Annotated in this window: 57 protein-coding genes, 2 tRNA genes and 1 pseudogene (2 of these 60 only partly in view); 18 read left to right on the top strand and 42 right to left on the bottom strand. The window is 57.1% G+C overall.

Annotated features, from left to right (window positions below; genetic code table 11):
- The 4 genes from ACXPUX_RS07530 to ACXPUX_RS07515 all read right to left on the bottom strand — a co-directional run.
- A protein-coding gene (locus ACXPUX_RS07530; protein ID WP_458827767.1) for a carbohydrate ABC transporter permease crosses the window boundary here: on the bottom strand, positions 1–551 show its 5' portion. Its footprint begins 313 nt before the window's first position; the window shows 551 of its 864 coding nt (coding positions 1–551); it begins with the start codon at positions 549–551; its stop codon lies off the left edge, out of view.
- Positions 544–1,443 carry a carbohydrate ABC transporter permease gene (locus tag ACXPUX_RS07525; RefSeq protein WP_437444014.1) on the bottom strand — a complete coding sequence of 300 codons (900 nt, stop codon included), beginning with the start codon at positions 1,441–1,443 and terminating at the stop codon, positions 544–546. Before ACXPUX_RS07525 ends, ACXPUX_RS07530 begins: the two co-directional genes overlap by 8 nt.
- Before the next feature lie 33 nt (positions 1,444–1,476).
- Positions 1,477–2,811 (bottom strand): ABC transporter substrate-binding protein, encoded by a 1,335-nt coding sequence (locus ACXPUX_RS07520; RefSeq protein ID WP_437444013.1) that lies wholly within the window; start codon positions 2,809–2,811, stop codon positions 1,477–1,479.
- A gap of 282 nt (positions 2,812–3,093) precedes the next feature.
- Positions 3,094–4,053 carry a helix-turn-helix domain-containing protein gene (locus tag ACXPUX_RS07515; protein WP_458827766.1) on the bottom strand — a complete coding sequence of 320 codons (960 nt, stop codon included), beginning with the start codon at positions 4,051–4,053 and terminating at the stop codon, positions 3,094–3,096.
- 404 nt (positions 4,054–4,457) lie between these two features.
- Here ACXPUX_RS07515 and ACXPUX_RS07510 point away from each other — a divergent pair, with 404 nt between their 5' ends.
- From ACXPUX_RS07510 to ACXPUX_RS07495, 4 genes are all read left to right on the top strand, one after another.
- Complete coding sequence (locus ACXPUX_RS07510; RefSeq protein WP_458827765.1) at positions 4,458–4,874, top strand: oxidoreductase; 417 nt, start codon at positions 4,458–4,460, stop codon at positions 4,872–4,874.
- A 56-nt stretch (positions 4,875–4,930) separates the two neighbouring features.
- The gene (locus tag ACXPUX_RS07505) at positions 4,931–5,542 is read left to right on the top strand and encodes a sugar O-acetyltransferase (protein WP_458827764.1); all 612 of its coding nucleotides are present in this window, start codon (positions 4,931–4,933) and stop codon (positions 5,540–5,542) included.
- Between the two features lie 33 nt (positions 5,543–5,575).
- Positions 5,576–6,067 (top strand): flavodoxin family protein BilS, encoded by a 492-nt coding sequence (gene bilS / locus ACXPUX_RS07500; protein ID WP_458827763.1) that lies wholly within the window; start codon positions 5,576–5,578, stop codon positions 6,065–6,067.
- Between the two features lie 385 nt (positions 6,068–6,452).
- Positions 6,453–6,701 (top strand): putative signal transducing protein, encoded by a 249-nt coding sequence (locus ACXPUX_RS07495; RefSeq protein ID WP_458827762.1) that lies wholly within the window; start codon positions 6,453–6,455, stop codon positions 6,699–6,701.
- A gap of 158 nt (positions 6,702–6,859) precedes the next feature.
- Here ACXPUX_RS07495 and ACXPUX_RS07490 read toward each other — a convergent pair whose 3' ends face one another.
- The 3 genes and pseudogenes from ACXPUX_RS07490 to ACXPUX_RS07480 form a co-directional block, all read right to left on the bottom strand.
- Positions 6,860–7,768, bottom strand: a complete 909-nt coding sequence (locus ACXPUX_RS07490) for a DUF4300 family protein (RefSeq protein WP_458827761.1) — start codon at positions 7,766–7,768, stop codon at positions 6,860–6,862.
- Positions 7,769–7,888: 120 nt separating this feature from the next.
- The gene (locus ACXPUX_RS07485; protein ID WP_458827760.1) at positions 7,889–8,320 is read right to left on the bottom strand and encodes a hypothetical protein; all 432 of its coding nucleotides are present in this window, start codon (positions 8,318–8,320) and stop codon (positions 7,889–7,891) included.
- A 130-nt stretch (positions 8,321–8,450) separates the two neighbouring features.
- A pseudogene (locus tag ACXPUX_RS07480) lies at positions 8,451–9,828 on the bottom strand (MFS transporter).
- Between the two features lie 221 nt (positions 9,829–10,049).
- Between ACXPUX_RS07480 and ACXPUX_RS07475 the strand changes: the two are divergent.
- A complete protein-coding gene (locus ACXPUX_RS07475; protein WP_437444000.1) occupies positions 10,050–10,952 on the top strand; it encodes a helix-turn-helix domain-containing protein in 903 nt (300 codons plus the stop codon).
- Positions 10,953–11,104: 152 nt separating this feature from the next.
- Here ACXPUX_RS07475 and ACXPUX_RS07470 read toward each other — a convergent pair whose 3' ends face one another.
- The 3 genes from ACXPUX_RS07470 to ACXPUX_RS07460 all read right to left on the bottom strand — a co-directional run bounded on the left by ACXPUX_RS07470 (position 11,105) and on the right by ACXPUX_RS07460 (position 12,087).
- Positions 11,105–11,353 (bottom strand): hypothetical protein, encoded by a 249-nt coding sequence (locus ACXPUX_RS07470; RefSeq protein WP_458827759.1) that lies wholly within the window; start codon positions 11,351–11,353, stop codon positions 11,105–11,107.
- A gap of 30 nt (positions 11,354–11,383) precedes the next feature.
- Positions 11,384–11,623, bottom strand: a complete 240-nt coding sequence (locus tag ACXPUX_RS07465) for a hypothetical protein (RefSeq protein ID WP_458827758.1) — start codon at positions 11,621–11,623, stop codon at positions 11,384–11,386.
- A gap of 125 nt (positions 11,624–11,748) precedes the next feature.
- Positions 11,749–12,087 (bottom strand): helix-turn-helix domain-containing protein, encoded by a 339-nt coding sequence (locus ACXPUX_RS07460; RefSeq protein WP_055191373.1) that lies wholly within the window; start codon positions 12,085–12,087, stop codon positions 11,749–11,751.
- Positions 12,088–12,537: 450 nt separating this feature from the next.
- Here ACXPUX_RS07460 and ACXPUX_RS07455 point away from each other — a divergent pair, with 450 nt between their 5' ends.
- The 3 genes from ACXPUX_RS07455 to ACXPUX_RS07445 are packed head-to-tail and all read left to right on the top strand — an operon-like array spanning position 12,538 to position 14,907.
- Positions 12,538–13,380, top strand: coding sequence for an extracellular solute-binding protein (locus ACXPUX_RS07455; protein WP_458827757.1), 843 nt, complete (start codon positions 12,538–12,540; stop codon positions 13,378–13,380).
- 31 nt (positions 13,381–13,411) lie between these two features.
- The gene (locus ACXPUX_RS07450; protein ID WP_458827756.1) at positions 13,412–13,870 is read left to right on the top strand and encodes a hypothetical protein; all 459 of its coding nucleotides are present in this window, start codon (positions 13,412–13,414) and stop codon (positions 13,868–13,870) included.
- Positions 13,786–14,907, top strand: a complete 1,122-nt coding sequence (locus tag ACXPUX_RS07445; protein WP_458827755.1) for a helix-turn-helix transcriptional regulator — start codon at positions 13,786–13,788, stop codon at positions 14,905–14,907. Before ACXPUX_RS07450 ends, ACXPUX_RS07445 begins: the two co-directional genes overlap by 85 nt.
- A gap of 59 nt (positions 14,908–14,966) precedes the next feature.
- Here ACXPUX_RS07445 and ACXPUX_RS07440 read toward each other — a convergent pair whose 3' ends face one another.
- The 5 genes from ACXPUX_RS07440 to ACXPUX_RS07420 are packed head-to-tail and all read right to left on the bottom strand — an operon-like array spanning position 14,967 to position 20,683.
- A complete protein-coding gene (locus ACXPUX_RS07440) occupies positions 14,967–16,178 on the bottom strand; it encodes a carboxynorspermidine decarboxylase (protein ID WP_458827754.1) in 1,212 nt (403 codons plus the stop codon).
- Entirely contained in the window at positions 16,178–17,437 is a 1,260-nt protein-coding gene (locus ACXPUX_RS07435; protein WP_015537820.1) for a saccharopine dehydrogenase family protein, read from the bottom strand. Before ACXPUX_RS07435 ends, ACXPUX_RS07440 begins: the two co-directional genes overlap by 1 nt.
- Positions 17,438–17,471: 34 nt before the next feature.
- Positions 17,472–18,347: an agmatinase gene (gene speB, locus ACXPUX_RS07430; RefSeq protein ID WP_112090275.1), complete on the bottom strand. Its 876-nt coding sequence runs from the start codon at positions 18,345–18,347 to the stop codon at positions 17,472–17,474.
- Positions 18,347–19,204 carry a polyamine aminopropyltransferase gene (speE, locus tag ACXPUX_RS07425; RefSeq protein WP_055186663.1) on the bottom strand — a complete coding sequence of 286 codons (858 nt, stop codon included), beginning with the start codon at positions 19,202–19,204 and terminating at the stop codon, positions 18,347–18,349. Before speE ends, speB begins: the two co-directional genes overlap by 1 nt.
- 12 nt (positions 19,205–19,216) lie before the next feature.
- Positions 19,217–20,683, bottom strand: coding sequence for an aminotransferase class I/II-fold pyridoxal phosphate-dependent enzyme (locus ACXPUX_RS07420; RefSeq protein ID WP_458827753.1), 1,467 nt, complete (start codon positions 20,681–20,683; stop codon positions 19,217–19,219).
- A gap of 590 nt (positions 20,684–21,273) precedes the next feature.
- On the opposite strand from ACXPUX_RS07420, the gene ACXPUX_RS07415 reads away from it, so the two are divergent.
- Complete coding sequence (locus ACXPUX_RS07415) at positions 21,274–21,735, top strand: LytR/AlgR family response regulator transcription factor (RefSeq protein WP_458827752.1); 462 nt, start codon at positions 21,274–21,276, stop codon at positions 21,733–21,735.
- 64 nt (positions 21,736–21,799) lie between these two features.
- On the opposite strand, the gene ACXPUX_RS07410 is transcribed toward ACXPUX_RS07415, so the two are convergent.
- From ACXPUX_RS07410 to ACXPUX_RS07390, 5 genes are all read right to left on the bottom strand, one after another.
- Entirely contained in the window at positions 21,800–22,039 is a 240-nt protein-coding gene (locus ACXPUX_RS07410; RefSeq protein WP_458827751.1) for a hypothetical protein, read from the bottom strand.
- A gap of 19 nt (positions 22,040–22,058) precedes the next feature.
- Positions 22,059–22,535, bottom strand: coding sequence for a YhcH/YjgK/YiaL family protein (locus ACXPUX_RS07405; protein WP_097779590.1), 477 nt, complete (start codon positions 22,533–22,535; stop codon positions 22,059–22,061).
- Positions 22,536–23,108: 573 nt separating this feature from the next.
- Positions 23,109–23,193 (bottom strand) — tRNA-Tyr (locus ACXPUX_RS07400).
- Positions 23,194–23,381: 188 nt separating this feature from the next.
- Positions 23,382–24,614 (bottom strand): 6-phosphofructokinase, encoded by a 1,233-nt coding sequence (locus ACXPUX_RS07395; RefSeq protein WP_458827750.1) that lies wholly within the window; start codon positions 24,612–24,614, stop codon positions 23,382–23,384.
- 84 nt (positions 24,615–24,698) lie between these two features.
- On the bottom strand, positions 24,699–25,922 hold the full coding sequence (locus tag ACXPUX_RS07390; RefSeq protein WP_097785863.1) for a 6-phosphofructokinase: 1,224 nt from the start codon (positions 25,920–25,922) through the stop codon (positions 24,699–24,701).
- A 340-nt stretch (positions 25,923–26,262) separates the two neighbouring features.
- On the opposite strand from ACXPUX_RS07390, the gene ACXPUX_RS07385 reads away from it, so the two are divergent.
- Positions 26,263–27,279 (top strand): GDSL-type esterase/lipase family protein, encoded by a 1,017-nt coding sequence (locus tag ACXPUX_RS07385; protein WP_458827749.1) that lies wholly within the window; start codon positions 26,263–26,265, stop codon positions 27,277–27,279.
- Between the two features lie 77 nt (positions 27,280–27,356).
- Here the strand turns inward: ACXPUX_RS07385 and ACXPUX_RS07380 are convergent, their stop codons facing one another.
- The 6 genes from ACXPUX_RS07380 to dapF all read right to left on the bottom strand — a co-directional run bounded on the left by ACXPUX_RS07380 (position 27,357) and on the right by dapF (position 31,636).
- Entirely contained in the window at positions 27,357–27,515 is a 159-nt protein-coding gene (locus tag ACXPUX_RS07380) for a hypothetical protein (RefSeq protein ID WP_458827748.1), read from the bottom strand.
- Between the two features lies 1 nt (position 27,516).
- Positions 27,517–28,158, bottom strand: coding sequence for an ABC-2 transporter permease (locus ACXPUX_RS07375; protein WP_458827747.1), 642 nt, complete (start codon positions 28,156–28,158; stop codon positions 27,517–27,519).
- Positions 28,155–29,000 carry an ABC transporter ATP-binding protein gene (locus ACXPUX_RS07370; protein WP_458827746.1) on the bottom strand — a complete coding sequence of 282 codons (846 nt, stop codon included), beginning with the start codon at positions 28,998–29,000 and terminating at the stop codon, positions 28,155–28,157. The genes ACXPUX_RS07375 and ACXPUX_RS07370 overlap by 4 nt, the downstream gene beginning before the upstream one ends.
- 2 nt (positions 29,001–29,002) lie before the next feature.
- Positions 29,003–29,422, bottom strand: a complete 420-nt coding sequence (locus ACXPUX_RS07365) for a GntR family transcriptional regulator (RefSeq protein ID WP_458831188.1) — start codon at positions 29,420–29,422, stop codon at positions 29,003–29,005.
- An 86-nt stretch (positions 29,423–29,508) separates the two neighbouring features.
- Positions 29,509–30,696, bottom strand: coding sequence for an LL-diaminopimelate aminotransferase (locus tag ACXPUX_RS07360; RefSeq protein WP_458827745.1), 1,188 nt, complete (start codon positions 30,694–30,696; stop codon positions 29,509–29,511).
- Positions 30,697–30,796: 100 nt separating this feature from the next.
- Complete coding sequence (dapF, locus tag ACXPUX_RS07355) at positions 30,797–31,636, bottom strand: diaminopimelate epimerase (RefSeq protein ID WP_458827744.1); 840 nt, start codon at positions 31,634–31,636, stop codon at positions 30,797–30,799.
- Positions 31,637–31,912: 276 nt separating this feature from the next.
- Between dapF and acpP the strand changes: the two genes are divergently transcribed.
- On the top strand, positions 31,913–32,149 hold the full coding sequence (acpP, locus tag ACXPUX_RS07350; protein WP_015537798.1) for an acyl carrier protein: 237 nt from the start codon (positions 31,913–31,915) through the stop codon (positions 32,147–32,149).
- Between the two features lie 123 nt (positions 32,150–32,272).
- Positions 32,273–33,712: a proline--tRNA ligase gene (proS, locus tag ACXPUX_RS07345; RefSeq protein WP_458827743.1), complete on the top strand. Its 1,440-nt coding sequence runs from the start codon at positions 32,273–32,275 to the stop codon at positions 33,710–33,712.
- A gap of 383 nt (positions 33,713–34,095) precedes the next feature.
- Here the strand turns inward: proS and ACXPUX_RS07340 are convergent, their stop codons facing one another.
- Both ACXPUX_RS07340 and ACXPUX_RS07335 read right to left on the bottom strand, forming a co-directional pair.
- Positions 34,096–34,977 (bottom strand): aldose 1-epimerase family protein, encoded by an 882-nt coding sequence (locus tag ACXPUX_RS07340; RefSeq protein WP_458827742.1) that lies wholly within the window; start codon positions 34,975–34,977, stop codon positions 34,096–34,098.
- A gap of 95 nt (positions 34,978–35,072) precedes the next feature.
- On the bottom strand, positions 35,073–35,645 hold the full coding sequence (locus ACXPUX_RS07335; protein ID WP_458827741.1) for a sensor histidine kinase: 573 nt from the start codon (positions 35,643–35,645) through the stop codon (positions 35,073–35,075).
- Positions 35,646–35,793: 148 nt separating this feature from the next.
- On the opposite strand from ACXPUX_RS07335, the gene ACXPUX_RS07330 reads away from it, so the two are divergent.
- The 5 genes from ACXPUX_RS07330 to ACXPUX_RS07310 all read left to right on the top strand — a co-directional run bounded on the left by ACXPUX_RS07330 (position 35,794) and on the right by ACXPUX_RS07310 (position 41,130).
- Positions 35,794–35,937, top strand: a complete 144-nt coding sequence (locus tag ACXPUX_RS07330; protein WP_337678835.1) for a CD1871A family CXXC motif-containing protein — start codon at positions 35,794–35,796, stop codon at positions 35,935–35,937.
- On the top strand, positions 35,930–36,814 hold the full coding sequence (locus tag ACXPUX_RS07325; RefSeq protein WP_458827740.1) for a 4Fe-4S binding protein: 885 nt from the start codon (positions 35,930–35,932) through the stop codon (positions 36,812–36,814). Before ACXPUX_RS07330 ends, ACXPUX_RS07325 begins: the two co-directional genes overlap by 8 nt.
- Positions 36,815–36,818: 4 nt before the next feature.
- Positions 36,819–37,694: a TlpA family protein disulfide reductase gene (locus tag ACXPUX_RS07320; RefSeq protein WP_458827739.1), complete on the top strand. Its 876-nt coding sequence runs from the start codon at positions 36,819–36,821 to the stop codon at positions 37,692–37,694.
- A gap of 127 nt (positions 37,695–37,821) precedes the next feature.
- Entirely contained in the window at positions 37,822–40,434 is a 2,613-nt protein-coding gene (locus ACXPUX_RS07315) for a peptidoglycan-binding domain-containing protein (protein WP_458827738.1), read from the top strand.
- A gap of 3 nt (positions 40,435–40,437) precedes the next feature.
- Positions 40,438–41,130 (top strand): peptidoglycan-binding domain-containing protein, encoded by a 693-nt coding sequence (locus ACXPUX_RS07310; protein WP_458827737.1) that lies wholly within the window; start codon positions 40,438–40,440, stop codon positions 41,128–41,130.
- Positions 41,131–41,253: 123 nt separating this feature from the next.
- Here the strand turns inward: ACXPUX_RS07310 and ACXPUX_RS07305 are convergent, their stop codons facing one another.
- The 3 genes from ACXPUX_RS07305 to ACXPUX_RS07295 form a co-directional block, all read right to left on the bottom strand.
- The gene (locus tag ACXPUX_RS07305) at positions 41,254–42,216 is read right to left on the bottom strand and encodes a D-2-hydroxyacid dehydrogenase (RefSeq protein WP_458827736.1); all 963 of its coding nucleotides are present in this window, start codon (positions 42,214–42,216) and stop codon (positions 41,254–41,256) included.
- A 28-nt stretch (positions 42,217–42,244) separates the two neighbouring features.
- Positions 42,245–42,874 carry a hypothetical protein gene (locus ACXPUX_RS07300; RefSeq protein WP_458827735.1) on the bottom strand — a complete coding sequence of 210 codons (630 nt, stop codon included), beginning with the start codon at positions 42,872–42,874 and terminating at the stop codon, positions 42,245–42,247.
- Between the two features lie 91 nt (positions 42,875–42,965).
- Positions 42,966–43,688, bottom strand: a complete 723-nt coding sequence (locus ACXPUX_RS07295; protein WP_458827734.1) for an NAD-dependent protein deacylase — start codon at positions 43,686–43,688, stop codon at positions 42,966–42,968.
- 87 nt (positions 43,689–43,775) lie between these two features.
- Between ACXPUX_RS07295 and ACXPUX_RS07290 the strand changes: the two genes are divergently transcribed.
- Positions 43,776–44,246: a methylated-DNA--[protein]-cysteine S-methyltransferase gene (locus ACXPUX_RS07290; protein ID WP_458827733.1), complete on the top strand. Its 471-nt coding sequence runs from the start codon at positions 43,776–43,778 to the stop codon at positions 44,244–44,246.
- Between the two features lie 122 nt (positions 44,247–44,368).
- Here ACXPUX_RS07290 and ACXPUX_RS07285 read toward each other — a convergent pair whose 3' ends face one another.
- From ACXPUX_RS07285 to ACXPUX_RS07235, 11 genes are all read right to left on the bottom strand, one after another.
- A complete protein-coding gene (locus ACXPUX_RS07285; RefSeq protein WP_458827732.1) occupies positions 44,369–45,214 on the bottom strand; it encodes a response regulator in 846 nt (281 codons plus the stop codon).
- Positions 45,215–45,585: 371 nt separating this feature from the next.
- Entirely contained in the window at positions 45,586–45,786 is a 201-nt protein-coding gene (locus ACXPUX_RS07280) for a type II toxin-antitoxin system antitoxin (RefSeq protein ID WP_015537787.1), read from the bottom strand.
- On the bottom strand, positions 45,786–46,832 hold the full coding sequence (locus ACXPUX_RS07275; protein WP_458827731.1) for an SPFH domain-containing protein: 1,047 nt from the start codon (positions 46,830–46,832) through the stop codon (positions 45,786–45,788). The genes ACXPUX_RS07280 and ACXPUX_RS07275 overlap by 1 nt, the downstream gene beginning before the upstream one ends.
- A 162-nt stretch (positions 46,833–46,994) precedes the next feature.
- A complete protein-coding gene (locus tag ACXPUX_RS07270) occupies positions 46,995–48,245 on the bottom strand; it encodes a glycerate kinase type-2 family protein (RefSeq protein WP_458827730.1) in 1,251 nt (416 codons plus the stop codon).
- A 159-nt stretch (positions 48,246–48,404) separates the two neighbouring features.
- Positions 48,405–48,482, bottom strand: a tRNA-Pro gene (locus ACXPUX_RS07265).
- A gap of 149 nt (positions 48,483–48,631) precedes the next feature.
- Positions 48,632–49,426 (bottom strand): ComF family protein, encoded by a 795-nt coding sequence (locus tag ACXPUX_RS07260; protein ID WP_458827729.1) that lies wholly within the window; start codon positions 49,424–49,426, stop codon positions 48,632–48,634.
- On the bottom strand, positions 49,426–51,603 hold the full coding sequence (locus tag ACXPUX_RS07255) for an S-layer homology domain-containing protein (RefSeq protein WP_458827728.1): 2,178 nt from the start codon (positions 51,601–51,603) through the stop codon (positions 49,426–49,428). Before ACXPUX_RS07255 ends, ACXPUX_RS07260 begins: the two co-directional genes overlap by 1 nt.
- A 40-nt stretch (positions 51,604–51,643) precedes the next feature.
- Positions 51,644–52,855, bottom strand: coding sequence for an ABC transporter permease (locus ACXPUX_RS07250; protein ID WP_458827727.1), 1,212 nt, complete (start codon positions 52,853–52,855; stop codon positions 51,644–51,646).
- Positions 52,852–53,601, bottom strand: coding sequence for an ABC transporter ATP-binding protein (locus tag ACXPUX_RS07245; protein WP_055185809.1), 750 nt, complete (start codon positions 53,599–53,601; stop codon positions 52,852–52,854). The genes ACXPUX_RS07250 and ACXPUX_RS07245 overlap by 4 nt, the downstream gene beginning before the upstream one ends.
- A 14-nt stretch (positions 53,602–53,615) precedes the next feature.
- The gene (locus ACXPUX_RS07240) at positions 53,616–55,388 is read right to left on the bottom strand and encodes an HlyD family efflux transporter periplasmic adaptor subunit (protein WP_458827726.1); all 1,773 of its coding nucleotides are present in this window, start codon (positions 55,386–55,388) and stop codon (positions 53,616–53,618) included.
- A gap of 228 nt (positions 55,389–55,616) precedes the next feature.
- Positions 55,617–55,851, bottom strand: the 3' portion of a protein-coding gene (locus tag ACXPUX_RS07235) for a NusG domain II-containing protein (RefSeq protein WP_458827725.1). The gene runs 167 nt beyond the window's last position; the window shows 235 of its 402 coding nt (coding positions 168–402); the start codon falls outside the window, past its right edge; the stop codon is at positions 55,617–55,619.

The following is a 55,851-nucleotide window of genomic DNA, read 5'->3' as shown; positions in this document are numbered from 1 at the left end:
GCCTGCATCAGGTCGTTGGGGAAGTTGCGGGAGTTCTGTCGGAACATCATGATCAGGAACGGAGTGGAAATGCTGGGCAGGATGAACGCCCAGACACTATTCAGCAAACCGGCTCTGGACATCATCTTGAACAAAGGAACCATCGTGGCAACCTGCGGCACCATCATGGCGAGCAGCAGGATGCTGAACAAGCGGTCCTTGTTCTTATCATGATACAACTCAAAACCAAATCCTGCAAGAGAGCAAACGAACATGGAGATCACAGTCTGCACGATCGCATACAGGAAGGAGTTGCCCATGGCACCTGCCAGATTCTGCGATGCGATCAGATTTTTGAAGTTCTGCATCGCATAGGTGCCGAACATGATCTTGCCGCGGGCAACATCCAGTGAGGTATTGGTCGCTGCAGAGATCATCCACAACAGCGGGAAAACCGAAATGAACGAGATGATGATCAGGAAGATGTAAGCAGGAACCAGTCTGCGCTGGATCATGTGTTTCTTGCCTTTTTCACGCTGCACAAGTGCGTGGGTTTCTGCTGTATTAGTCACGCTTGTCACCTGCTTTCATGCTGATAAAGGACAGGATGGCAACCATCATGAAGATGACGAAGGACAATGCCGAAGCATAGCCGAAGTTTGCAACGCCCTGACCCATGGAGTTGTTGTAGATGTAGTGCGACATGGTGATCGTTGCATTCGCCGGACCGCCGGCAGTCAGGTTGACCGACTCATCGAACAGCTGCAAGGTACCGTTGATGGACATGATGGCGGTCATCACGATGGTGGGCATCAGCAGCGGAACAGTGATCTTCCAGAACGTCTGCCAGCCGTTGGCACCGTCAATTTTGGCTGCTTCGTACACCGAGTAGTCGATGTTCTGCAAACCGGCCAAGAAGAACACCATGTTGTAACCCGTCCAACGCCAGATCAGAGCCAGAATAATGATGATCTTTGCGCTGGTGGGATTGCCGAGGAAGTTGTAGTGCGTTTGCAGGATGCCCAGCTTGCACAAAACCGTGTTTACCAGACCGTCCGTTGCAAACAGGGATTTGAAGATCAGGGAGTACGAAACCAGAGAAGTTGCACAGGGCAGAAACACGCAGGTGCGGAAGAATCCCTTGAACTTCAAATCGTGATTGTTCAGCAGCTGTGCCAGCAGGATTGCCAGAATCAGCATGATCGGAACTTCCACGACCAGATACAGGAAGGTGTTTCCCATCGAGCGCAGGAACAGTGCATCCTTGAACATTCGGGTATAGTTGTAGGTCAGCGGGCTGGCCCACTTCATGTTTGCACTAGAACCCGTTTTCAGAGAGGTCAGAAAGCCGTTGATGATGGGGATAAAACTCATGATGGTAATAAGGACCGTGCCGGGCATCAGGTAATACCAGCCCGCACGACGCTGTTTTGCCATCAGAGAACCACTTTTTTCGTTCTTCAATGTCAAACCCTCCTTCGGATGAATCAGAAGGTCTTAAAGACCCATCTCGAAGCGGAGCTGCTGTTCAGCATTTGCCAGTTCATCATCCAGATTGGAGCCGTTGACGGTGTTGATGATAGCAGTGATCAGGTAAACGCCAGCGCGGAAGTGGTAATCGCTCTGCTCGATCACAGGAACATGAGAACCCATCTCAACGATCTGCTTGTAAATCGGCTCATTATTGAAGAACTCAACGCCCTCGTTGTAAACATCGGAGTCTGCACACTTCAGAACCGTGGTGACAACGCCGCCGTCACGAAGGGCGTTATCATAGGTCTGGGTGCTGCCGCCGAAGGTGTATGCGAGGAAGGACTTTGCCAGATCAACATTGCCGCAGTTGGCAGTGATGTACAGGCCGCAGCCGCCATTGGAGGCATAGCCCTCACCGCCGTCCAGCGTAGGAATAGTAGTGATCTCCCACTTGCCGGAGTTCTCGGTGACAGCTTCCATGGTGGGGATGATCCAGTTGCCGTTCAGCACACCGGCGACCATGTCACCCTGAATGCTCTGGTCGATGTAGTCGCTCCAGCTGTTTGCCAGATAGCAGGCCTTGCGCTTGCCCATATCCACGATGGTCTCGCAGACACGATGCAGCGTTTCGTTCTCGGTGATCCAAGGCTCTCCGTCCTTGAACTCAGCAACGCCCTCAGACTGCATCATCATGTAGACCAGATCGCCGCCGTCTGCGCTGGTGGAGAACAGGTATTTGCCTGTCTTTGCGTAGACCTGCTCACCAATATCGGTCAGATCGGACCACTTAATTCCGGTCATATCGTCCACGGTCTTGCCGACTTCAGCCAGCAGGTCGGTACGGTATGCAAAGATAACGGTGCTGTTGTCCACGGGAACACCGTAATGGACGCCGTCCACGATGGAGTAAGACAGCTTTTCCTTGCTGAAGCCGTCCCAGTCAATGTCTGCGCCCTCCACGGGAACAAAGGCATCCGGGTAGTCGGCAACATAACGCTGGATGTAGTGATCCTGGAACTGCACGATGTCGGGCAGATTGGAATAATCGTGTGCGGAACCTGCCAGCGTGATGGCATTCTCAATGTCACCGCCGCCGGACTGCTCGATCACTTCCAGTTCAAACTCCGGGTCAACATTCTCCTTGTAGTCTGCGGCAGCAGCGTTCAGAGCCGGGATATTGAAATTCTTATCCCATGCGTAGGCAGTCAGCTTGTGGCCACCGGGCTGAGAACCGCCAACACTTGCACTGCCGGAAGCAGCGGTGGAAGAACCAGAGCTGCCACCGCAAGCGGTCAGGGCTGCAGCTGCACCTGCAGCAGCCATAACGGACAGAAATGCGCGACGCGAGATCTTTTTCATAATGCCTTCTCCTTCATTCATGAAACCTTAAAAAAGTTGACGAATCCGAGAAATTTGAAGAAAGAATCGAACGCATTCACAAGTTGAACAATTCTTTTCTTCAAACCCTCGTTTGTTGTAGTCATTGTAACAGGTTCTGCGGTTGAAATGCGGGTGCATCCAATCAAAAAACACGCAGATTCAATCAGAATCCGGCCGTGTTTCTGCGCGTAAAACGATGACTTCGTCAGCTTGACCAAAGAAGAAAAGTTTTCTTCGACACAATGCCAAAAAGTCTTTCTCTTATGGATCGGATGGATGCTTCCATCCTTTCTTGGCAGAGATCTTCTTGTCCAATACTCGACCACGGTAGTCGTTGTTGTTTTTCTTATACTGGTATGGAGAAACACCCATGATCTTCTGAAAATTGCGGTTGAAGGAGGAAACATCCTGATATCCGACCCGCAGAGCAACCTCCGTCATGGGATAATTGGTGGAATTGAGCAGTTCATAGGCTTTCTGGATTCGTACCATCGTCAGATATTCAACTGGCGACATATTGAGATATTCTTTGAACTTACGGCGCAGCTGCGCCTCGCTCAAGGAACAGATGGACGCAAGATCTTCCCCGGAGATTGGATTCATATAGTGCATCCCGATGTATTCAATAGCGGGCATGATCTGCTGCAGTCCAACGGTCATGGGGCGGATATGGGTTTTCTTCTCCGTATAGCTGCGGGTGATCAGGAGCAGCAGCGATGTCATAAGATTCTGTTCCACGGCTTTATGGTACTCATGCTTCGTCTGGCATTCGTTCAGCACCATGGTAATAAGCCGTTCCAGTTCTACTGCATCCTCTTGCGGAAGGCATAGAGCCTCACTGGAGAGCCGATGCAGAACAGATTCTACAAACAGAGGGTCGTTTGGAAAGGCACTGTTCAGGATTCCGGCAGGATCAAAGAAGAGATATTCCCATGAGTTCAGGCTTTTATCACGGCTCAAAGTTGTGTGCAGACAGTTTGCGGGAACCACTGTAACTGCACCATCGGTATAGTCGATGCGCCGATCTTCCAGAACCATGAGACCCTGTCCCCAGCGGCAGATACCGATCTCCATAACATTGTGGAAATGGACATCCTCGGCATAGGTGCCATAGGTGCAGACCCAGTCCTCTCCTGTAATGGCCTGCACCAGTTCGCCTTCCGGCAGCTCATAGTAGCGGTAGGTGATCCTTGGCTTATTTGCTTCCTTGTTAGGTTTCATATACTTCTTTCTCCACACAATATAAGGCGTTACGCAGGACGCTGTACCTATTATAGAGGCTTCTGCCGGAAAGTATATGGAGACAATACAACAAAATATGCACAAAATCACTGGAATTTGTCAAAAGTGTTTACGGAGAAAGGTCAGCTTATTATAATAAACGTGCAGATTTCTACCTCTGGCTGTGTTTTATGCGTCTGCGGAGAGAAAACAGTTCTTCCTCGAAAAGAGATACCTAAAAATACACAGGATACCACTGTAAATTTTTCGTAAATAACGGGAGATACCACTTGACCTTGTCAAATGAGTGCGCTATACTGCTGTGCGTTCTTCCTCAAAAAGGTGGGAGCCGGTCATAAGAACAGTTTTAACTTGGTGACCTTGTAGAAGAACTGCCTGTTTTCGTGCCATTGCTGGAACGGGCAGGCGTAACCAGCTTCCATATGACCTTGGCGAACCATTCGGCGTTGGAAAATACGATTCCTCCTGCAAACCACCCGTACTTTGGTCATCCCGGTTGTTTCCTCAAGTTCTGCAACGAAGTGCGTCAGTATACCGATCTCCCCATTTGCGGGGTGGGCGGCTTGAACGACCCGGATTTTGTGGAGCAACAGCTTTTCGATGGACATATCCAGTGCGCCGCCATGAGCCGCCAGCTTCTGGCAGACCCAGATTGGGTGAACAAGCTGAAAAATGGGCAGGCAAAACAGATATACCGCTGCGTCCGCTGCAACAAAAAATGTCTGGGCGGGCTGATGGCACATCAGGGAACCCGCTGCGCTTATGATGCTTTGCGAGAAAAAGAAACCCAAAAGGCATAAGCATAGTTGCACCCGTTGTAAGTGAGAACGATTTGCAAAAAAGAAAGGGCTACAAGATGCTGATTGAAAATGCGATCCACAGCCAACAAGTCTATGACCCCACGGATGATTCCATCATGGCAGAGCAGGAGCTTTGCATGGAGCGGCTGTATGATTACAATCATACCCGCCCTTCCGAACACGCAAAACGGGAGCAGCTTTTGAAAGAAATGCTTGCAGAGTGCGGCGCAGGCTGCTGGATCGAGCCGCCATTTCATGCCAATTGGGGCGGAAAGCACGTTCACATGGACGATTATGTCTATGCCAACTTCGGGTTGACCTGCGTGGATGATACCCATATCTACATCGGGGAGCATACCATGATCGGCCCGAACTGTGTCCTTGCAACCGCAAACCACCCGATCCTGCCGGAACTGCGTGAGAAAGCATACCAGTACAATCTGCCCATCCGCATCGGACGCAACTGCTGGTTGGGTGCTGGCGTGATCGTGGTGCCGGGTGTTACCATTGGGGATAATACGGTGATCGGTGCGGGAAGCGTTGTGACAAAGGACATTCCTGCTAACGTAGTGGCGGTAGGAAATCCATGCCATGTGCTGCGCCCCATCAGCGAACACGACAAAGAGTATTTCTATCGGGATCGAAAAATCAACTGGGAAACGTTGTAACCAAAGAGAGCTAACAGCTCCAATGGAAAAGTTATGAGTTACGCAATCGTATTCAGCAGCAAAACAGGAAACACGGAATTACTGGCAGACACACTGCACAGCTGCCTGCCGCAGGCAGAGTGCTGTTATTTTGGCAACCCGAACCCTGCCGCCATGGAAGCGGACACTCTTTATGTGGGCTTCTGGACGGACAAGGGAAAAGCAGATGAAAGCACTTCGGACTTTTTGAAGCAGTTGCGGGGAAAACAGGTGTTTTTGTTTGGTACCGCTGGTTTTGGCGGCAGCGAAGAATATTTTAACAAGATCCTGAAAGCTGTGCAGAAAGATCTGCACAGCAGCAACATGGTGATCGGCAGCTTCATGTGTCAGGGAAAGATGCCGATGTCGGTACGCCAGCGGTATGAGAACATGAAAAAACAGCCGCTTCATCTGCCCAATCTGAACGCAATGATCGAGAATTTCGACAAGGCTCTTTCTCACCCGGATGCAGATGATCTGGAGCGGCTGAAACAGGCTGTGAAATAAGATGGGTTTTATGGATGTGTTCATCGGTTTGAACTTTGACACACTCCGTATCCCTATAAGAGACATCTCTAAAATAACGGCACATCGAAAATCGAATACGGCACGATAGACGGCAGCGTTCTCATTTTCGCTTTTGCAAAATCAGAACGCTGCTTTTTTGTGCCATCATTTGTGCTATCATCAGAAAAGCGGAAAGTTCCTGCTCCGCAGCATTTTCTGGCTGTGGCATACCATATCCGATTCATACGAATCAATTGGAGGCAACTGTGTTGTTTTCTGTGTACTTAACTGTCCTTGAAGATAAAAGCGAAGAAGAACAATTTATAGACGCTTATAATACCTACAAGCGGCTGGTCTATCATACAGCTTACAAGGAGGTCTCGTTATGTTAGAGCATTTTTTTAAATCGTTAGTTGCAACAGTTTCTGACCCTTACCAATGCAATCGCATCACGGATGCGTTGGCGGCAGCTGGAATTAAATTCTATTGTAAATCCAAAGATGTCAATCGGCATAACACATTTGATCAAGTAAGAATTGGAACCCTCGGCATAAAACCGCAGTATGTCACAGAGGTGTTTGTGGACAAAGAAAATGCTGATATGGCTCTGCACATTATACATACCCTGTCATAAGCCCAGAGTTCCCCTGCGAACAAAAACATTCCGATATAAAAAGGACGCTGCCGCCTCTGGAAAGGACGCTGCCGCCTCTGGGTGAGAGGTTGCAGCATCCTTTTGGTATCAGATGGCGAATGGTCTGTCAGATTGGACGGCTCCCAATGAATGAGATTTTAGCTTGCATTTTCCTGTTCGTCAAGAATGCGCCAGCCGTTCATCAGGTCTGAATTTTCCATAATAAAGGTGTGGGCAGTATCCTGTCCCCACGAGTTGTCGTATTTCAGCATCAGATAATCGCTCAACTCGGTTCGATTTTTGAACTTCAACAAGCGATACGGCTCCTGAAAAGCAACCTTTTCGACAAAATACACCACATCCGATGTGGGAAGCATAACGCCGACATGACCGATCATAAGAGAATTGTCCGTTTCAGAGAATTGGTCGTGCAGGACTACGGAGACGAGACGGATCTTACCATCTTCCACGAAGGAGAGACCGCGTTTCTTCCATTCCTGCTGAATCGTTTTCAAATGGGTAGGAATATCGGTCGTATTGGTGGTTTTAACCGGGGCGAACAGCGCATCAAACTTTTGCCGTTCGTCGCCGCAAAGGGATTCCGGGTCAGAATCCAGTGTTTCATAGTCCATAAACAGGGTATCCTCGGCTGAGTCAAGGTCTGCCTTGCCCGTGACAGTGATAAAATCACCGAACAGCCCACAAGCGGTAATCCGACAGTTCCAGCCGGGGAAGGTGTCATATTTTTCCGTCCATGCGTCCTGCATGGAGTAAGGATCGTATTTCAGATCCGAAGGCTTGGCATTTTTAAACCCTGTGGTGAGCCATGCCGGGTCCACAGCATTGTTGAACTTTTGCACATGATCAAAGAAGGTCTGTATCCGCAGGTCGGATACGCCGGCATCCTGCAAAAGCTTGGAAAGAAGATCCTGTGTATCCAAATCTGCTAAATTGGAGTATTCGATTTGCTGAAGGACGGGCTGAGAGGTTTTTTGAGTGCAGCCCACTGCCAGAAACGCACTGCAAAATAGTGCAGCGGTGCAGACAAGAAAAGTTCGACGTTTCAAAAATGGTCACCTCGTTGTGTGTTTCGGAAAGTTTCTTTGAGTGCCGGAGTCTCAACCATAAGCGAAGAGAGCAACGCCGTTGGTCTCGTAACGAATGGTATCACAGATAAACAAAGAAAATCAATGACTTCTGTCGTATTTGACCATATATAATGTTGCAGTATCCATATCCCATACGGCTAACGCCCATTTGGGGAAAGACAATGCGGCAGTTTTCTGAACGATTTTCTTCATGTCGGACACAACAGGAGTATACCCAAGTTGGAATAAGAATTTTCCGTTTTTTCCGAACGGAAGGTTCAAATCGCTTTCCAGATAGACGGAGGATACCAACTTGCGAAGCGCGGCACGGCAATCCCATAGATTTCCCCATGCTGCAGTGGGAGTTTGAAGAAAAGCCTCGTCCACATTATAATAGGCCGTAATCGTGATGTGCGTGAGGCTTTCCGCTGTATAAGATTTGAAGAGCCAGGAAGATCCATATGGCATCTTTTCTAGACCGATTTCACATAGATAATGCTGCTCTTCTGAGATGTGCTTCTTCTTTTTCATACATTCTTTCGCTTGTATAATGCCGGGCAGATGTTCTTCGGCGGGGCTTCTTCTAAGGCAACACCAAGACCCACACGATTGTGTCGTGTGGGTCTTAGTGTCTTATGGGTCGAGAGAGCAGGAACTGTTCTCAATTATTCATTGCTGCACGAAACTGTTTGTTTGCTTCTTCAACTTTCAGACGAGACAGAATGAAGGTGATGATGGCATCCAGAGCAAACGGAATCACCAGATACATGATCTTCAGCATATTGATGCAGGAATCCGGCTGAACGGTCAGAGCGCTGTCAAAATGGCTTGCTGCCAGCAGCCAGCCGGTGATGGCAGTACCCAGACCGCCGCCCAGCTTCACACCGAGAGAAGTGCAGGAGTACATCGTTCCGTCCACACGCTTGTGCTTCGTCAGCCAAGTGTACTCGGAGCAGGCTGCGATCACGGCGTTCATGTCGCCCTGCCAAGTGACCCTGACCCAGAGCAGCGATTGCGGTAAAGAGCAGCATCAGGGGAACATTACCGCTGCCCATATAACCTGCCACAGCGACCAGTGCACGGGCAACGGTTGCCAGAGTATAGCTCATGACGTTCAGCTTGTACATTCCACTCCATTTGGCAACCAGCGTCGGGGTGAATACCAGAGCGATGATCAGAGGAATATTGACTGCCCAAGAGAACACGCCAAACAGATTCTGGTTGCCGAGAATGTAGGTTGCATAGTAGGTGCCCATGCTGATCATGGCACCGTAGATCTGCTGCAAAATGTAGGTGACGCAAATCATCATATAATATTTGTTACCAGCAAGCAGCTTTGCAGCCTGAACCAGATTGTACTTTTCGTCCTGCTCGATTTCCTTTTTGTCGGTGGTATCCACCAATTCGCCTTCCGGCAGTTCCTTCACGGAGAAAACGGAGAGGGTGTTGACAAGCAGACCGATGATAGCGTAGATGATTGCCACAGTGCGCCAACCGGCAGCACCACCGCCCAATGCCGTAACAGCACCCAGCGTGATGGACTGGATGAGCAGGCTGGTGGCAAAGGCGAACATGAAGCGGTAAGAACCCATCTCGACCTGCTCTGCGCTGTTCTTGGTCACAAGAGCGGTCAGGGCGGAATAAGCGATGTTGTTGGCGGTGTAGAACACGGCGTTCAGCAGCGTGTACGCAATCAGGAACCATGCGTACTGTGCAAACTGACCGAGGTTCGTGGGAATTGCAAAAATAGCCACCAGCGTGATGGCACAGCCGATATAGCCGTACAGCATCCAAGGACGGGCTTTGCCCATCTTAGAATGCGTTTTGTCAATCAAAGAGCCAAAGAAGATATCCGTTACACCATCCAGCAGCTTGGAGACTGCGATCAGGGTGCCGACGATGCCGGGGTTCAAACCAACCGTGTTGGTCAGATAGATCATTACAAAGGATGACAGGAATGCGTATACCACGTTGCCTGCAATATCACCCGAACCATAGCCAACTTTGTTGTACCATTTCAAATATCGCTTTTCCGTCATTTTCCGATTCTCCTCATTTACTTCGATTTTACAAGGCTTACGCTTTTTCGGCAAAATGTCAAATTCTCTTGCGTTTTGTATGAAAGTATTATAAAGTTTATATTGACAAAATCATATTGAAAAAATGGAACAAAGTATGCACAAAATCACACAGTTTGTGGAAATCAAACAGAACGCATTCCGATTCCGGCGAAGTCTTTAAGAAAGAAGATGGTATTGAGATGTATTTCAACTCTGGCTACTTAAATAACTCTCGTCTTGATTTCAAGGATTACACAAAACCGTTGGTGGTAGGAAGCTGCGGCACCTACCGTCTGAAAAAGCGTCCCATGCTGCCGACATACTGGAAGAAGGGCCGCAGAGACTATCAGATCTTATATGTGGCATCGGGCAAGGCGCATTTCTGGTTTAATGGAATCGAGGAAATCGTTGACTCCGGCCACATGGTTCTTTACAAGCCCAAAGAGGTTCAAAAGTACGTTTACTATGTTGAAGATCACCCGGAGGTGTTCTGGATTCATTTTACTGGCTATGACGTTAAGAACATTCTGGAGTACCATGGCATCTCTTTGAATCAGCACGTCTTTTACAGTGGAACCCTACCGGAGTATAAGATGTCGTTCCGAAAAATTATTCGGGAACTTCAGCAATGCGAATACGGGTATGAAGATTACATCGCTTCGTTGTTCAACAACATTCTGTTGCTTGTCAGCCGCCAGCAGCAGAACGGCGAAAACTATACCGTGACGATCCCCGAAGAAATTGAGATGGCGGTTTCTTATTTTAACGAAAACTACAATACGAAGATCAGCGTGGCGCAGTATGCCGAATCGCTACATATCAGTACGAACTGGTTCATTCGTAATTTCAAACAGCACATGAAGATAAGTCCGGCGCAGTACCTTCTCTCCTTGCGGATGGTCAACGCACAGAGCTTGTTGGAAAATACCGATTACAGTGTCGGTGAAATCGCTGAGATCGTTGGGTACGATAACCAGCTTTACTTTAGCCGGGTGTTCAAAAAAGAGTATGGCATCAGTCCAGTACAGTATAGGAAAAGAGCAGAAAACCAAAGTGCGGCACCGATAGAATCTGATGTCGGAGAAATCACCTGTGAAAATTAAAGCGGGCGTTTTACGGTACGCAGTGCCAGCAAGCAATGTTTTCGTCTATACAAAAACACTTTTTGCGTTGCAAAATGCTTGTTGGGGAAGTGCCCCAAACCCCTTTGTTCTGCATTTTCCAATGCAGGCTACGCATCCCGATGGGACGCTTTTTACCCGGTGATGTTCTCCGGGTCGTTGAGGACTTGCATGAGGTGAGAAGCAGCTTCTGCCAGAGAAGCATACTTCATCTGTTCCGGGACAGGCGCATCCAGAAGCGTAATGTCCCATTCCTGCATACAGTCCGCAAGCTCTTTCTGCGCCAGCAGTGCAGCCTCCCGGCGCATTTCCGGGGAAGTGTTTCTGTCCAGAACGTAGGCAGTATGAAATCTGCCGTTGCGTTCCTCCGTCAATTGCACCATGGATTCGTGGTCAATCCAGAAACGGCAGAATCAGAGCCTGCCACCGATGTTTTCCATGTTATGGCGGAGATCTTCTTCACCGCTCCATTGCGGCACTTCGGAGAGAATGCTCTGCAACTGCTCATACGACTGCTGTTCGGCAGGGGTGACTTTCATACAGCGGTATTCCCTCTGGATGGTGCGCTGCCAGTACAACGTCAGCTTGCCCTGTTTTGCTTGCTCGATTGCATCCTGAATATCAGCTAAAATGCTGTACTGTGGTTCTCTCATTTTGACACCCCAAAATCAACTCTTTAGGAAATAATACATCCTATAAGGACGATTATAGCCGAAAGGAATGTAAAAGAAAAGCGCACCGGCTAAATTTCAGCCGATGCGCTTGTAAAGTTTACGGTTTATTCCTCGTTTGTGAGGTAAGGGAGATTGCTGATATAGGTGTCCAGCAAATCGAGGGCTGCTTTTTTCTGGATGGGAGTCAAACCTTCCAGCCGCTTGCGGATCTCATCGTCGGTCACATGGGATGCACTGGGAACCAGATCACACAACAATGTGTCTGCGGAAATATTCAGAGCGTTCAGAAGTTTAACAATGGTGGCAAGGCCGGGTTCCTTTAAGCCGCGCTCTACCATGCCGATATAGTTGGAGGAAAGCTCGGATTTTTCCGCAAGTTGTTCCAGCGTCAACCCATGCTTTATACGCTGCTCCCGCAGTCTCTGTCCAAAAAGCTCTTTCATAGTGCAACCTCATCCTATCGTGTTCTTTACACTCCATAGGATACCTGTTGGTCGCGCCAACATACACAATCGAAAGAGATGAATCATTCCGTTAAAGATTAAACCGACGAAAAAAGATTGCCGAGTGCCGACCTCTTGCGGTCAGCTCTCGGCAATCTTTTCTTATCGAACTTGCTTGTTCTCCTATGCTGGCTTTTGTGGTGCTTTTTTGTTTTACCTGCCGTTTACCTTAACGACCCCTTTCGTGAAAAATGCGTTTGGAGCACTCCGCAGAGTGCGACAAACGCAAAATATAAATCATCTTTCCTCTGATCATGGTCAGAGCAGAGCGGAGACCATTTCAAATCGTTTTGCCCCAAAAGAGATTTACCCTTGTGGTCAGGGGCATCTTATACTATGCTTAAATAAGATACGGATCTTGGCACACTAAGGAAGGAAAGGCAGCGCATCATGAAGCGACGGACGTTTTTGGCCCTTGCGGCGGCAGTACCCGGCCTGTGGCTGACAGGCTGCGGCGGCAGTAAGACCCTGCTCTCGCCCAAGGGTCCCACCATGGTCAGCATCTGGCACGTCTACGGCGAGCAGACCGATTCGCCCATGAACCGTCTGCTGACCGAGTTCAACGATACGGTTGGCAAGGAAAAGGGCGTTCTGCTCAACGTGACCAACATGACCAACAGCGCCGTGATCGGCAGCCAGCTGCAGGAGGCGCAGTCCGGCAAACCCGGCGCGCTGGATCTGCCGGATCTGTTCTCGGCGCACCCCGCCGACGCCGAGGCGCTGGGCGTGGAAAAACTTGTGGATTGGAATGACTGGTTCTCTGCCGAGGAGATGGCGGCTTATGTGCCCGGTTTTGTACAGGACGGGGTGATTGCAGGAAAGCAGATCGTGTTCCCGGTGTCCAAATCCACCCAGCTGCTCTTTTTAAACGGCTCTCAGTACGCCCGCTTTGCGGCAGATACCGGGGCGCAGCTGGAGAAGCTGGATACATGGGACGGCTTTTTTGAGATGGCTGCCGCCTACCGACAGTGGTCGCAGGGCAAGCCCTTCTGTGCGCTGGACTACCCCTTCCCCCAGCAGAGCTACCAGCGGCTGTGCGATGTCTACAACCAGATGCGTGCCGAGGACACGCCTCTGTCTGAGCCCGCCATGGTGGGCTACCATGCCCGCGCCAAGGTGCTTTACGACCAGCTGCGCCAGCGCCAGAAGCAGTACCCCCAGCGGCTTACGGACGGGGAAGCACTGGATGCGCTGGCCGAGGAGACATGGCAACTGCTGTGCGCGGACATCTGACCTGCGCACCCGCCGGAAAGGAGGAGCATAAATGAGACTGTTTGCCCGGCACCGCGCGGAGATGCCTTCGCGCGCGCCCAGTCACCGGCTGCTGTGGGCCGGCCTGCTGCTGGCGCTGCTGTTGCTGCTCACCTTTGGCGCAGCTCTGTTTTTGTTCATCAGTCTGCACAACACCAAAAAAGATACGGTGCGCAGCCTTAAGATCCAGTATGCCGTGTTCCAGAACGATATGGAGCGGTATTTTGACCAGCTTGCCGTTATGGGCATCAACCTTTCTGAGGACATGAGTGACCTTGTGGAGCAGCAGCTTGCCGCGCAGGGCATGACCTCCTTCCGCCAGCTGAGCGATGCCCCGGAGGCGCTGACCACCTTGCCGGAGCCGAGCAGTCCCGCGCCGGGCTGTATGTGCAGAAAAGCGGGGCCGACACCCCCACCGTGCCCCTGCTGCTGTACCGCGGCAGCGCAGAGGTGGGCAAGCGCTACGGCGTAATGCCCCACCGCAAGTGGCGCATGGAGTTCCAGACCAACCAGTTTCCGGACTACACCCGCTGGATGATCCCCAGTGATGCACCGCTGTACCAGTGCTCTGCACTGACAGGGCGGTTCCCCATGCCCGGCACCTCAGAGGACATCCAGTTCTTTCTGCTGCCGCTGCGCGGTGCGGACGGCACCATGTACGGTCTGTGCGGCTTTGAGATCAGCGAGAGCTACTTTAAAACCAAATTCCCGCAGCCTTCCGGCTTTGCCCACCTGAGCTGTCTGGTGGCTCCGGTGGGCACCGGTCTGGACGCCGATGCCGCCCTGAGCAGCGGCACCACCGATGGCTACTACCATGTGCCCCGGGGGCCGCTGGTGCTGCGCCCTATGGGCAGCGGCCTGACCCAGTTCACCGGCTCAGACTGCACCTATGTGGGCATCAGTAAAAACTGTGCCCTGAACGAAAACAATGCCTGTCAGCTGGCGGTGTGCATCCCCCAAAGCGATTATCAGCACTGGGTATTCGCCGGCAGCTTGCAGATGATCCTGACCGGTCTGCTGCTGGCCTTTTTTGTGACCATCAGCTGCGTCACCTTCCACCGGCGCATCCTTACGCCCACTCTGCGGCAGATCGAAGAGGAAAGCCGGGTCTTCCGGCAGCGCATGGACGAGCTGCAGCAGGAGCGCCAGCAGATGCAGAACGACCTTACCCGGCTGGCAGATGCCTGCAAAAACGATGCTGAGACCTTGGATTTTGAGCATTTCACAGACGGCCTGCCCAAGCTGACCAAGACTGAGCGCCGCATCTTTGACTGCTATGCCGCCAGGATGCGCTCGCGGAAGATCATGGAGCAGCTGGAGATCAAGGACAGCACCCTGCGCTTCCATAACCGGAACATCTACACAAAGCTTGGCATCAATTCCCTCAAGCAGTTACAGCAATGTATCGCCGTCCTCCATTCTGACGGAACCGGCACTGCGCTGCCGGAGCCGCCCCATGAAGCGGCAGAGCCGGAGAACAAAGAGGATGAGCTTCCCATGACGGACTGAACCGAATGAACAAAAAAGCGTTTGTCGCTGCCCGCAGGCCGCGACAAACGCTTTTTATTTTACTGTGCGCCCAAGCGCATTTTGAAGTCCTGATAGCCGAAGTGAACCAGCTCCCGGCAATTACCGTCTGCGCCCAGCAGCCAGATAGGCGGCAGGGGCATCCCGTTGAAGGTGTTGTTCTTGCAGGTGGTGTAGATAGCCATATCGCCGAAAATGAGCTTATCACCCTCAGCAAGGGGTGCGTCAAAGCTGTAATCCCCGATGATATCCCCCGCAAGGCAGGTAGGGCCGCCCAAGCGGACGGTGCACGCCTTTTCCCCTGCCTCACCGGCGTCCAGCAGCGGCGGGCGGTAGGGCATCTCGATGACGTCCGGGGTGTGGCAGGCTGCGGACATATCCAGAATGGCAAGGCTGGTATCCCCGTTGCGCAGGGCATCCAGCACGGTGGTGACCAGATAGCCCGCGTTCAGCGCCCAAGCCTCGCCGGGCTCCAGATACACCTGCACGCCGTACTTCTGCCGCACCGAGAGGATACAGCTTTCCAGCGTAGCAAGGGCGTAACCCGGGCGGGTGATGTGGTGTCCCCCGCCGAAATTGAGCCACTGCATCCTAGGCAGCAGGTCTGCAAACTTTTCCTCCACCGCTGCCAGCGTCACCGCCAGCGCGTCCGCATCCTGCTCACACAGGGTGTGGAAGTGCAGACCGTCCAGCAGAGCGGGCAGCTCCGGGTGCTCTGCCACGGCGGCGTCCCACTGGGCGCGGGTAGTGCCCAGACGGCTGCCGGGTGCGCAGGGGTCATAAATTTCATGACCCTCCTGCGTGGAGCACTCCGGGTTGATGCGCAGACCGATGCTTTTGCCCGCGGCTTTTGCCGCCGGGCCGAATTTTGCCAGCTGGCTGGGCGAGTTGAACACGATATGGTCGGCGTATTGCAGCAACTGGGCAAACTCATCTGCCCGGTAGGCGGCGCAGAACACATGGTTTTCCTTCTCCGGCAGCTCTTCCCTGCCCAAACGGCTCTCGTACAGGCCGCTGGCCTCGGTACCGGCCAGATAGGGTGCCAGCACCGGGTAGACGTTGAAGTTGGAAAAAGCCTTCTGCGCCAGCAGAATGCGGCAGCCGGTGCGCTGCTGCACCCCCAGCAGGATCTCACCGTTGCGGCGCAGCTGGGCTTCGTCCAGCAGGTAGCAGGGGGTGGGCAGGCGGTACAGCTGCTCCTCGGACAGGTTTGCCAGCCCCGCAAAGGGCGGGCGGTTGTCGCGCACCCGCATCAGTCCACCAGAGCCGGGTTATGGCTCTCGGAGCGGGGCAGGCCGTACTTATCCAGTGCATCCAGATACGGATCGGGATCAAACTCCTCAACAGTATGCACACCCTTGGTGGTCCACTTGCCGGTAAGCAGCATCAGTGCGCCACACATGGCCGGCACGCCGGTGGTGTAGCTGATGGCCTGACTGCCCACTTCTTTGTAGCACTCCTGATGGTCGCAGACGTTGTAGATATAGTAGGTCTTATCCTTGCCGTCCTTTTTGCCGGTAAAGATGCAGCCGATGTTTGTCTTGCCCTTGGTGCGGGGGCCAAGGCTGGCGGGGTCCGGCAGCAGAGCCTTGAGGAACTGGATGGGCACGATCTCCTGTCCGTTGAAGTTGACAGGGGTGGTGGACAGCATGCCCACGTCCTCCAGACAGCGCATGTGATCCAGATAACTCTGGCCAAAGGTCATGAAGAAGCGGATGCGCTTTGCCTCCGGGATATTCTTTGCCAGAGACTCGATCTCCTCGTGGTGCAGCAGATACATATCCTTGTCGCCCACCTGATCGAAGTTGTACTCCCGCTTGATGCTCATGGCCGGGATCTCCACCCAGTGGCCATTCTCCCAGTAGCTGCCGGGTGCGGACACCTCACGCAGGTTGATTTCGGGGTTGAAGTTGGTGGCAAAGGCATAGCCGTGGTCGCCGCCGTTGCAGTCCAGGATATCGATGGTGTCAATGGTATCGAACTCGTGCTTTTTGGCGTAGGCGCAGTATGCCTGCGTCACACCCGGGTCAAAGCCGCTGCCCAGCAGGGCGGTCAGACCGGCTTCCTCGAACTTTTTGGCGTAGGCCCACTGCCAGCTGTAATCAAAGTAGGCAGAGAAGCCGGCCTCCTTGCAGCGCTTCTCATAGATGGCGCGCCATTCCGGGTCGTCGGTGTTCTCGGGCTCGTAGTTGGCGGTATCCATGTAGTTGACGCCGCAGGCAAGGCAGGCGTCCATAATGGTCAGATCCTGATAAGGCAGGGCGATGTTCATCACGAGGTCGGGCTGGTAAGCCTTGATCAGAGCGATGACCTCTTCCACCTTGTCTGCATCCACCTGTGCGGTGGTGATCTTGGTGGCGGTTGTGGGAGCCAGCTCGGCAGCCAGCTTATCGCACTTTGCCTTGGTACGGCTGGCGATGCAGATCTCGGTGAACACCTCGGGCACCTGGCAGCACTTATGGATGGCAACGGAGGCCACGCCGCCGCAGCCTATGATCAGAACTTTGCTCATGTCGGTTACTCCTTTATCTGTAAAATGGGGTTATTTATACCTGAAAGCCCGGCCAGCCCTTGTCCAGCGCGATCAGGGTCTCGCGCAGCACCTTGCAGGCGGTGGCGGTGGAAACGCCGGTGGTGTCCAGCGTAGGGGCAAGCTCGTTCAGGTCTGCGCCGATGATATTAGCCTTGGTCACGGTGCGGATGGCATCCAGCAGCTGCAAAAAGCTTACGCCGCCAGCCTCCGGGGTACCGGTACCCGGGAAGCAGGAGGGGTCAAGGCAGTCCAGATCGATGGTCAGGTACACCGGTACCTTGCTCTCGCACAGCTGTGCGGTCAGCTCGGCAAGGCCGGTAAAATCAAACTTGTGCATCTCGGTGTGCTGGGCAGCAAACTCGAACTCTGCCCGGTCTCCGCTGCGGATGCAGAACTGATGGATGCGGCCGTCCCCTACCAGCTCGTGGCAGCGGCGCAGCACACAGGCGTGGCTGAGCTTAGCGCCCAGATAGTCGTCCCGCAGATCGGCGTGGGCATCGAAGTGGACGATGTGCAGGTCGGGGTATTTCTTCACCGCAGCCCGCACCGCACCCAGCGTGACCAGATGCTCGCCGCCCAGCAGCAGCGGGAATTTGCCGTCCTTCAAAATTTCCTCTGCCCGAGCCTCGATATCAGCCAGCGCCAGCTCGCTGGAGCCGAAGCACAGCTCCAGATCACCGCTGTCGAACACGTCAAAATCGGTCAAATCGGCGTTCTGGTAAGGGCTGTAAGTCTCCAGACCGTAGCTCTCGTGCCGGATGGCCGCCGGGCCAAACCGTGCACCGGGGCGGTAGCTGGTGGTGGAATCGTAAGGTGCACCGTACAGCACGATGCTGGCGGCGCGGTAGCTGCTGTCGCAGCCGATAAAGTTCTCAACGTTGGGGTGCATCAGTGTTCCTCCACTTCCCGCAGCATCTCCTCCAGAAAAGCCGGCAGATAGAATGCTCCGATATGCAGTTTTGTGGTGTAGTAGCGGGTGCGCATATTCAGCGCCTTCCACGACTCCGCATCAAGATCATCAATGGGATGATATTTTTTGCTTGCGAAGCCGAACAGCCAGTAGCCCGCCGCAAAGGTGGGGATATGTGCCTGATAGACCCGGCTGATGGGGAAGGTGGATGCGATGCGCTTGTGGCTGCGCTGCATGGCACTGGCATCTTCGGCGTAGAAGGGGCTGCCCTGCTGGTTGACCATGATGCCGTCCTCTTTCAGGGCGTTGAAGCAGCTGCCATAGAACTCGCGGGTGAACAGACCCTCGGAGGGGCCAAAGGGATCGGAGGAGTCCACGATGATGAGGTCGTATTCTTCCTCGCAGCGGCGGATATACTTCAGGGCGTTCTCAAAGTAGATATGCACCCGGCGGTCATCCATACGGCAGGCATTGCCGGGCAGATAGGCGCGGCAGGCTTCCACCACCTGCGGGTCCATCTCCACAAGGTCGATGCGCTCCACGCGGTCGTAGCGGGTCAGCTCCCGCACCACGCCGCCGTCTCCGGCACCGATGACCAGAATATCCTTGGCCTCCTTGTGCACCGCCATGGGCACATGGACGATCATTTCATCGTAGATGAATTCGTCGCGCTCGGTCAGCATCACGTTGCCGTCCAGCGTGAGCACCCGGCCGAACTCCGGGGTCTCAAAGATATCGATGCGCTGGTAATCGCTCTGCTTGGAGTAGAGCTGCTTGTTCACACGGATGCTGTGCTTCACATCCGGGGTGTGAAACTCTGAAAACCAAAATTCCATCCCTTTCCCTCCTTATGCCAGAACATTCAGGTGCAAAATTTCGGGGTCCTCCTGGCCGGTCATGCTGCAGCCTTTGGCCTTGGCGTACTCGATGTAGTTCAGGATCTCCTTGGTGATGCGCTCGCCGGGTGCAAGGATGGGGATGCCCGGGGGATAGCACATGACGAACTCGCTGCACACCATGCCCTCGGTCTCCCGCAGGGGCAGGCTCTTTTTGGGGGCGTAGAAGGCCTCCTGCGGGCTGGCAGCCACCACGGGGTCGATGTATTCCTGGCTCAGCAGCCCCGAGCCGTCAGTGCGGTAGCGGCGCTTGATCTCGGCCAGAGCACTGACCAGACGCTCCACCTCCTGCGGGCGGTCGCCGATGGAAAGATAGGCAAGGATGTTGCCGATATCGCCGAACTCGATCTGGATGTCGTACTCGTCCCGCAGGATGTCGTAGACCTCGATGCCCGCAAGGCCGATATCCAGCGTGTGGACGCTGAGCTTGGTGGTGTCAAAGTCAAAGACAGAGTTGCCGTTGCACAGCTCCTTGCCAAAGGCGTAGTAGCCGCCTACGGCGTTGATCTCCTCGCGGGCATACTCGGCAATGTCTGCCACCTGATGGAACACCTGCCGTCCCCGCAGCGCCAGATTGCGGCGGGAAATATCCAGACTAGACATCAGCAGGTAGCTGCCGGAGGTGGTCTGGGTCAGGTTGATGATCTGGCGCACATAGCCCGGGTGCACGTTAGGACCGATGAGCAGCAGGCTGGACTGGGTCAAACTGCCGCCGCTCTTGTGCATGGACACCGAGGCCATATCCGCGCCCGCCGCCATGGCAGACACCGGCAGACCGCCGCCAAAGTAGAAGTGGGTGCCATGGGCTTCATCCGCAAGGCAGAGCATCCCGGCATCGTGCGCCATTTTTACGATGGCACGCAGGTCGGAGCAGATGCCGTAGTAGGTGGGGTTATTCACCAGCACAGCCACGGCTTTGGGGTGCTCCTTGATGGCCTTGGCCACCTGCTCCCGCTTCATGCCCAGCGAGATGCCCAGGCGCTTATCCACCTCCGGGTTCACATACACCGGCACAGCGCCGCACAGCACCAGCGCGTTCAGCACGCTGCGGTGCACGTTGCGGGGCAGAATGATCTCATCGCCCCGCTTGCAGACGGTAAGCACCATGCTCTGCACGCTGCTGGTGGTGCCGCCCACCATTAAAAAGGCGTGTGCCGCGCCAAAGGCATCGGCGGCAAGTTCCTCGGCTTCCCGGATGACCGACACCGGGTGGCAAAGGTTATCCAGCGGCTTCATACTGTTCACGTCCACGCCCACGCACTGCTGACCCAGAAAAGCGGTCAGCTCCGGGTTGCCGCGGCCCCGCTTATGGCCGGGCACGTCAAAAGGCACCACCCGCATCTGCCGGAACCGCTCCAGCGCCTCGTAAATGGGCGCACGGCGCTGATCCAGCCGGGAACGCGCTTTGTTCTCGTTCATCTTTTCCTCCGTCCCTGTTCTCTTTTTGCACAACAAAAAAGCGCAGGCACTGCACAAATATGCAGACCTGCGCTTGGAAAAGCTTTTTCCGCGCTGACAAAGCACCCAGCCGTAAGTGCCGGTGCTGCGCGTTATTCTCGATCCAAAAAGACGGGGTGATGAGAGTCTATATAGCAACTACACTTTTACTACTCTTATTGACCGTTTCACAAGTCTGCGCATAGGCTGCGCAATTTCATGGTTGTAAAGGAACCAACTTATAAAATTTGAGCTTCAAACTCAATCAATAATGGCAGCTTGCGCCGCCGGTCGGCAGTGGACCCGGCTGTCCGTATGGCCTTAGCCCCGTCTGGGCGGTCCCGAGTAAATTGCTTTGAAAAGACTCTGCAAGGCGGTGTCTCTCAAAATCAACAAAAGAATAACATGATTCGCCCCGTCTGTCAACTAAATTTTTTTGGCAGTCACCCGCCGCGGGTGCGCAGGGCGGCGCTCGGCGCGCAAAATGGAGCGTTTTGTGCAAAAAAACAGATGCCCTTCCCGCCGCAGTATGCTGTAATAAAGGAACATGAATGGAGAAAGAGAGTGTAGGGATGGCACTGCCAATCGCCATCGTAGAGGATCAAGCCCCGGACGCCCAGCGGCTGGAGGAGCTGCTGCAACAGCAGCTGCCCGAAGCCGAGTGCACATGGTTTACCTGCGGGGATAATTTCCTCCGCGCCGCAGCAGAGCCCGGCTTGTACGCCGTGGTGTTTCTGGATATCTGCATGGCGGGCACCAACGGCATCGAGACTGCCCGTCGGCTGCGGCAGGCCGACCCGGAGGTGCTGATCGTATTCGTGACCTTCTCCCCGGAATATGTATGGGATGCCTTTCCGGTGCACCCCTTGCACCGTGTTCGGGTTGAACAGCAATTCTCTTCTGCCCGCCATCGTGCTGGTCTCTGCCGAGACGGTGGTACACAAACACAACGGCAGTCTGCACTTGGAGATCGAGGAGCAAATCTTCCGGGTGAATGTTCTGTTAAATCTGTAACAACCGGCAGGCCAACGTGAAAGCATTCGCAAAAAGCAGCGCCGTCCTTTGCAGAGAAGTTTTTCTGCGAAGGACGGCGCTGTATTATTTATCGGTTTTTTCTGCGGTTTTCTGTGCGGCTTCCAGATCGTCCACCCGCTTTTGCAGGGCGGTGATCTTATCGTCCATTTTCAAAAATGTCCAGACCAGAACAGCCAGCACCAGCGCGGGAGGAACGACCATCCACAGGGACTGCTGACACCAGAGCAACAGCGAATAGCCGCCGAACACAGTAAAAAGAAACACGGCAAACAGGCTTGCAGCCAGTACAGCAAAAAATCCCATACAGAAAGTCTCCTTTCGGTCATTCTTCCGCTTCTTCCTCGTCCGGGTCCAGCTCGATGCTGAACACGGCTTTTTTCAGTTTGCCGCAGCCCTGCGCTTTCAGGCCGGATTTATACGGCTCCCCGGCCAGATACAGGGCAAAACGTCCCTCGCACAGCATTCCGGCAATGCTGGTACCGGCAGTGCCTACGGTGGTGTCGGCGGCTTCATCGGTGGGCTTGGTGGGGGTCAGCTCCGCAAGGCTTACCTCAAACAGCTCGCTGCCGTCCAAGTCGGTCTCCAGCGTGATGTGGTTGTCGTGGCGCTGGAACAGCGCCTTGTCGGAGGTCTGGGGCGTGACGGTGCTCACGGTGACCACTGCCTTGTCCCCGTCAATGCGGGTGCGCCCGGCGGGCAGGGTGGTGATATCCCGTGCCATGATGTACTCGATCACGGTGTCCAGATTGTCGCTTACGCCCAGATAGTTGGGCAGGTTGTTCAGGGTATCGTAGATCATGGAAAAAGTCCTCCGTTTGTGTCGTTTCTGTTACCTGTATGGTATCACAGGTCTGGGGCAGATGCAATATGTGTGCGGGCGGATGTCGCGAGTCGCGCATCTAAAAAAGCCCCGCAGGGGCTTTTTTACCCGCCGGACTATTCGGCGGGTCGATGCTGTTCGAATCCACCCTTGCATCCACTTTTTCAAGGCAGATAAAACAGAAACTCCGGTACCCATTGGATACCGGAGTCCTTGGTGGGCGCGGGTGGATTGCGCGAGTCGCGCATCTAAAAAAGCCCCGCAGGGGCTTTTTTACCCGCCGGACTATTCGGCGGGTCGATGCTGTTCGAATCCACCCTTGCATCCACTTTTTCAAAGCTGATAAAACAGAAACTCCGGTACCCATTGGATACCGGAGTCCTTGGTGGGCGCGGGTGGATTGCGCGAGCCGCGCATCTAAAAAAGCCCCGCAGGGGCTTTTTTCCCCGCCGGACTATTCGGCGGGTCGATGCTGTTCGAATCCACCCTTGTAGCCCCTTTTGCAAGATAGATAAAACAGAAACTCCGGTACCCATTGGGTACCGGAGTTCTTGGTGGGCGCGGGTGGATTCGAACCACCGAAGCTGAAAGCAGCAGATTTACAGTCTGTCCCCATTGGCCACTCGGGAACACGCCCATATTCGTTTTCCACAGCCGCGTGGACTGCCTGTATATGTTACCACCGAAAGCGCGATTTGTCAACCCATAATTTGGGCTGCGCGCAAAAATATATGTGAAAATCATAAAAACCCTCTCGTCCGGGTGCGCTTTGCAGTGTCCGGGCGGGAGGGCTTTTCAGCCTGACGAAAACAGGTCAGGAGAAGATCACTTCTGGTTCTTCATGTAAATATGGTGCGGCAGACCGGCGATATACAGCGGGGTCAGCTCAGCCTGGATCAGCGGACGGGCGTAGTCCAAGAAGTCCTCGGTCATCTGGGTGTGGTTGTTGTTCATCCAGCTCAAGGGAACCTTCTTTTCCAAGTTGGCAACCTCGCTGATGGGATGCAGCTCGGTGGTGCACTGGTAGGGGTTGTTGGAGATGCGCTTCAGAGCCACCATCTGGCCGGTAACACCCTCAAAGGCTGCCTTGGCAGCAGCACCGCCCACCTGATAGGCCTCGGTGATGTCGGTGCGGCTGGTCAGGTGACCGGCGCAGCGCTGCAGGGTGGAAAGCTCGATGCAGCGGGTCTTGGTGTCCAGATTGCGTGCCACCACGTTGGCCAGATACCGTGCGGTACCGGTCAGTGCCTTGTGGCCGAAAGCGTCCAATGCGTGCACGTCGTCAGCCAGCTCGCAAACATAGCGGCCATCCTCCAGCTTTACGCCCTCGGACACGGCAATGACGATGCTGGGCTTCTTTTCCTGCATCACACGCACCTTTTCCACAAAGCGCTCCACGTTGAAGGGAACCTCGGGCAGGCAGATCATGTCCACGCCCTCGCAATCGTCGCTCTTGGCCAGTGCGGCGGCGGCGGTCAGCCAGCCGGCGTTGCGGCCCATGATCTCCACCACGGTAACGTACTTGGTGCCATACACGGTGGCGTCGCGGATGATCTCTTTCATCACAACACCGATGTACTTGGCCGCAGAGCCGTAGCCGGGGGTGTGGTCGGTGACCATCAGGTCGTTGTCGATGGTCTTGGGCACACCCATAAAGCGGATGTCGCTGCCGATGCGCTGGCCGTAGTCAGCCAGCTTGCCGATGGTGTCCATGGAGTCGTTGCCGCCGATGTAGAAGAAGTAGCCGATGTTCAGCTTTTCCAGAATGACGAACAGCTTTTTGTACACCGCCTCGTCATCCCGCCAGTCGGGCAGCTTGTAGCGGCAGCTGCCCAGAAAGCTGGACGGGGTGCGCTTGAGCAGCTCGATGTCCAAGTCATCGGTCAGCAGGGTGGAAAGATCCACCACCCGCTCCTCCAGCAGACCGGCAACACCGTTGCACATACCGTACACGATGTCTGCGCCGCGGTTCTTGCAGCTTTCAAAGACACCCGCCAGACTGGCATTGATGACAGAGGTGGGGCCGCCGGACTGACCGACAATTGCGTTTTTTCCCATGATGATTTCTCCTTTTTTGTTTTTTCTGTTTCGGCTATAAAAACGTGCAGTTGCACGAAAACAGACGCGGAAGGGAAAGGCGGATCACAGACGGATGTGGCGGGGGGTACCGTTCACATAAACAGGGGTCACCTCGTCCAAAATCAGCGGACGGGCGTACTCCTCAAAAGCTTCGGTCACCTGCATCCCGTCCGGGGTGATCCATTCCAGCGGGACCTTCTTTTCCAGATTTGCCACCTGCTGCACATCCACAGACTCGGTGATGCACTGGTACGGGTAGTTGGAGACCCGCTTGAGGGCGATCATGCGGCCGCTCTCACCGGCAAAGGCAGCAGCTGCGGCGGCACCGCCTACGGCGTAAGCCTCGTTCACATCCGTGCGGCTGGCCAAATGGCTGGCGCAGCGCTGCAGGGTGGAGAACTCGATGGCGCGGCTCTTGCACTGCAGCTTGTCGTGGATGAGCTCCGAAAGGTAACGGCTGGTGCCGCTGAGGATGGCCTTGTGACCAAAGGCGTCCAGCTGACCGGCGGTGGAAACCAGATCGCACAGATAAGTGCCGTCTGCGGTCTTTACGCCCTCGCTGGCTGCGATGATAACGTTGGACTTCACCCGCTGCAGCTCGTCCACCCGGGCAAGGAACTTGTCCTGATCAAAGGGAACTTCCGGCAGCAGGATCAGATCGGGACCTTCGCAGTCCTCGCCGCCGGCCAGACAGGCTGCACCGGCCAGCCAGCCTGCGTGGCGGCCCATGATCTCGGCCACCGTCACGCTGCGGATGTTATACACCGAGGAATCACGGATGACTTCCTTCAAGATGGTAGCAATGTACTTTGCGGCAGAGCCGTAGCCGGGGGTGTGGTCGGTAAGGCACAGGTCGTTGTCGATGGTCTTGGGCACACCGATGAACCGCACACTGCTGCCCACACGCTGCCCGTAGCGGGACAGCTTTGCGATGGTATCCATCGAGTCGTTGCCGCCGATGTAGAACACGGCGCAGATGTCGTACTTGTCAAACAGGGTGAACAGCTTGACGAACGGGGTGGCATCGGTGTCCGGGTCGGGCAGCTTGAAGCGGCAGCTGCCCAGATAGCTGGACGGGGTGCGCTTGAGCAGCTCAATGCTCATGCGGTCATCCAGCAGGACATTGAGCTCCAGCAGCTCTTCCTTGAGCAGACCCTCGATGCCGTACTTCATGCCGTACACCTTGTCTGCACCCAGACTGCGGGCGGCTTTGTATACGCCCGCAAGGCTGGAGTTGATCACGGCGGTAGGGCCGCCGCTCTGACCAATGATGATATTCTTGGCCATGGAAACCTCCTTCAGATCATATAAAATGTGTCCGCTGCCGGGCAAACGGCTTTCCGCACCGTCCGGTAAAGTGATCTGTCGGCCCTGCACTGCCAACAGACCGGGACGGCAAAACAGCCATCTGCCGCAACTGACACAAAAATATTTGCAGCTTGTGTATTCGCTTTTTGTAAAATGTGCAAAATAAGCTGCAATCCTATTGTACCCGTTTTGCCTGTTGTATGCAAGACCCAATTGGTTGCACAGGCAAAAAAAATATGATAAAATAGGTGCGCACTCCAAAAATACCGGGCAGAAGTACCTGTCTGTTGGGATAAATGCAGAAAGCTGGACAGAGAATATGGGCATTTCACACGAGTATCATTCGGCACCCCGGCGGCGCACGCGCGGGGGCATCGGCGGCAAGCTGCGGCTGGCGGGAGTCATTGTGGCCATCCTGCTGGTCGCCTATGCGGTAACCGCCATCTTGGAAAAAGGGACTGTGGAGGAAGAAAGCACCCCGCAGACCGGCACGGGCGGCATTGCACAGAACATTCTGGCACCGCTGCCCATGCAGGGCGAAGCGGCTTCCGGCAGCGGCAGCGAGGGTGCAGCCGGTGACAGCAGCACGGCACAGGCGGTGCAGCTGGAGAGTTTCGGCCCTGCCCGGCAGACCGACGGTGCCTATACCATTAAGTCTTACGATGCCAGCGTCATCCGGCAGCCGGCCTGCGGTCAGGTAGACCTGAGCTATTTTTCGGACGCCGCCTTTCTGGGCGACAGCCTGACGGTGGGCTTCTCGGATTATCAAATCAATCTGAGCGGCGCGCTCATCTGCGGCTATACGGGCGTAGGGCCGGACGCCATCGTCAACCGCGCCGCCGTCAAGAGCCCCACCCGCGGTCAGGAGGTGGCGCTGGATGTGCTGGCAGCGGCGCAACCCAAAAAGCTGTATATCCTGCTGGGCACCAACACCCTGACTACCTTGGGTGCCTCTGACCGTTTTCTGGCCTACTACGGCCAGATGCTGGACGAGCTGCGCCAGACACTGGGGGACGACTGCATTATTTATGTACAGTCCATCCCTCCGGTACGGCCTGCGGCAGCGGAAAAGAAGCCGGGGCTTGCCTCGGACGTGCTACGCGGCGTGAACGAGCAGCTGGCACAGCTGGCCGCCAGCAAGGGCTGCGTTTATCTGGACCTGTGGGAGGCGCTGGCTGACGGCGAGGGCAACCTGAAGGAAATGGTCGCCGCACCGGACGGCGTACACCTTTCGGCCGGCAACGGCTACGGCGCATGGGTCACCTATCTGCGCAACCACGCAAAATATTCCGCAAGTAACCCGTGGATCATGGGCAGCGCTTACAGCGCAGAATAAAAAAGCAAAAAGCAGGTGCACCGCCTTTTCAAAAGCCAACGCTTTTGATAAAGATACGGTGCACCTGTTTTTTTGTATTATTTTTTATCTGGCGGGTCATCCAGCCCTTTGAACATCACCATGCCCAGACTTACAAAACTGGCCCCCAGCACAAACCCGACCGTCCCCAGCGACACGCTGAACAAAACGCCCATGGCAACGCCGAACAGGATGCCTGCGATTTGACTTTTCTTCATCTTACTGCTCTGCCTTTCCGTACCATGCAACGGACAGCCGCCACGAGAGAGCATACAGCGCCAGCGCCGCCGCCAGCACTACGACCAGCACCAGCAGCGAACCCTGCGCAGGCAGGAGGCTGTTTAAAGCATTGTCCCCCGAAGAAACGAAATAGCCCATAAAGCTCGCAAGCAGACCGATGCACAGGTAGTACACATACCGGGCTTTCTGGTAGCCAAAGCGGTAGGTCAACGGCAGCAGGATGATGTTGCCCAGCAGGGTCAGCATCGCCACCTGAAGCAGGGTCGCCACGGTGAGCTGAACCGTCACCGTGCCCCAGAGCAGCTGTGCTGCCGCCAGCGCTGCCATGCTCAGCAGCTCCGCCAGCACCATACCACACAGTACGATGAGGTATTTGCCGCCCACGATCTGTCCTTTTGTCACCGGCAGGGCGGCGCTGTAAGCGCTGAACCGGCTGTTCTGGTCGTAAGCCAGCAAGGTCATGGGCGACATTCCCAGCAAAAGCCCGCCGTACAGCATAAAGAAATTAGACCCTTCCTTCATGAAAAACGTTCCCATCAGCATCATAGCCACCGACACCAGAATGATCCATCTGGTGTAGCTCCACATCTGATAGGCATCCTTTAATAGCAGACCTTTCATTGCACGTTCTCCCCTTTCACCATCAGTACAAACAATTCCTCAATGCTTACCGGGGCAAGCTCTGCTCCGGCGGGCATTGCATCCCGGCGCACAAGCGCCTCGGCACCGTAGGGGGTGACCCGCTTGCCGTATACCTGCGTATCCAATGCCGCCAGCTGCGCCGCCGTGCCATGCCACAGGGCATATTCCTCCCGCAGGGCGTCCTTTTCCTCACAGAGCAGCAGCCTGCCCTTGTGCAGGAAGGCGATGGTATCGCACAGCTTTTCCAAGTCGCTGACGATATGGGAAGAGATGAGGATGGAGTGGTTTTCGTCCCGGGCAAAGTCCAGCAGCAGGTCGGTCACCTCGTCCCGCACCACCGGGTCCAGCCCGTTGGTGGCTTCGTCCAACAGCAGCAGCTTCGGGTGGTGCGCCAGCGCCACGGCGATGCACAGCTTCATCTTCATGCCGGTGGAGTAGTCCTTGTACTGCTTTTTGTCCGGCAGGCCGAACTTTTGGCACAGCTCCGCATAGGCGGCAGCGTCCCAGTTGCGGTAGATGCCCGCCATCACCTTGCCCGTCTGCACCGCGTTCAGGCACAGGGGGATGCCCTCGCTGCCCAGCACCACGCCGATTTCCTCCTTGGTGCGGACAGAAACGGTGCGGCTGTCCCTGCCGAGGATGGTCACAGTGCCGCCGTCCCGCTGCACCATGTCCAGAATCAGCCGGATAGTGGTGCTTTTGCCTGCTCCGTTTTCGCCGATCAGGCCGCAGATGGTGCCGCCGGGCAGGGTCAGGTCCAGCGGGCCAAGGGTAAAGTCCTTATAGTGCTTTGTAAGCCCCTGCAGTTCCAGTGCGTTCATATTCAGCCCTCCCATAGAAGTTCCAGCATCTCCCCCAGCTCTTCCCTGCTCAGCCCGCAGGAGGCGGACAGGCGGACAGCCTCGGTAAGATGCGCTTCAATTTTTTTCAGGTTTTCTTCCCGCAGCAGCTCGGTGTTTTTCGGGGCTACAAAAAAGCCCTTTGCCGGTACGGCGTAAAGAAAGCCCTCTTTTTCCAGTTCATCGTAGGCGCGCTTGGTAGTAATGACGCTGATGCGCAGATCCCGTGCCAGCCCCCGGATGGATGGCATGGCCTCGTCCGGCTGCAAAGCCCCGCTGATGATCTGCTGCTTGATCTGATTGTAGATCTGGTCATAGATGGGCGCGCCGCTTTTGTTGTTGATAAACAGTTCCATCGGCTGCTCCTTTGACGCTTGTGTTTTATCTGTATATGCACAGTATATACAGCAGATACAGATTTGTCAAGAGGGTGCGCAAAAAAAATACACCCGCCGCCCAAAACGGACAGCGGGTGCAATTTTTATAGGTTTTACAGTGCCTTGATGGCGGTCTTGATGCGCTCGGCGGCAAGCTTGGTCTTTTCCGCATCGCCGAAAGCAGTCAGGCGGAAGTAGCCCTCGCCGCACTCGCCGAAGCCCACGCCGGGGGTGCCCACAACGCCGCAGTTTTCCAGCAGCCAGTCAAAGAACTCCCAGCTCTTCATGTTGCCGGGGCAGCGCAGCCAGATGTAGGGGCTGTTCTTGCCGCCGCAGTACCACACGCCGCACTCGTCCAGTGCATCGGCGATGACCTTTGCGTTGCGGCGGTAGTAGTCCAGATTAGACTGGATCTCGGCCATGCCGCTCTCGGTGAACACGGCGGCAGCGGCGCGCTGCACCACATAAGGCACACCGTTGAACTTGGTGGTCTGGCGGCGCAGCCACAGCTTATTCAGGTTCATCCCCTCGCGCTCCAGCTCCTTGGGCACGACGGTGTAGCCGCAGCGGGTGCCGGTGAAGCCTGCGATCTTGGAGAAGGAGCAGATCTCCACGGCGCACTCGCGTGCACCCTCGATCTCGAAGATGCTGCGGGCCAGCTCGCCGTCCGAGATGAAGCACTCGTAGGCGGCATCGTACAGGATGATGGCATCATTCTTGCGGGCGTAATCCACCCATGCCTTCAGCTGTGCGCGGGTGTAGGCAGCGCCGGTGGGGTTGTTGGGGCTGCAGATATAGATGATATCTGCCTTCACGCTCTCGTCCGGCATGCCGAGGAAGCCATTTTCCTGCCCGGTGCGGCTGTAAATAATCTTGCGGCCATCAGTGACGTTATCGTCCACATAGGTGGGGTACACGGGATCCGGTACCAGCACGGTGTTGTCCACATCGAACAGACCCAGCAGGTTTGCAAGGTCGCTCTTTGCGCCGTCCGAGATAAAGATCTCGTCCTCGGCAAGCTGGGTGCCGCGGCCGGCGTAGTAGCCCTGAATAGCCTGCTTGAGGAAGGGGTAGCCCTGCTCCGGGCCGTAGCCGTGGAAGCCCTCCTTGGTGCCCATCTCCTCGGCGGCGTCACGCATGGCCTGCACCACGCACTTTGCCAGCGGCTGGGTCACATCGCCGATGCCCAGACGGATGATCTCCTTTTCCGGGTGTGCCTCCTGATACGCAGCCACCTTGTGGGCAATGTCCACGAACAGATAGCTGGCCTTCAGCTCATTGTAATGCTTGTTCATCTTCATGATACTTTCCCTCGCTTCTATATTGTGGAACCCTCTCAGTCATCTCGCATTCGCTCGATGCCAGCTCCCCCCAGAGGGGGAACTTTTTCAAAGGGTCATTTTACACTTCGGTCGTGCCCTCGCACACGGTCTCGGCAGCGCCGGTCATCAGCAGCTGCTTGCCGGGCAGAACCCGGATGGTCAGCTCGCCGCCGCGCAGCTGCACATGGACGTCCTCCCCGGCAGGGCAGACGCCCAGCTCGGTCAGGGCTGCCACAGTGGCGCAGGTTCCGGTGCCGCAGGCCCATGTCTCGCCGCTGCCGCGCTCCCATACACGCATCTTCAGGTGGGTGGCGTCCACTACCTGCACAAACTCGGTGTTGATGCGCTCCGGGAAGTTTTCGTGGTGCTCAAAGCCCGGGCCGATCTGCTCCAGCTTCAGGCTGTCCACATCCGGCACAATGGTCACGCAATGGGGGTTGCCCACGCTGATGCAGGTCACCCGCCACAGGTTCTCTTCCACCTCCAAGGGCAGATCTACCAGCGGCCCTTCGCCCATGTTCACGGCGGGCAGCGCCGCTGCCATGGCGGTGTAGGCCCCCATCTCCACCTGCCACAACCCTTCGCCCATGCGGGCAACGGTCTTTAAGCCGCTGAGGGTGTCGATGGCAAGCTTCGGCTTTGCCGTGCCGTGGGTGTACAGCCACTCGGCCACGCAGCGGATGCCGTTGCCGCACATCTTGCCCTCGCTGCCGTCCGCATTGAAGATGCGCATCATGGCATCTGCCCCGGCAGTGACCGGTGCGCAGATGCAGATAATGCCGTCCGCGCCGATGGAAAAGTGCCGCCGGGACAGCCGCTCTGAAAGCGCTGCGATCTCCTCCGGCACGCCGGAGGTGCGGCAGTCCAGATAGATATAGTCGTTGGCGCAGCCCTGCATTTTGGTGAATGAAAGCTTCATGCTTATCGCTCCTTATAAAAGAGACTGGTCAGTCCCTGTAAACTCATTACTTTATAATGATAAAAAAACCGGCACGAGATGTCAAGGGAAAAAGCAGCTTTCAGACAATTTTCTTCAGTTGCTGCAAAACAGGGCTTGACAATACGCACTGCATGGGATATAAAAAAAGGGAGCGCTTTGTACAGCAGGCAAGGCTGTGCCGAATACCGGAGGTTTTTCCGGGGCACGGCGGGCTGTACGCGTATGCAATACAACTGCAAAAAGGAGACCACAGGAATGGATACTTTTGAAAAAATCCGTGCATTGCTGGCTGAGCAGCTGGACGTTGACCCGGCAAAGATCACGCTGGAAAGCGATATCATGAGCGATTTCGAGGCAGACAGTCTGGATATCGTGGACATGGTGATGACGCTGGAGGACGAGTTTGGCATCGAGGTGCCGGACGACGCGATCGAGTCCCTGCGCACCGTAGGCGATGTGGTAAACTTTGTGGACAGCCACGCGCAGAATTGATTCTTTTAGGCAAAAGCCCCGCCTTTGCAGTGCGGCACACGGCCGTGCAGGCAGACGGGGCTTTATTATGGTTCGTGCGGAACGCACAGCGTTTGGCGCACGGCCTTGGGAGGATATAACAAAATGGCAAAAGACAACAAGAAGCTCGTGCAGGCGATCACCAGTCAGGAAGAAAACTTTGCACAGTGGTACACCGATATCTGCGTAAAGGCAGAGCTGGTGGAGTATTCCAGTGTGAAGGGCTTTATCATCCTGCGCCCCTATGGTCAGGCCATCTGGGAGCTGATCCAGAAGGATCTGGATGCCCGGTTCAAGGCCACCGGCCATGAGAACGTGGCTATGCCGGTGCTGATCCCGGAAAGCCTGCTGCAGAAGGAAGGCGAGCTCGTCAATGGCTTCGCGCCGGAGGTGGCGTGGGTCACGATGGGCGGCTCCGACAAGCTGGAAGAGCGTCTGGCAGTGCGTCCCACCAGCGAGACCATGTTCTGCGACCACTGGTCCCGCGTGCTGCACAGCTACCGCGAGCTTCCCATGAAGTACAACCAGTGGTGCAGCGTGGTGCGCTGGGAAAAGACCACCCGTCCCTTCCTGCGCAGCCGAGAGTTCTGGTGGCAGGAGGGTCACACCATCCACGAGACCGCTGCCGAGGCCGAGGCTGAGACCCAGCAGCAGCTGAACTGCTACGCAGACACCTGCGAGCAGGATCTGGCGATCCCCGTGGTGAAGGGCCGCAAGACCGACAAGGAAAAGTTTGCCGGTGCTGAGGCCACCTACACCATCGAGGCCATGATGAAGGACGGCAAGGCACTGCAGAGCGGCACCAGCCACTACTTTGGCGATAAGTTCAGCAAGGCTTACGACGTTACCTTTACCGGCCGCGACAACCAGCTGCATCATCCGTTCCAGACCAGCTGGGGCGTTTCCACCCGTCTGGTGGGTGCCATCATCATGACCCACGGCGATGACGACGGTCTGATCCTGCCCCCGGCCATTGCCCCCATCCAGGTGGTGGTTGTGCCCATTGCCGCCCACAAGCCCGGCGTCTCTGAGAAGGCTGCCGAACTGGCTGAAAAGATCAGCAAGTACGCCCGCGTGAAGCTGGACGACAGCGACAACGCCCCCGGCTGGAAGTTTGCCCAGTGGGAGATGAAGGGTGTGCCCCTGCGCCTTGAGATCGGCCCCAAGGATCTGGAAAAGAACCAGTGCGTTCTGGTGCGCCGCGACACCCGCGAGAAGGTCTTTGTAAGCTTGGACGAGCTGGAGACCGCCATCCCCGCCCAGCTGGAGGCTCTGCGCAAGGATCTGTACGAGCGTGCGCTGGAAAACCGCGAAAAGCGCACCTGGGCTGCCACCATCATGGACGAGGTGAAGGAGCTGGCAAAAGCCAACACCGGCTACATCAAGACCATGTGGTGCGGCGATCTGGCCTGCGAGATGAAGATGAAGGAAGAGGCCGGACTTTCCAGCCGCTGCATGCCCTTTGAGCAGGAGCAGCTCAGTGATGTGTGCCCCTGCTGCGGTAAGCCCGCTAAGGCTATGGTCTACTGGGGCGTTGCTTACTAAGCATCTGTTTTTCTGACCCGATACAAAACCCCCAGAGCGCTTTTGTGCTCCGGGGGTTTTACTTGTCATTTGTCAAATTATATGTTATTATAAAATTGTTGCTTCGGCAGCAAGGCACTGCACATAACGGCAGGCGGTTCGGCCCCACTTCCGAAAGGAGGTGAAGCTTATGCCAATTACTTTGACGTTCCATATCTTCGGATTGGTATTTACCATCAAGGTAAAAAGCGAGAACCGCCACCCTGGCCGGTGACGGTTCTTAGCTTCTAAGACGGTTCATCAAAAGGGCTGACCGCTTGTCGCAGTGCCTTTTCTATTTACAGTATACCCACTTTTGAGGTTTCTGTCAAGAGCACGCCGTTTCGTTTCTGCGTGCTTTTTTATTACCGGTCAAAGGTGGTGCTAAGGGTGGTCTGCCAGCTTTCGCCGGGGGCAAGGCAGGCGGCTGCGGCGCGCTGCTCCCAGTCCTTCGGGTCGGTAACGGCTGCAGGCAGACTGTGCCACGGCTCGATGCACACAAACCGTACCGGCTTTGCGGGAGCCGACCAGATGAGCGAATAGGGGTAGCCCTCCACCTTGCAGGTGATATTGCGGCCGGTATCCTTCTCGCAGATGCCGATGGTGCCGGTGCGCAGGCCTGCCATGCAGAAGCTGTCGTTGGCAAACAGGTCATCGGTCAGCGGGATGGCCTGCTGATTCTTCCACTGGTAATAGCTCTTGCCGCTCAGCAGCCCGTTGGGGCGGGCATCGAGGATGACCGGGCTTTCCGGCTGGTCAAAGCGGAACTCGTAGTCGGTGGTGGTATGCTTATCGTCGAACGGCACGTTGAACGCCGGGTGGAAGCCGATGCCGAAGCGCAGCTCCTCCGTGCCGGGGTTCGTCACCTGCAGGGTATGGTGCACGGTCTTGCCCTCCAGACGGAAGGTGCTGGTGAGCACAAAGTCATAGGGGAAGCGCTCTGCCTTGATGGCATAGTCTGCCCGCAGCTCCAGCTGGATGGTGTCCCCTTCTGCCCGCAGCAGGATGTGCTCCAGATCCCGGGCAAAGCCGTGCTGACCGCCCTTCCATGTTTTGCCCTTGGCGGTAAAGGTGCCGTCCACCAGCTTGCCCGTCCACGGGAACAAAATGGGCGCGTGGCGCTTCCAGATGGCGGGGTCGGCCTGCCAGAGCAGTTCTTCGCCTGCGGCGTTTTTCAGGCTGACAGCCTCTGCACCGTGGGTATCCACGGTCAGGGTCAGGAATTCGTTGTGAATGGTTGCCTGCATTTTCAGTATCTCCTTTGTCCTTCTTATTTTCCGGGGCCTGCTGTTTCCAGTATACTCCCCTGTGCACCAAAAATAAAGCCCCAGTCCGCCCGGTTTCAGCAGGGCTGCGCCAGCGGCAGGGTGACGGCAAAGGTAGTGCCGTTTTCGCTGCTGCGCTCCACGGTCGCACTGCCGCCGTGCAGTACGGCGATCTCCCGCACAAGGGCAAGGCCAAGCCCCACGCCGCCCATCTCCCGACTGCGGGATTTATCCACCCGGAAAAAGGGCTGGAAGATGCTCTCCCGGCAGTCTGCGGGGATGCCGGGGCCGGTATCTGCAACGCGCAGCACAGCATTCTGCTTTTCCTTCCGCAGGGTGACACGCACCGCGCCGCCGGGGCGGTTATATTTGATGCCGTTTTCCACCAGATTGAACACCAGCCGGTAGATCAGCGCATCGCTGCCCACCATGCCAAGCTCCTCGCAGTCCTGCTGCAAGGTGATGCCATTTTTCTGGGCAAGAGGGGTCAAATCGGTCAAGATCTCCTCCACCAACGGTGCAAGGGAGATCTGGTCGGTGCGGGAGACCGATTGCAGATTGCTCATTTCCAGCAGCGTGCGCACAAGGGCGGTCAGGCGGTCCAGCTGCTCCCGCAGGGAGTGCTCGTCCTCTACCACCAAAAGGCGCATTTTATTTTCCACCCTTCCCATAAAAATTGCGTTTTTTTCATTATAACAGATTATAGCAGACGGTATTAAGATTCGTGTTAAGATTTTCTTAGCAGAAATTTTATCTCCCATAGTGTATACTGGTGTCATCAAACAACAGGAGGCTATGATGTTCATGACAAAAAAACAGGCGCAGCTGCTTTTGCTGGCTGCCGGGGTACTGATGCTGCTGTTCGGCTTATGGCGGGGCGAGGCAGACACCGTATTTTCAAAGGCCATCCGGCTGTGTATGGAGTGTGTGGGTATTGGATAAGAAAAAACTAAATCCCCTTGCCCGGTTCCGGGGCTTTATACAGGCCGGGGCGACCCTTTTGACCAATATCCACCTGCCCAACTTTGCCAAAGGGACGCTGTATCAGGGCGGTGGAAAATACGTCTGCGTACCGGGGCTGAACTGCTATTCCTGCCCGGGCGCTGCGGCTGCCTGCCCGGTGGGAGCATCCCAAGCGGTGGTGGGCTCTTCCAAGTTCCGCTTCTCCTACTACATCACCGGCATCCTCATCCTTTTCGGGGTGCTGCTGGGACGGTTCATCTGCGGCTTTCTCTGCCCGTTTGGCTGGTTTCAGGAGCTTTTGCACAAGATTCCCTCTCCCAAGCTTTCCACCAAGAAACTGAAGCCGCTGCGCTATTTAAAGTATGCCGTTCTGCTGGTCATGGTGGTGCTGCTGCCCCTGCTGGCGGTCAATGAGTTGGGCATGGGCGACCCGTTCTTCTGCAAGTATCTCTGCCCGCAGGGCGTGCTGGAAGGTGCCCTTCCCCTCTCTTTGACCAATGCGGGCATCCGCGCCGCGCTGGGCAAGCTGTTCACATGGAAAGCCTGCATTCTGCTGGCAGTCATTGTGGGCAGTGTAATGTTCTACCGCCCCTTCTGCAAGTGGCTGTGCCCGCTGGGCGCGTTCTATGCACTGCTGAACAAGGTCTCACTGTTCCAGATGCGCGTAGACACCCACAAATGCGTCTCCTGCGGTGCCTGTGCAAAGTCCTGCAAGATGGACGTAGACATTACCAAGACCCCCAGCCACGCCGAATGTATCCGCTGCGGGATGTGTATGAAAGCATGCCCAACGGACGCCATCCAGTACAAGTTCGGGCTGGGAGACCAATCAAACACTGAAACAACAAAGGAGTAAAACCATGAAGCTTAACCGTGTAACCGCACTTTTGCTCAGCCTCGCGCTGGCTTTCAGCCTTGCCGCCTGCGGGCAGGGTGCATCCTCTGCATCTACTGCATCTTCCGCTTCCTCTGCGGCAGCGGAAAGCAAGACCGAGGAGCAGTTGCTGGCCGAGGAAAACGAGATCCTTTCCGCAAACGATGCTCTGTGGGAGAAGGTGTTCGCTTCCATGGACAAAAACATGACCGAGGCCACCCTCAGCACGAACTACGGCGATTTTCTGCTCAGCGCCGTGGAAAAGGCAAAGGACCAGTTCTCGGCCGAGGAGTACAAGACCCTGACCGCCGATGCGGAAAAGATTCGTGCCATCGAGGAGCAGATCGCCGCCCTTGCCCCCGCAGAGGATGCCGCTTCCGGCGCTGCCGCACAGGGCACTGCCTTCCCCCAGTTTGAGGGCAGCGATTTAGAGGGCAACCCGGTGGACAACAGCCTGTTTGCGGGCAATGCCTTTACGGTGGTGAACTTCTGGTTCAACGGCTGCAAGCCCTGCGTGGAGGAACTGGACGACCTGAACGCCCTGAACGAGAAGGTCAAGGCACAGGGCGGCGAGGTGGTCGGCATCAACACCGAGACGCTGGACGGCAATCAGCAGGGCATTGAAGCCGCCAAAAAGCTGCTGGCTGCAAAGGGCGCAAGCTACCGCAACATCTACTTTGCTTCCGGCAGCGAGGCCGGTAAGTTCGCGCTGAACATGATGGCCTTCCCTACCACCTACGTTTTTGACCGGGACGGCAACGTTGTGGGGCAGCCCCTGCTGGGCGGCATCGACAAGGAAGAGAACCTTGCCGCCCTGCAAAAAAACATTGACGCCGCCCTTGCCAAGGACAGCACCAAATAAGCTATTCTCCCCTGCCGCCTACGGGCGGCTTTTTTTGTTTGCTGCGGGCATTGCCATGCACGCCCGGGCACCGGACGGAATACGCTGGGGCAGAAGCATACTTTTACCAGCAAAGGAGCGTATCTCCATGAAAAACACCGGAACTCTCCGCATCCAGACCTTTGCGGCACGCCAGTCTGCCCCCGTGGAAGGGGTGACCGTTACAGTGCAGGGGGACGGCTTTACCCTGCACCGCATCACCGACGAGACCGGCACCGCTGCCGACATCTCCATTGAAGCCCCCTCCTGTGCGCTGTCCCTGCAGGAGGACAACACTATCCGGCCCTATGCCGTTGTGGACCTGACTGCCACAAAGGCAGGCTTCCGCACCGTGCGCATTCAGGGTGTGCAGATCTTTGCCGGGCAGGTCACACTGGCCCAGCCGGAGATGATCCCTGAGACCGAAGAGGGTCTCTACGTGGCAAACCCGCCCGTAGTCATCCCGGAGCATTCACTGTTCACCGGCGACGGCGGCAGCGGCCCGGACCCCATGGAGAACTGCATGCCCCGGGTGCTGAGCCGGGTCATCATCCCCAAGAACATCACGGTGCATCTGGGCAAGCCTGCAGCCTCCGCACGGAACGTGACCGTCTCCTTCCGGGATTATATCGCCAATGTGGCGTCCAGCGAAGTGTATCCCACATGGCCGGAGCAGGCCCTGCGGGCCAACATCCACTGTCAGATCTCGCTGGCGCTCAACCGCATCTACACCGAGTGGTATCCCAGCAAGGGCTATACCTTCAACATCACCAACTCCACCAGCTATGACCAGTATTACGTCCACGGACGCACGGTGTTCGACGTGATGGTGCGCATCACCAACGATATCTTCAACACCTATCTCCGCAAGACCGGCACCGTGAACCCCTACTACTCCGAGTACTGCGACGGTAAATCGGTCACCTGCCCAGGTCTCAAGCAGTGGGGCACCGTGACGCTGGCCAATCAGGGCCGTAACGCCTTGCAGATCCTGAAGTATTACTACGGCAACGACATTGAGATCATCCGCACCTCGAACATTCAGTCTATTCCCCAGAGCTACCCCGGTTCGCCCATCCGGCAGGGCGACAGCGGCACGGCAGTGTTCACCCTGCAGCGCCAGCTGAACCGCATCACCAAGGACTATCCTTTCCTCGGCCTGCTGACTGTGGACGGCGTGTTCGGGGCCAAGATGGCCGCCACGGTGCGGGCGTTTCAGAAGCAGTTCAACCTGACCGCCGACGGCGTAGTGGGGCGGCAGACATGGTACAAGATCAGCTACATCTATGTATCGGTAAAGGACCTCGCCGAACTGACCAGCGAGGGCGAGGTGTCCAGCGGCACTCTCTCGGACGGCACATGGAACGGCACGGTGCTGAGCACCGGCTCTTCCGGCAGCGCGGTGGAGCAGGTACAGTTCTGGCTGAACACGCTGGCGCAGTACGATAGCGCCATTCCCGCCGTAAAGGTGGACGGCGTATACGGCACTGCCACCGCCAATGCGGTGCGCGCCTTCCAGCGCAAATACGGCCTGACCGTGGACGGCGTGGTGGGCCGTGACACATGGACCGAGCTGTACGACCAGTTCCGCAGCATCCAGTCCGACAACGGCACCCCCAATGCCTACCCCGGCACCGCCCTGCGGGAGGGTGCAAGCGGACAGAATGTGCGGCTGGTGCAGTTCTGGCTCAAGATCGCGCGCACGGTGTACTCGAACCTGAACAACATCACGGTGGACGGCAAGTTCGGCAGTGCCACCACAGCGGCAGTCAAACGGTTCCAGACCTACTTTGGCCTGACCAGCGACGGTGTGGTGGGCCGCACGACATGGAACAAGCTATACGAGGTGTACAACGACATCGCCAACAAGCTGCTGTCGTCCAGCCTGCGCCCCGGCGAGTACCCGGGCGTGCTGCGCAAGGGCTCTTCCGGCACAGCGGTGCGGGAGCTGCAGTTCTACCTCTACCTCATGAGCGCCTACGAGAGCAGCATCCCGGCCATTGGCATCGACGGACAGTTCGGTGCTTCCACCGAAGCTGCCGTGCGGGCCTACCAGCGCTTTGCGGGGCTGACTGTAGATGGCATCGTGGGACGTACCACATGGAACAGCCTGTACGACAAGGCGTCCACTCTGCGGACATCCGGGCCGGTGGTCACCCTGAAACGCCTGCCCTACCCCGGCACCCCGCTCACAGTGGGGTCTTCCGGCAGTGCAGTGCTCTACTACAGCCTGCTTTTGCAGCGCATTGCTTACTACTTTACCAGTGTGGAGAACCCGCCCCTCTCCGACCAGTACACCGACGAGACTGCCGCCGCCACCCGCAGTGCCCAGCAGCTATTAGGGCTGGAGCAGACCGGCATTGCCGATGCCGACACATGGACGGCGGTGGAAGCGCTGAGTTTGCAGCTGGCCGCCCATGCCCCGAACCCCGACCGGGATACCCCGCCCAGCACCGCTTATCCGGGGCGCGCCATCGCCGAGGGCAGCGCCGGGCAGGAGGTGGGACAGGTGGAGCGCTGGCTCAACCGCCGGGCACAGCTTTCCTGCGGTGAGGACTATGTAGCCGACAATAACCGCTTTGGCGCGGCAGATGCCGCCGCCGTACGGGCTGTCCAGCAGCAGGCGGGGCTGCACCCGGTAAACGGCATCGTGTACCGGGAAACATGGCACGCTTTGCAAGCCCAGTGCTCCGACCCCTGCGGCTGTGAGAAGGAGGAATGAGGGATGGCACGCCTTTTGATCTATGACGCCTACGAAAACAAGGTGTACACCTATGCAAACCTGAACGAGAACGACCCTATGCCTTACAGCACCCTGACCACCCTGCGGCTGCGGGAGTTCCGGGGCAAATCGGCCAGCCCTACCCTGTGGACCACCATTGCCGCCATGGAAGCGTGGAACCTGACCCGCCGCAAATACGGCAGGGGCATCCCAGTGGGGTACGCCTTCCGCCGCATCTGGGAGGGCGGCCACGGCACCCGCAGCCAGCACTACGCGGGGGTAGCGTTTGATGTGGGGCAAAGCCTTGAGCAACGCCAGCGCACCGCCATTTACAACGCTGCCCGCGCTAGTGGCGCGTGGGGCTATGTGGAGCCGTTGAGCCAGACCCCCACATGGGTGCACTTTGACCGCCGCTACGGCACCCCGGCCTGCAGCGGCACCACCGCCGGTTACCCCACCCTGCGCCGGGGCAGCCGGGGCTGCTATGTCATGATCTTGCAGGACGCGCTTTCCACCCTTGGCTACCAGACCGGCAGCCGCATCGATGGCATCTTTGGTGCCCGCACCGAGCAGGCGCTGCGCGGCTATCAGAAACGCACCAGCCTGCGGGTGGACGGCGTGTGCGGCTGCAACAGCTGGAAAAAGATCTCCACCGCCGTCATCGGCATCGGACGCACCAAAACCACCATTGACTAGCGTTTGCCCCATACAGAAAAAGCGGCCGCACAAAACCATGTGCGGTCGCTCTTTTTTCACTAATACGCTGTTTTCATGCTGCACTAATTTCTTGGCTTGCGATAGTACAGCGCCCTGCCAAAATCAAGGGTTGACGATATTCTCGCCCTTGCCTGCCAGAAAGCTGCGCAGGTTGCCAGTGGTGATATCCATCAGCCGCTGCAGCGCCTCCTTTGTGGTCCACGCGATATGCGGGGTAAGCACCGCGCCCGGCAGACTGCGCAGCCGGCTTTGGGGCGGCAGCGGCTCGGCAGCAAAGGCATCGGCGCCGTAAAAGGCAAGCTTTCCGCTTTCCAGCGCATCGGCTACGGCTTCCTCGTCCACCAGTGCGCCCCGGGCGGTGTTCAGCAGAATGGCACCGGGCTTCATTTTGGCAAGGGCTTCCCGGCTCATCAGCCCGCGGGTTGCCGGGGTTGCCGGGCAGTGCAGGCTAAGCACATCGCTGCGGGCAAGCAGCGTGTCAAAGTCCACGAACTCCACCCCATCGGCGGCGTATTCCGGGCGCACCGTGCGGGTGCACACCAGCACCTCCATGCCAAAGGCCTTTGCAATGCGGGCGGTCTGGCGGCCGATGCTGCCGTAGCCGTAGACGCCAAAGGTCTTGCCCAGCAGCTCCACCTGCGGCAGCAGACCATACTCTGCCGGGATGCCCAGCTGCCAGTACCCGGCCTTTACCGCCCGGTCGTACCGCTGGGCGCACTGGCAGATGGCCAGCAGCAGGCTGAAGGTCATCTGCGCCACGCTGTAAGTAGAATAGCCCGGCACGTTGGCCACTGCCACCCCATGGCGGCGGCAGGCTTCAAGGTCGATATTATCCGTGCCGGTGGCGATGATGCCCACCCATTTAAGGTTCGGACACTGTGCCAGCACCGCTTCGTCAATGCGGCACTTGTTGATGAGCACCAGCTCTGCATCCCCGATGCGGGGTGCAATGTCGGCGTAGTCCGTGCGCACATAGCTGGTGGTGTCCGGCACCAGTGCCTTCACCCCGGACCAGTCCAAATCCCCTTCTTCCATCACATAGCTTTCCAGAATCACTGCCTTCATAGCTTTCTCATTCCCTCTCTGTTTTACGTTATTCCGTTTCCTTCAGCGGATAAAGTGCCAGCGCAAGACTGCCGCCGTAGGGGCGGCTGTCCAGCGCGGCATAGCCCTTTGCCAGCAGCAGCGCCAGCTGCACCCGATCTTCCAGCGGCACCCACACCGGCGCGGTGCGGGCGGGCACACAGCCGGTGCGCAGCAAAAAGCAGGGCGCAAGGCTTTCCAGCGGGCGCAGCGCCCGCAGCCCGAAGCCCTGCCGGAAATACAGCGGCAACAGCGCCGCCGCCGTTTCGGTGCACTCTACCACCGCCCATGCCGTGCCCTTGCGGCGCAGCCGGTCTGCCCGAGCTGCGGCAATTTCCACCAGCCGGGCGGGCAGTTCCTCGCCGGTATTTACCGGCGGGGTGAGCAGGCAGCCGCCCTCCAGCTGCCTGCGTCCCAGCCAGCTGCGCAGTGCCGCTGCGGCGGCGGTATCGGCGGTAAGGGGCAGCACCAGCAGCGCCGCCCCAGATGTGCCCCACGCCTCGCCTGCGGTCAGCATCCGCAGCACCTCGGAGCAGGGACGGTAAAACCCCGCCCCGCCGCAGCGCACCAATGTAAAAAATTCTTCGGCGGAAAGCCGCCGTACCTGCCGCTGACGCGGCGGGTCGCATACCTGGATCATTTGCAGTTCCTCCGTTCTGTTGTTCTTTCCATCAGCATACGGAAAACTGCGTGCGAACCGGCGCGAAGCAGCGCGCCTTACAGCGCAAAAATCAGTCCAGCGAAACGTCCTCGCTCAGCACCTGCCCGATGGGCTTTGCAATGCACAGGTCGGCAGAGGCATCCGCCCCGGTGGGCTGCATATTGATGACCACCAAGTTGTCACCCCGGAAGTAGCGGATGAGCCCGGCGGCAGGGTACACCACCAGACTGGTACCGCCGATGATAAGGGTATCGGCATGGCGGATGGCATCCACTGCGCCGGACAGCACCTCCTCGTCCAAGCCCTCCTCATAAAGCACCACGTCCGGCTTTACGATGCCGCCGCACTCGGTACAGCGGGGCACGCCGGTGCTGTTTGCGATGAAATCCACATCGTAGAACTTGCCGCAGCGGGTGCAGTAGTTGCGCAGAGTGCTGCCGTGCAGCTCGTACACGGTTTTGCTGCCTGCCGCCTGATGCAGACCGTCGATGTTCTGGGTGACCACCGCCCGCAGCTTGCCCTGCTGCTCCAGCTTTGCCAGCCGCAGATGGGCGGCGTTGGGCTTTGCCCCCTTTATGATCAGCTTATCGCGGTAAAAACGGTAAAATTCTTCCGGGTTTTCCTCCCAGAAGGTATGGCTGAGGATGGTTTCGGGCGGGTAGTCGTATTTCTGGTGGTACAGCCCGTCCACGCTGCGGAAATCCGGGATGCCGCTCTCCGTAGAAACGCCCGCGCCGCCGAAAAAGACGATGCTGCTGCTTTTTGCAATAATGTCTTCCAGTGCCTTGACCATAGTTGAAACGCCCCTTTCCTCACGGAAGCTTTTATGTTAAGATAGTACCAGTATAGCACATTCTTACAGGAAAGGAAGAGGCCGGTTTTGAACGTCTGGTACATCAACAGCATCCTTGGAGCCATCTGTTTAGAGGAGGAGAACGATGCGCTGTGCGGGGTACATTTTTGCCCGGACGGTGCGCCGGAGCTGGAGCCGCTGCCCCGCAGGGTGGTGGAGACCCCCCTGTTACAAGAAGCCGAGGAGCAGCTGAACGAATATTTTGCCGGGGTGCGCCGGGAGTTCGATCTGCCGCTGGCGGCAAAGGGCACGCCCTTTCAGCAGGCGGTATGGGCGCAGCTGCGCAAGATTCCCTACGGGGAGGTGCGCACCTACGGACAACTGGCGGCGGCGCTGGGCAAACCCAAGGCAAGCCGCGCCGTAGGCAGCGCCTGCCACCGCAACCCACTTTGCATCGTGGTGCCGTGTCACCGGGTCATTGGCGCAGACGGCAGCCTGACCGGTTACGCCGAAGGGCTGGATATCAAGGAATATCTGCTGGAATTGGAGCGATCTTAAGCAATTTATTATAGGATAACAGCACGCCTGCGGGCGTTCTGTTACCCCATTTTCAAACCTATAAAAATCGAAAAGGCTACTGCGCATCGTTTGCACAGCAGCCTTTGGTGTTTTATGCAGTTTTAAAAGCCCGTGGGCGGGACGTAATAGCTTGGGATAGACCCACTTCTGGGCGTAGCTGCGGCCTGCTGGCGCAGCGCCGAACGGGTAACCTCTGCCCAGGAATACTGGGTCATATACTCGCCCCGGTAGGAGTTGAACGCCGAGCGGTCTCCCCGCAGGAAGTTATAATAATCGCAGTCCACCTTGCTGGTATCCAGCGCCAAGGTGCTGCGGCCGCGTATCAGCAGTCCGTTGACCCCTGCATCCTCCAGCGTATGGCTGAGGTCAAAGATCAAGTTGCGCAGGTGGCTGTGCAGCGAAGCAGTATCGGGCTTATCCTCCCACAGAACAGCCAGCATCTCGCCGTTGGTGCAGGTGGCACCGTTGCGGTCCACGAGGTAAGCCAGCAGCTCCTTGCTCTTGCTGCGCTTGAAGGAGAGCGGACGCCCGCCCACAAAGATCTCGAAGTTGCCGAAGCACTGGATCTTGATGCCCACAGGTGCCGTTTCCGGCGGGTAGCGCAGGTTTTCCAGCACATTGCGCACATCGGCCTCGTTGGCAGGCTTGAGCAGAAAGCCGCTGACGAAGATCTGCAATGCTTCCAGCGCATATTCCGGGTGCTCGGTGACCACGATGATATTGCAGCGGGGCTGCAATTTCTGGATCATACGGGCAAGGGCAAGGCCGTTCATGCCCGGCATTTCCAGGTTCAAAAAGGCAGCATCCATCGGACCCTGCCGCATCCACGTCAGGGCGTCGTCAGTCGTCATAGCGCTGATATAATCACAGTCCGGTGCCACCCGGCACAGGATACGGATCAGCGAATTGATCGCAAGCTGACCGTCATCCACAACCAGTATTTTCATAGCTTCACCCCCTGTCTGCTTACGCAAAACAATTCCCCACTATTAGTTTAGCACGCCGCAAACTTTTAGGCAAGTTATTTTCTGGAAAAATCCAAAAAGGAAACGTTTTCGCCCAGATATTTGTCCATCTTCTCCTGTCTCTTCAAGACATTTCCGCAGCTTCGGTCGCCTTTTTCGACGAAATACCGGAGCATTGCGCAGCCAACTGATATATCAAGCTGTTATTTATTTGTTCCCTCTTTCTGCCGGAAAGTGCGGCTTTTCCCCAACAAACAAAAGGCTGCCGCACTTGTCTTGTGCAGCAGCCATATTGAATAATTTGCGTTTGTCGCGCTCTGCGGAGCGCTCCAGACGCTTTTTTCACGGGTGCTTCAATGGAGATCCAGTTCCGGCGGGACGTCCAGCTGGTCGGAGACATATTTCCCGTTCTTTTTGCGCTGACGCACGCACTCGGTAAGCAGATATTCGATCTGCCCGTTCACCGAGCGGAAGTCATCCTCTGCCCAAGCGGCAAGGGCATCATAGAGCTTAGCGTTCAGGCGCAGGGGCACCTGTTTTTTCGGCTCGGCCATCAGTACAGGCTGCCGCTGTTCACGATGGGCTGGGCATCCCGGTTGCCGCACAGCACCACCAGCAGATTGGACACCATTGCCGCCTTGCGTTCATCGTCCAGCTCCACTACCTTGTTCTCGTTCAGACGATCCAGCGCCATTTCCACCATGCCCACAGCGCCGTCCACGATCATCTTGCGGGCGTCAATGATGGCACTGGCCTGCTGGCGCTGCAGCATGACCGCTGCAATTTCCGGCGCATAGGCCAGATAGGTAATGCGTGCTTCCACCACCTCGATGCCGGCCTCGGCCACGTTCTTCTGGATCTCGTCCCGGATGCGGGCAGCCACCACCTCAGAGGAGCCGCGCAGGCTACCCTCGTCGGCCACGCCGTCGCCGGTGGTGTCCACGTTGGGGGCAACATCGTAGGGGTACACCCGCACCACGTTGCGCAGGGCGCTGTCGCACTGCAGGGAGAGATATTCCTTGTAGTTATCCACGTTGAACACGGCCTTGGCGGTATCGGTAACGCGCCAGATGACCGCAATGCCGATCTCCACCGGGTTACCCAGACAATCGTTGATCTTCTGGCGGGAGTTGTTCAGGGTCATCATCTTGAGGGAGATTTTTTTGCTCATGGACTCGGCGCTCATCTGAGCATTCTGGCCATTATTGCCAAACAGCGCAGCCACGCTGTTTTCCTTACTGTTCACGTCTCCGCTCTGGCTCAGGCGGGTACCGGCGGCGGGGTTGACGGCAGTGCAGAAGGGGTTCACCCAGTAAAAGCCCTGTCCCTTCAGCGTGCCGATGTAATCACCAAACAGGGTGAGCACCAGCGCCTCCTGCGGCTTTAGCACCTTGAGGCCGCAGAACAGGAAGATGCCTGCGATCCAATACGCAATGGACAAAATCAGCAGCGGAATGCCCAGAAACAGCCGGTGCGGCCGATCTGCATTGAGCAGCGTGATGCAGAAAATGAACAGGGCAATAGATACCACATAGCCCAGCAAGGTGAGCAGCAGCATGGCCATACCGTTTTTGCGGGTATTCAAAATTTTCTCTTCCATAACAAGTCCCTCCTTATCAGGGTCGGAAGCATTTCTTTCTGATATCAAAATCATATCACTTTAAACAAAGTCTGTCAAGTACTTCCAACAAAAATCCCCGCCTGCCCGGACACTGCGGGCAAAGCGAGGTAAAGGTTATGGGTGCGCCGGACGGACAGAGTTTCAGGCGTCTGCCTGCTCTTCTCCCCCAATCAGCACCACGGCAACATCATTGACATTGGTACCGGTAGCGCCTGTGATAATAAGCCCATTCACTGCCTGCAAGGCGTGGTAGGCATCGTTGTTTTGCAGGGTATCGAACAGGTTCCGGCCCGCCGCAGCCAGTGCCGCAGCGGTGTCGCCGTCCGCATAGCCACCGGCGGCATCGGTGGGGCCATCGGTGCCGTCACTGCCCACCGAGAACACCGCCGCGTTTTGTCCGTCCAGTGCCGGGGCTGCGGCCAGCGCCAGCTCCTGATTGCGTCCGCCCAGCCCTTTGCCGGTCAGGTGCACCACCGTTTCGCCGCCCGCGATAAAGGCCAGCTTTTTCCCCTGCCCCGCATGGCTGCGGGCGATGGCACCCAGAAAGCTGCCTGCCTCCCGCGCCTCGCAGCAGAGCCGGTCGGTGAGGAGGATGGGCGCATAGCCCAGCTTCCGGCAGGCTTTGGCGGCGGCAGCGCACAGCTCCCGGACGCTGCCGGTGATATGGGTGGTCACGTTATCAAGAGCTTCCGGCGTTTCCTGCGCCAGCAGCGCCTTTGCCTGCGCCGATAAGCGGAGCTGATATTTTTCCGCAACGGCAAGCGCCTGCGCGCAGGTGGAGCCATCCGGCACCGCCGGGCCGCTGGCGATCATATCCAGCGGGTCGCCCAGAATATCGCTGAGCACGATGCTGAACACCCTTGCGGGCGCGCAGTGCTGTGCGAACCGACCGCCCTTGACTGCGGACAGCCGCTTGCGGATGGTGTTCATCTCCACGATATCCGCTCCGCTGGCAAGGAGCTGGTTGGTGATGTCCTGCAATTCCCCGCCGGGGACAAGCGGCTTCTCAAACAGGGCACTGCCGCCGCCGGAAAGCAGAAACAGCACCGTGTCCTCTGCGGTCAGCCCCTGCACCAGCGCTAAAGCTTTTTCGGTGGCTACAAAGCCGTTGGCATCCGGCACGGGATGGCCCGCCTCGTAGCAATATACGCCGGGAATCTCGCCCTTCACATGGCCGTACTTGGTCACCACAACGCCGCCGTCCACATGCCCCAATGTCTGCACGGCGGCGTGCGCCATCTGCCATGCGGCCTTGCCCGCCGCCACCAGCAGCACCCTGCCGCCTCCGGGCTGAAAGTTTTCCAGCGCGCGGCACACGGCCTTATCCGGCAGCACCGCCTGAATGCTGGAATGGATGATTTCATCCGCATCCCGCCGCAATGTGGTATTCATACTATGACCCTCCTTACAGGATTCGCCTGAACTCTGCGGCAAATTCCATCAGCAGCCGCAAGGTTCGGTTATTTTTTGATAAATGCAAGTCTGTTTTCCGCAGAAAACAAATAATCCGAACCCATCTCCTATCGGAAACAAGTTCGGATTATTTTCGTTTGGTCCGAGTGGCGAGAATCGAACTCACGGCCTCTTGAACCCCATTCAAGCGCGCTACCAAAACTGCGCTACACCCGGATATCTGTTTGCGTTTGTCGCTTACAGCTTGATTAGTATACCCAATTTTGCCCGTTTTGTCAAGCGCTTTTCCCAAATTTCTGATGCAGTTTTTACATTTTACTGTCCCGCTTTTGCCTGCGGAAAGGATGCGCGAAAAAGCGTTATTTTTAGAAATTGCTATATGCTTCTTGCTCGTCATCCTCGCAGATCGGGGTGGTGTCGTCCGGCGGTGCGCCAAACTCCACCGTGGCAAAGGCCAGCGCGAACACGCCGTCTGCCCCGGCATGGAGCAGCGCCTGCGCGCAGGCGGCAGCCGTTGTGCCGGTGGTGATGACGTCATCCACCAACAGGATGCGCTTACCCTCCACCAGCTGCGGCTGTGCCGCCCGGAAAGCGCCTGCTACGTTGGCCATGCGCTGCTCCAGCGGCAGACCGGCCTGATGCCGTTTTGCCCGGGTGCGCTCCAGTGCCTGCGGTGCCAGCGGCACCTCCATGGCTTTTGCCAGTGGCAGCGCCATCAGTTCCGGCACGTTGTAGCCGCGCCTTGTGCCGGAAGCCGGCACCGGCACGATCAAATCGTACCCGATGGCTGCCCACGGCACCGGCTGCGGGAGCAGCTCACCGTACTGCACGGTCAGTTCCCCGCCAAAGGCCAGCTGCACCAGACGGTTGCCCATCTCCACAGCCCGCCACGGCTTGCCCTGATACTTTGCGTTCAGGATGCCGCGCCGCACACAGCCGCTGTAACGATAGGGCGCAGCCGCACCGGTCAGATTGCCAATATAGTGCTGCGCCGGGTCCAGCCGGATGCCCGGCTTGCGGCGCAGCGTTTCCAGCTGCTCTGCGCAGTCCGGGCAATCCCGTACGTCTCCCAGCACCCGGCCGCAGAAGGGGCACTCGCGTGGGTAAAGCAGCTGCCGTACCGCCCGCAGCGCCCTGCGCCGGGGATCATAGTAGTCCATCAGTCCTTTTTGACCGCCACGATCACCCGCACGCGCTTGCCTGCTGCGCAGCCAAAGTTATCGTACCAGCCGGTCAGGTAGTAGCCCTCGGAGTTCACCTCAGAGAGCTTGGTGGCGTAGTATTGGCCCTTGTACCACAGGTACACCTGCATATCGTCAGCCGTCTCGTAGCGGGTGCCGTTGCTCATCACCGAGGCTGCACCCACCCTGTCGATCTTCATGGGCATCAGCTGGATCATGGCCTTTACCGTGCCGTTCACGTTCTGCCGTACTGCCAGACCGCCCGCCAGCACCGGGTACTTGATGGAGGTGGAAAAGCTGGTCTGACTGCCATTGACGTAGCAGATGTAAGTAGCGCCGCCGCCCACAAAGTTGAGGATGGTGCTCATGGGCTGGCCGGTGATGTTGGCCAGCTGCTTGAGGCCGATGCTCAGCAGCGAGCCGGAACTGCTGGTGATGCGGTTCCAGACCGTGCTCAGCAGCGAGCCGTCAATGACGCCCCACAGGATCTCGCTGGTGGTGGGCACCAGCACGCTGCGCAGATCATCCACCACCGTGGTGGTGTTGGTGGTGCCGCCGGTAGAACCGGAACCAGAGGAGCTATCCCCGGTGGAGCCGCTGCCCGAGCCGGAAGAGCTGTCCCCGGAAGAGCTATCCCCCGAGCCGGAGGAGCCGCTGCCGGTCAGGGTGCCCAGAATGGAGCTGGCGTTGAAGGCCAGATTCTTCACATCGTCCAGTACGCCGTATTTCCACAGATCACCCGTGACATCATTCAAAATCAGGCGGTCGATCTGCCCCTGCTCATTCAGCGTATAGTAACGCACAGCCAGCGTGTTCAGATTTGTCCCCGCTATTCGGCTGGGACGAACCGTCCCAGCCAACCCCTCCGATGTCGTATCCAAGATTTGTACGTCATCGGCCAGAGCATAGTCCCCCAGCGCGGTGGCGGTATCGTTGATGGTGCCGCTGACCGATTTGGACTCGATGGCGGTCACCTGTTCTCCCTCGGGGGTCACGCTGATCTCCACCAGCCAGCCGGTGGGGTAGTTCAGGCTTTTGTCGATGTTCACGGTGCGGGTGATGCCATCGGTGCACATCACCGAGATCTTTTGCAGCACGTCTGCGCCGTTATCCTCTACAAGGCTGCGGGTTGCGGTCTGCACCACGCCGTAGAACACGCTGTCGGCTTCCTCGCCGGTGATCACATCGGCTACCTCGTTGTCCATGCCCAGCAGCAGGGTGACTACCTCGCCCATGCCGCCGCCGTTCAGGGAAGAGATCTTGGATGCCACCGCAGAGCTGCCCAGACTGTAAGTGCTGCCCGCCACAGTCAGTGCCGTGGGTGCGCTGGCGCTGGGCGATACTGCGGTAATGCGGCCTGCGGCGCGGCGGGTGTAGATCCACACCGTCTGCAGGCTTTCACTGTAATAGTACACATCGTACTTGTTCAGCTCTGCCGAAGCGGAGGTCTTATCGTTGCGGTAGACGCTCACCGGCGTAAAGGGCAGCTGGGTGCCCTCCTCTGCCACAAAGGGGCCCTTGCGGCTCTTGAGCAGCACCGAGGAGGTATCCACCTGACCGTTGGACACCGTAAAGCCCAGCGAGCTGCCGTAGGCGCTGCCGCTGGCGGTGTTTGCGCGCAGGGCGTTGTACAGCAGCAGGGTGCACTGCTCGTAGGTCATAGCCTGTCCCTGCGTGCAGGTCAGCTGGTCCCGCAGACCGATCTGCTGTGCCTTGTTCAGCTGTGCCTGCGGGAAGGAACCAGTCAGGTCGGTTGTCTTATAGCTCAGCAGCTTGAGCACCGCTGCGCAGGCTTCCTCCAGCGTGACGGTGCTGTCCGGGCGGAAGGAGCCATCGGTGTAGCCGTTCATCCAGCCCTGCTGCACTGCAATGCGGATATAGGGTGCCCACTGGGAGGTGCCAGGCACATCCCGGTACAAAGTGCCCACCGTGCCCTGTGCGCTTACACTTTCCCGGTAGGTGGAAAAGGACACCAGCATTTTGGCAAAAGCGCCGCGGGTAATGTTGGCGCTAAGCTCCTGACCGGTGGGCACAGCGCCCAGAGTAATAGCCGTCTGCAGGGCCGTGTTGTTGATGCTGGCCGCCGAGACCGGCAGCACCAGCACCGACACCGCAATGCTGACCGCCAGCAGAAATGCGAGAATCCGTTTTTTCATTGGTCGTACCTCTTGTTCTTTGTTTATCACGCCGCCGCGATCAATCGTAGCGCAATGCTTCAATGGGGTTCAGCCGGGCTGCGCGCCGTGCCGGCAGGTAGCCGAACAGCACGCCGATGCCCACCGAGATGCCAAAGGCCACCACAATGGAGTTGAAGGAGGGGCTTACCGTAACGGTGGTATCGGTCATGAACATGGGCAGCACCTTGTTGGCTGCCATGGACGCCGCATAGCCCAGCGCAATGCCTAAAACGCCGCCCAGCGCGGAGGTGGTGGCCGCTTCCACCACAAACTGCGCCAGAATGGTGCGCTCCTTTGCGCCCAGCGCCTTGCGGATGCCGATCTCGCGGGTGCGCTCGGTCACCGACACCAGCATAATGTTCATAATGCCGATGCCGCCCACCAGCAGCGAAATGCTGGCAATACCGGTAAGTATCACGATGACCATGTTGATCATCTTGTTCATTTCCTCCAGCCACTCGCTGGCGCTATACACATAGTAACCATTCTCGGTCTTGAGGATCGACATCAGTTCCTCTTCTATCGTGGTCTTGGCCTCGTTGGCAAAGTTTTCATCGGTCATCACTGCCGTATAGCTGTTCACCGAGCTTTGGCTGGAAAGCCGCATCACGGTGGTGTAGGGCAGGTAAACGCAGTCATCGTCGCTGCCCTGCTGCATGGTGGGGTCGCTGACCTTGGGTGCCAGCACGCCCACGATGCGGAACTTATTGGCACCAATCTTGAGCGTCTGCCCCACGCCGTTGCCGCCAAAGGCCACCCGGTTCAGGTAATCGCCAATGATGCAGACCTGCTTGTTGTCCTGCATATCCATATATTGCAGGCCGCGTCCCTGTGCGAGCTGGTAATTCTTCATCTCGGTGTAGTTCTCGTCCACACCGCTTATGTTGGACCAGCGGTAGCTGGTGGTACCGATCTTCAGCGTACCGCTGGCGCTGCCGCTCATTTCGATCTGAGGCGATACCGCCTTGATCAGGTCGGAATGCCGCTGGCAGATGTCATACATCTCCTCCACCGGCACGGTGCGGGAGCCGTAGCCCCACACCTGAATGCTCAGGGTGTTGGTGCCCAGTGCGGAAAAGCTGTCCCGCATACTTTTGGTCATGCCGTTGCCCAGACCTACGATGACGATGACCGCCATCACGCCGATGATGATGCCCAGCATGGTCAGAAAGGTGCGCAGCTTGTTGCTCCACACGTTCTGGATGGCCTGCCGGAAGGTTTCAAAGATCATGCCTGTTCCTCCTTTTCCGGCGTTTCGGGCAGCAGGGTGGGCTGCACCATGGCCTCCGGTGCGTGGGAGTCGCCGTCATACACCACCTGACCATCCTCCAGCCGGATGATGCGGTCGGCCTGCACGGCAATGGAGTTGTCGTGGGTGATCAGCACTACGGTGTGTCCCTGCTTGTGCAGCTGCTGCAAAAGCCCCAGCACCTCGCGGCCGGTGTGGGAGTCCAGCGCGCCGGTGGGCTCGTCCGCCAGAATGACCGGCGGGTTGCGCACCAGTGCCCGCGCGATGGACACACGCTGCTGCTGACCGCCGGAAAGCTGGTTGGGGCGGTTTTTCAGCTTATCGCCAAGCCCCACCTGCTCCAGCACCTCCCGGGCGCGGATGTGGCGGTCGGCGCGGGAGATACCCGCATACACCAGCGGTACCTCCACGTTTTCCATCAGGTTCAGCTTGGGCAGCAGATTGTATTGCTGGAAGATAAAGCCCAGCATCTCGTTGCGGATGGCGGCCAGCTCGTTGCGGTTCATCTTGCCCACGTCCCGGCCGTTGAGCCGGTAGGTGCCGTGGGTGGGCACATCCAGACAGCCGATGATGTTCATGCAGGTGGATTTGCCCGATCCGGACTGGCCCACGATGGCCACGAACTCGCCTTTTTCGATTTTCATGGTGATGTGGTCGGCAGCCTTTACCGTGGTATCGCCCATCTGGTAATACTTGCACACCGCATCAAACTCGATCAGAGCGCTCATTCATCCCTCCTGCGTCAATTCACCACGACTGCGCCGGTCTCGGCGGGGTCGATGCCGTCTGCTGCGGGTTCTTCACTGTTTTCCGTCTCCTCCGGCAGCATCTCCTCGCCGCCCTCGGCAAGGTCTGCGGCATTTTCGGCACCGCCGATTACTTCGCCGTCAGAGTAGTCGTAGCCGCCGTAGTCGTAGTAGCTGTCACTGCTCACAGAGCTGGGGTCGTAGGCGATGGTATCGCTCTCGGACAGGCCGCTGGTCACCTGCGTATAATTGTCGTCACTGACACCGGTCTTGACCTTGACGTACACATAGCCCTCCGGTGCGCTCATGGAAGCATCGGCGTTCACGGCGCTGGGCGAGTCCTGCCGCACCAGCACATAACCACCCCGCACAATGGCGGCGTTAGGCACGGTGAGCGCATTTTTCGCCTGCGCCACCACGATCTCGGCGTTGGCGTTCATGCCCGGGCGCAGACCATCGGTTTCATCGATGCGCACAGTCACCGGGTAGGTGGTGGTGCCGCCGCTGGTGTCACCCTTCATGGACACACGGGTGACCACGCCCTCGTAGGTCTTATCCTTCACAGCATCTGCGGTCACCTGTACGGACTGTCCCACCTTCAGGCTGCTGACCTGCAGCTCGTCCACATTGATGGTCATTTCCAGATAGCTCAGGTCGTAAATGGTGCACAGGTCGCTGCCGGTGCTCAGAGCATCGCCCACCTTGGCATTTTTCTCGATGATGGTGCCGCTGATGGGCGAGGTGATGGTGTAATTATCCATGGCGTCCTGCATATTTTGCATGGACAGCTCCGCGCCGCGCAGGGTCTCGGAGGCAGACTGGATGGACTCGGTCAGTTCCTCACCGCTGAGGGTCAGGATGATATCGTCCTTGTTCACGCTGCCGCCCTCCCGCACATTGATGGCGGTCACGGTACCGGAAGTCAGCGCAGTCAGGGTGCGCTCGGCCTGATACTGGAAGTTGGCCGCAGCAATGCAGCTGACCCCGTTGACGGTAGCCGTTGCAGCCTGTGCCGTGGTCAGACCGCCCGCATTGGACACCGAGAGGGTCACAGTGCGGGTAAGCAGATTGCCGGTGCTCAGGGCATCGGTGCCGGTCACGGCGGTAATGGTGCCGGGCAGCACCTCAAAGGTACCGTCCAGCGTCACCTCGGCGGTCTGCCCTACCGAGAAGTTGGCAGCATCCGCAGCCGGGAACTCCAGTACCAAATTCATCTTGGAGCTGTCCCGCACCACGGCCACTTCCTGACCGCTCTTTACCTCATCACCCTTGTTCACCTTCAGACTGCTGACGATGCCCGCCACCTCGGCGCGGACATACTGGCGGTCGGCGGTCTTATCGTAGCTGCGCTGCGCCTGCTGTAAGGTGATGGCTGCCTGCTCCACCTTGGTGGTGGCGTCGGAGGAATCCACCGTGTACAGCACAGTGCCCTCTTCCACGATATCGCCCTCTTCAAAGCTGCCGGTCAGCACCTTGCCGGACACCAGCGATTTAACGCTGTAAGTATTGGCGGGCTTCAGCGTGCCGGTGCCGCTGAGCGTGTTGGAGACATCCCGGGTCTCGGGCACCGCCTCCGTATAGGAAGTATCCACGTTGGCGGGCTTCGCGCTCTTGGGCTTCAGCAGCCACCAGCCGCCTGCCAGTACCACGATGGCCACCGGCACCAGCCACTTCCAGTTCTTTTGGGCAAAGGCTGCCGCGCCGCCTTTTTTCGGTGCAGCTGCTGCGTCCTGCTGGTCGGCGGGCTGTTTAGACTTGTTCCAGATCATTCTTGCCGTTCCTCCTAGGTTCTTTTATGACAAAGCGTTTTTTATAAAAAACGTCCATCAGAAACTCATATTTGTAGTGTAGCGCATTTTGCCCCGATAAACAAGCGTCCAATTTTCGTTTCACGTCATTTCCACAAAGTTTCAGACTTTTTTAACAAAGAATGGCTTTTATTTATGCAAAAACGGCACCCGGAAGTTTCCTCCCGGATGCCGTTTCCTTTGTTTAATTTACCCTGCGTCTGCGGTGGGCTCTACCACCACATACACCCCTGCGGGCACACAGGCGGCCCATGCGCCGTCCTTGTCCAGCCAGCCGAATTGCTCACAGACATGGTCCGGGCACTGACTGTCCAAAAACGCGATGGCACCATCCTTTACCTGCAAGTGCACGATGTAGTCCCCTACCTCGTACAGGTAATCGTGATCCTGCGCAAGAGGTAAAGTCTCGGTAACGCCGTCACCG

This window comes from Faecalibacterium sp. PGM34 (assembly GCF_054456555.1).
This window is presented reverse-complemented; position numbering and strand designations above follow the sequence as displayed.

Coding starts and splice junctions, on each gene's coding strand:
- ACXPUX_RS07250 (WP_458827727.1), bottom strand. CDS start 52,855: ATGATCTTTGAAACCTTCCGGCAGGCCATCCAGAACGTGTGGAGCAAC.
- ACXPUX_RS07270 (WP_458827730.1), bottom strand. CDS start 48,245: ATGAATACCACATTGCGGCGGGATGCGGATGAAATCATCCATTCCAGC.
- ACXPUX_RS07390 (WP_097785863.1), bottom strand. CDS start 25,922: ATGGCCAAGAATATCATCATTGGTCAGAGCGGCGGCCCTACCGCCGTG.
- ACXPUX_RS07450 (WP_458827756.1), top strand. CDS start 13,412: ATGAGACTGTTTGCCCGGCACCGCGCGGAGATGCCTTCGCGCGCGCCC.
- dapF (WP_458827744.1), bottom strand. CDS start 31,636: ATGAAGCTTTCATTCACCAAAATGCAGGGCTGCGCCAACGACTATATC.
- speE (WP_055186663.1), bottom strand. CDS start 19,204: ATGGAATTTTGGTTTTCAGAGTTTCACACCCCGGATGTGAAGCACAGC.
- ACXPUX_RS07420 (WP_458827753.1), bottom strand. CDS start 20,683: ATGAACGAGAACAAAGCGCGTTCCCGGCTGGATCAGCGCCGTGCGCCC.
- ACXPUX_RS07320 (WP_458827739.1), top strand. CDS start 36,819: ATGAAGCTTAACCGTGTAACCGCACTTTTGCTCAGCCTCGCGCTGGCT.
- ACXPUX_RS07380 (WP_458827748.1), bottom strand. CDS start 27,515: ATGAAGAAAAGTCAAATCGCAGGCATCCTGTTCGGCGTTGCCATGGGC.
- ACXPUX_RS07280 (WP_015537787.1), bottom strand. CDS start 45,786: ATGGCCGAGCCGAAAAAACAGGTGCCCCTGCGCCTGAACGCTAAGCTC.
- ACXPUX_RS07370 (WP_458827746.1), bottom strand. CDS start 29,000: ATGAACGCACTGGAACTGCAGGGGCTTACAAAGCACTATAAGGACTTT.
- ACXPUX_RS07485 (WP_458827760.1), bottom strand. CDS start 8,320: ATGAAAAAGAAGAAGCACATCTCAGAAGAGCAGCATTATCTATGTGAA.
- ACXPUX_RS07375 (WP_458827747.1), bottom strand. CDS start 28,158: ATGAAAGGTCTGCTATTAAAGGATGCCTATCAGATGTGGAGCTACACC.
- ACXPUX_RS07300 (WP_458827735.1), bottom strand. CDS start 42,874: ATGATCCAGGTATGCGACCCGCCGCGTCAGCGGCAGGTACGGCGGCTT.
- ACXPUX_RS07255 (WP_458827728.1), bottom strand. CDS start 51,603: ATGAAAAAACGGATTCTCGCATTTCTGCTGGCGGTCAGCATTGCGGTG.
- ACXPUX_RS07310 (WP_458827737.1), top strand. CDS start 40,438: ATGGCACGCCTTTTGATCTATGACGCCTACGAAAACAAGGTGTACACC.
- ACXPUX_RS07470 (WP_458827759.1), bottom strand. CDS start 11,353: ATGGTGCAATTGACGGAGGAACGCAACGGCAGATTTCATACTGCCTAC.
- ACXPUX_RS07385 (WP_458827749.1), top strand. CDS start 26,263: ATGGGCATTTCACACGAGTATCATTCGGCACCCCGGCGGCGCACGCGC.
- ACXPUX_RS07520 (WP_437444013.1), bottom strand. CDS start 2,811: ATGAAAAAGATCTCGCGTCGCGCATTTCTGTCCGTTATGGCTGCTGCA.
- ACXPUX_RS07395 (WP_458827750.1), bottom strand. CDS start 24,614: ATGGGAAAAAACGCAATTGTCGGTCAGTCCGGCGGCCCCACCTCTGTC.
- ACXPUX_RS07515 (WP_458827766.1), bottom strand. CDS start 4,053: ATGAAACCTAACAAGGAAGCAAATAAGCCAAGGATCACCTACCGCTAC.
- ACXPUX_RS07295 (WP_458827734.1), bottom strand. CDS start 43,688: ATGGTCAAGGCACTGGAAGACATTATTGCAAAAAGCAGCAGCATCGTC.
- ACXPUX_RS07505 (WP_458827764.1), top strand. CDS start 4,931: ATGCTGATTGAAAATGCGATCCACAGCCAACAAGTCTATGACCCCACG.
- ACXPUX_RS07335 (WP_458827741.1), bottom strand. CDS start 35,645: ATGCGCCTTTTGGTGGTAGAGGACGAGCACTCCCTGCGGGAGCAGCTG.
- ACXPUX_RS07340 (WP_458827742.1), bottom strand. CDS start 34,977: ATGCAGGCAACCATTCACAACGAATTCCTGACCCTGACCGTGGATACC.
- ACXPUX_RS07405 (WP_097779590.1), bottom strand. CDS start 22,535: ATGATCTACGATACCCTGAACAACCTGCCCAACTATCTGGGCGTAAGC.
- ACXPUX_RS07315 (WP_458827738.1), top strand. CDS start 37,822: ATGAAAAACACCGGAACTCTCCGCATCCAGACCTTTGCGGCACGCCAG.
- bilS (WP_458827763.1), top strand. CDS start 5,576: ATGAGTTACGCAATCGTATTCAGCAGCAAAACAGGAAACACGGAATTA.
- ACXPUX_RS07305 (WP_458827736.1), bottom strand. CDS start 42,216: ATGAAGGCAGTGATTCTGGAAAGCTATGTGATGGAAGAAGGGGATTTG.
- ACXPUX_RS07495 (WP_458827762.1), top strand. CDS start 6,453: ATGTTAGAGCATTTTTTTAAATCGTTAGTTGCAACAGTTTCTGACCCT.
- proS (WP_458827743.1), top strand. CDS start 32,273: ATGGCAAAAGACAACAAGAAGCTCGTGCAGGCGATCACCAGTCAGGAA.
- ACXPUX_RS07245 (WP_055185809.1), bottom strand. CDS start 53,601: ATGAGCGCTCTGATCGAGTTTGATGCGGTGTGCAAGTATTACCAGATG.
- ACXPUX_RS07475 (WP_437444000.1), top strand. CDS start 10,050: ATGTATTTCAACTCTGGCTACTTAAATAACTCTCGTCTTGATTTCAAG.
- ACXPUX_RS07415 (WP_458827752.1), top strand. CDS start 21,274: ATGGCACTGCCAATCGCCATCGTAGAGGATCAAGCCCCGGACGCCCAG.
- ACXPUX_RS07410 (WP_458827751.1), bottom strand. CDS start 22,039: ATGGGATTTTTTGCTGTACTGGCTGCAAGCCTGTTTGCCGTGTTTCTT.
- ACXPUX_RS07440 (WP_458827754.1), bottom strand. CDS start 16,178: ATGCGGGTGCGCGACAACCGCCCGCCCTTTGCGGGGCTGGCAAACCTG.
- ACXPUX_RS07460 (WP_055191373.1), bottom strand. CDS start 12,087: ATGAAAGAGCTTTTTGGACAGAGACTGCGGGAGCAGCGTATAAAGCAT.
- ACXPUX_RS07240 (WP_458827726.1), bottom strand. CDS start 55,388: ATGATCTGGAACAAGTCTAAACAGCCCGCCGACCAGCAGGACGCAGCA.
- ACXPUX_RS07455 (WP_458827757.1), top strand. CDS start 12,538: ATGAAGCGACGGACGTTTTTGGCCCTTGCGGCGGCAGTACCCGGCCTG.
- ACXPUX_RS07260 (WP_458827729.1), bottom strand. CDS start 49,426: ATGGACTACTATGATCCCCGGCGCAGGGCGCTGCGGGCGGTACGGCAG.
- ACXPUX_RS07275 (WP_458827731.1), bottom strand. CDS start 46,832: ATGGAAGAGAAAATTTTGAATACCCGCAAAAACGGTATGGCCATGCTG.
- ACXPUX_RS07465 (WP_458827758.1), bottom strand. CDS start 11,623: ATGAGAGAACCACAGTACAGCATTTTAGCTGATATTCAGGATGCAATC.
- acpP (WP_015537798.1), top strand. CDS start 31,913: ATGGATACTTTTGAAAAAATCCGTGCATTGCTGGCTGAGCAGCTGGAC.
- ACXPUX_RS07330 (WP_337678835.1), top strand. CDS start 35,794: ATGTTCATGACAAAAAAACAGGCGCAGCTGCTTTTGCTGGCTGCCGGG.
- speB (WP_112090275.1), bottom strand. CDS start 18,347: ATGCACCCCAACGTTGAGAACTTTATCGGCTGCGACAGCAGCTACCGC.
- ACXPUX_RS07285 (WP_458827732.1), bottom strand. CDS start 45,214: ATGAAAATACTGGTTGTGGATGACGGTCAGCTTGCGATCAATTCGCTG.
- ACXPUX_RS07360 (WP_458827745.1), bottom strand. CDS start 30,696: ATGAAGATGAACAAGCATTACAATGAGCTGAAGGCCAGCTATCTGTTC.
- ACXPUX_RS07435 (WP_015537820.1), bottom strand. CDS start 17,437: ATGAGCAAAGTTCTGATCATAGGCTGCGGCGGCGTGGCCTCCGTTGCC.